The sequence below is a fragment of the Chryseobacterium amylolyticum genome (assembly GCF_051011775.1).
Lineage (GTDB): Bacteria > Bacteroidota > Bacteroidia > Flavobacteriales > Weeksellaceae > Chryseobacterium.
Window position 1 is genome coordinate 1 of sequence record NZ_JBPCHX010000005.1, and the last position, 57,671, is coordinate 57,671.

A 57,671-nucleotide genomic window follows, 5' to 3' on the forward strand; every position below is an offset into this window, starting at 1 on the left:
CCCGGAACCCGTATCCCGAGTCTTGTAACATCATTCATCATTGATCTCTTATCAGTAATGATGTACTGCTGTCACTATTACCGTTTATCATTCCCTCCACGTTGTCACTCCGCAGGAGTCTAAACAATGCATTTACATTTGAAATTATAGTTCATTATAAATCTTAAGCATTCAGAGCCTTTGACCACTCAACTCTGGGACCCTGAAGCTCTGATAGCTAAGTCTGGATTCCTGCGGAATGACACAACTGGAACAAGATTAAGACCATTGAGACAGAGGGTATTTATAACTCACAGTGCATAACTCTTTATTAGTTCCATCCCAAACCCCAGAAATCCATACCACGGAACCCGTATCCCGAGTCTTGTAACATCATTCATCATTGATCTCTTATCAGTAAATGATGTACTGCTGTCACTATTACCGTTTATCATTCCCTCCTTTCGTCACTCCGCAGGAGTCTAAACAAGCCATTTTACATTTGAAATTATAGTTCATTATAAATCTTAAGCATTCAGAGCCTTTGACCACTCAACTCTGGGACCCTGAAGCTCTGATAACTAAGCCTGGATTCCTGCGGAATGACATTATTGGAACAGGATTAAGACCATTGAGACAGAAGCATTATAACCCACGGTTTACAACTTTATAATTTATGGTATGGCTTAAATCCCAGAAGCACGTACATACCACAGAACCCGTATCCCGAACCTTGTAACATCATTCATCATTGATCTCTTATCAGTAAATGATGTACTGCTGTCACTATTACCGTTTATCATTCCCTCCACGTTGTCACTCCGCAGGAGTCTAAACAATGCATTTTACATTTGAAATTATAGTTCATTATAAATCTTAACCATCCAAAGCCTTTATAACCACTCAACTCTGGGACCCTGAAGCTCTGATAACTAAGTCTGGATTCCTGCGGAATGACATTATTGGAACAGGATTAAGACCATTGAAACAGAAGCATTATAACCCACGGTTTACAACTTTACAATTTATGGTATGGCTTAAATCTCAGAAGCACATACCCCGGAACCCGTATCCCGAACCCCGGTTCCGATCATTAATAACTTATCATTCATCATCCATTCATCATCATAGCCCCGATAGCAATGGTTACCCCGCAGCAAGCGCTCAGACCCTTCGGCTTCGCTCAGGGTGGCAGCGCAGGCGCGAGGAGTAGGAATGGATAGCGGGAAAAAGCTCCTAGGAATAAAACTGGTTTTAAGTATAAAAAAATACGGCTATCTCAAACTGAGATAGCCGTATTTTTATTTTGTTATTGTTTTATCAGACCTGAATTACTCCCAGATTGAATTTTTCTGTAATAGGAGAATGGTTTGCTGCTTCAATTCCCATAGAAATCCATTTTCTTGTATCCGCCGGATTGATAATAGCATCTGTCCATAATCTTGCCGCTGCATAGGTAGCCTCGGTTTGTTTCTGATATTTCTTTGAGATAGTATCCAGAATTTCGTTGTGCTCTTCTTCTGAAATTTCTTTTCCTTGTTTCTTTAACGTTGATTCCTGAATCTGGGCTAACACCTTTGCGGCTTGCGCTCCACCCATTACTGCGAGATCAGCCCAAGGCCATGCCACAATTAATCTCGGGTCATAAGCTTTTCCGCACATTGCGTAATTACCTGCTCCATAAGAATTCCCGGTAATAATGGTAAACTTAGGAACTACGGAATTGGAAACTGCATTTACCATTTTAGCACCGTCTTTGATGATTCCACCATGTTCTGACTTGGAACCTACCATAAATCCGGTAACATCCTGTAAGAAGATTAAAGGGATCTTCCTTTGGTTACAGTTGGCAATAAATCTTGTAGCTTTATCGGCAGAATCAGAATAGATTACTCCCCCGAACTGCATTTCACCCTTACCGCTTTTTACCAGTTTTCTCTGATTGGCTACAATTCCTACAGACCAGCCGTCAACTCTTGCTGTTGCACAGATAATGCTTTTGCCATAATCAGGCTTGTATTCCTCATATTCAGAGTTATCCACAATGCATTTGATAATTTCGTAGGTGTCATATTGTTCAGCTCTGGATACCGGCATGATCCCAAAGATGTTTTCAGGATTTTCTTTTGGCGGAAAGCTTTCTATTCTGTCGAAACCGGCTTTCTCAGTTGTTCCGATAGATTTCATGATATTTTTGATTCTGTTCAAAGCATCTTTGTCGTCTTTCGCTTTATAATCGGTAACGCCTGAAATAGAGCAGTGAGTGGTAGCACCACCCAATGTTTCGTTATCTATACTTTCCCCGATAGCAGCCTTTACAAGATAACTTCCGGCAAGGAAAATAGAACCCGTTTTATCTACAATCATAGCCTCGTCGCTCATAATGGGAAGGTAAGCACCTCCAGCCACACAACTTCCCATAACGGCAGAGATCTGGATGATTCCCATGGAACTCATTTTAGCATTATTTCTGAAGATTCTTCCGAAATGTTCTTTATCCGGGAAAATTTCATCCTGCATAGGAAGATAAACCCCTGCAGAGTCTACCAGGTAAATAATGGGAAGCCTGTTTTCCATGGCAATTTCCTGGGCTCTCAGGTTTTTCTTTCCGGTGATAGGAAACCATGCGCCAGCCTTCACAGAAGCATCATTAGCAACAATAATACATTGTCTTCCGGAAACGTAGCCGATAACTACTACAACTCCTCCGCTAGGGCATCCCCCGTGCTCCTTATACATGTCATATCCCGCAAATGCTCCTACTTCTATGGAATCAGAATCTTTATCGAGAAGATAATCTATTCTTTCTCTTGCTGTCATTTTTCCTTCATCACGAAGCTTTTGAAGCCTCTTCTCACCACCTCCTTTTTTGATCTCAGTAAGTAAGCGATTTATTTCAGATAATTTTAGTCTGTTCTGATCTTCACGTTTATTGAATTCAATGTCCATATACTTATTTAGATTTATTTTTTTAATACTTTTCTGACTGCTTTACTGTTGTCTTCTAACAGTATTTCAACAATATAATAGCCTTTCGCTAAATTACTCATATTAATTTTAGTATGACTCGTATTTATGTTTTTGAAGAATGTTTTATTTCCTTCCATTGAATAGACGGATACTTCAAGTATTTTTTTATTAAAACTTAAATGTAAATCATCTGCAACAGGATTAGGATATATTCGTGCCTCAGTATGGTTTGATTCTGAGATGCCAAGTGTATTGTCTGCAAGTTTGGTAAGAAAGGCATCAAAACTTCCTCCTCCATACGTGTTGGAAAATCCATTAAATGCAATACCACTGGTAGAACTTGTATAACCTGCAAAATAGATATTCTTCTGGGCATCTACAGAAATAGAATAGGGTTGGTCATTACTGGTCCCTCCGAAATAAGTTGCCCATTCTCTGTTGTTTCCATTGAATTTTGCTACAAAAGCATCAGCATAGCCACCATTAAATGTGTTATCATACCCCTGATAAGCAATTCCTGTAGTAGAGCTTGTCTGACCCAAAAGATAAATCTCCCCGTTGCTTCCGAAAGTAAGATCGTTGCCGACATCTGCTTGTTCACCACCATAATAAGTACTCATTATGCGAGCTCCGTCTGAACTGAATTTGACCAGCATAGCATCAATATTTCCACCATATGTACTTTGAAAGCCGTTGTAGGAAATATTATTGTTTGAATAAGTGGCACCTACAGCGTAAATTTCATTATTGCGGATTTTAATATTGTTAAAATATTCCATAGAATCTCCCCCGAAATAGGTACCCCATAGTCTTACTCCATTGGAATTGAATTTCACCAGCATAGCATCCTGAGTATCCGAAAAAACAGGTTTATGGGTTCCTGAAGTAGCGATATTGGTTGTGGAGCGGGTAACACCAGCTATATAAACATTATCGTTCTCATCTACTGCGCAGGCCTCAGCTTCATCAGATTCATTACCTCCATAATAGGTTCCCCATTGTCTTATCCCATTGCTGTTGAATTTAACAAGGAAACCGTCACTGCTTCCTCCCAATGTGTTCTGATGGCCGGCATTCGCAATATTGGTTGTAGAAAATGTATATCCGGATAAATAAATATTGTTATTGGAATCCACTGCACAATGCCATCCATAATCCATATTTGTACCCCCATAATAAGAACTCCAGATCCTGTTTCCATCCGGATCAAATTTAGCAATAAGAGCATCAACAGCTCCACCTCCAAAAAAACTTTGATGCCCCTGATAGGCTATATTGGATGAAGAAGAGGTCCAGCCTGAAGCGATCAGGTTATTATTACTGTCAATAGCTGCTCCTATAAAATTTTCGTTACCGCTTCCCCCGAAATAAGTAGACCATAATCTTTGTCCAGCGGGATTGAATTTAACGATTAGTCCATCAGTCTGCCCTCCTAAAGTATTCTGAAAGCCCCCTGAGGCCATTCCTGTAGAGGAACTCTTACCAAGAGCATATAAGTTCCCTTGCTGATCAAGGAGGGTTTTATAAAAAATATCATCGGAACTGCCCCCGTAATAAGTACTCCAGGCAACACTTGGATCTATGACAAGGCCTTTACTTTTATCATATTCATCCACTGAAAAACTAACAATATTTCTATTGAGCTTAAAGCTTGTACTGATTTCTTTTGACTGTTGAAAACTAACCGGTTTTTTTTCTGTAATCTTTCCAAGCTTGGTATTTAAAGAAAGACTCCCATCCTTTGAAAGGGAAATTTTTTTTGCGTTATCTACTTCCAGCTGAATCTCTGAAGGGTTACCGCCAGGCTTTACAACAAAATCATACTTGATATGATTTTCATTGATGTAGACGATCCAGTCTATATTTTTATAAACTTCTTTAAATATTATTTTTTTATATCCAAAAGTTTCAAGTTTCTCATGATCACTGTAAAAGAAAAACGGACTTTCGTTTTTTTCTTCAGTACTTACTGAGGATAATTTATTTGAATTTTTTAGCTGAATATCTATTCGATGACTTTTAAACTTACCATCAGTAAGCTGGTAAGTGATTTTATTATTCATTAAATAAATATTGATAGACTTATTTTTGTAATAATATTTTATTTTATCGGCTCCTGTTCCGGTAAGTTGCCCTTTATTTTCTATAAAAAGATGGTAGTCGGCTGCGGGTAAGGTATTGCTTTTAAAATAAGAAAAAAAGATGAAAAATAATGGTAAAATAGTTTTTTTTAAGATGGTCATAATTGCTTGTCTATTAGTGTTTTAAATTATGAAATATTTAACAGAAAAATACTTTTTTTTATGCTATGTTTTTTCTAACTTTACGTCAGAGTAATGAGGGATAATGTCCCTGTAATACTCTAAGTTCCTAGTTTATTTTTTTAATAGTTTATTATTTGAAGGCCCTGAAAGTTCAACAAATTTTCAGGGTTTTTTGTTTTTGGCTATGAAAATACAATATGCTGAAAACAGTCTGCAAAATAATATAATATGCATATATGCTCCAATTTAAATTACATAAAATGACCTCAATTACAAAATTGATAACAGCTTATAGAATGAAGTGAAATTTTTATAAGATTTGTGAAAGCCTATTTGTAAATTTGCATCTTAAAAATAAAAGAAGATAGGGTATGCATAAATTGGCACTTTTCAGGCTGCATTTAATAGTTTTTTTATGGGGGTTCACTGCAATTTTAGGAAAATTGATTCATGCCAATGCTCAGATCCTTGTATTTTACAGAATGCTTTTTGCCTCTGTTTTTCTTTTTGTATTCATCCGTGTTTTTAAGAAGGAAAGTATAAAGGTTTCAAAAAAAATATTTTTTCAGCTGGCTGCCATAGGTTTTGCGATGGCGCTGCACTGGTATTGTTTCTTTTATTCTATTAAAGTTTCCAATGTCTCTATTGCACTGAGCTGCCTTTCTTTATCTACACTCTTTGCCTCGGTTCTGGAGCCCATTATTTTCAAAAGGAAAATTGATATCTCTGAGGTGGTGATGGGAGCAGTTATCGTGGCTTGTATTTTACTCATCTTCAAAACGGAATTTCATTTTAAAGAAGGGATTATTTACGGAATTCTCTGTGCAGTATTCGGGACCATTTTTTCTGTTTTTAACGGAAAAATGTTTGGAAAAACAAGCTCAGGAAACATTATTTTTTATGAAATTTTCTGTGGTTGGTTTATTTTGATGCTATTTTATTTGCTTTCGGGGCAAATTTTTCAGATAAATGAAATAAATTACAGGGATTTGGCGTTAATATGCTTGTTAGCCAGTGTTTTTACTGCTTTTCCAATGCTTGAGTCAGTAAAATTAATGAAGTATATATCACCTTTTACTTTAATTTTAACAGTTAATTTGGAACCTGTCTACGGAATTATACTAGCTTTTTTTATCTTTGGGGAATCAGAACATATGAGCCCCATATTTTATATAGCTTCAGGTGTTATGATACTGGCAATCATTGCAAATGGATTAATTAAAGCCAGAAAAACTAAAAACTTAAACTAAGCATCAAATTTATATGATGAAAAAATATTTTTTATTTGCATTTTCACTGCTGTTTGGGCTCTCTCAATCTCAGATTATCAGAAAATATTCCAATGAATTTTTAAATATCGGAGCCGGAGCAAGAGGACTTGCAATGGGAGGAGCCGTCATTTCCAATCAGGATGATGTGTACGCTCCCATGTGGAACCCGGCAGGTTTGATGTCTGTGGAAAGAGACTGGCAGGGTGCTGCAATGCACGCGGAATACTTTGAATCCATTGCAAAATATGATTATCTGGCTTATGCAAAGGTGCTGGAAGAAGGTGTTTTTGGGGTTTCGGTTGTAAGACTTGGGGTAGATAATATTTTGAATACAACCCAGATGATTGATTCTGAAGGGAATATTGATTATGATAAAATTACAAAATTCTCCCAATCCGATTATGCAGCTATTCTTTCCTATGCTTTCAGACCGGGCGGAAATCCAAAATTAGATGTTGGGGTAAACGCAAAAATTGTTTATAGAAATGTAGGGAAATTTGCCAATGGTTATGGTTTTGGTTTCGATGTGGGAGCAATTTACAAGGCAGATAACGGATGGAAATTCGGGGGAATGGTGAGAGATATCACTACAACTGTAAACTTCTGGAGTGTGAATCAAAAAGAACTTTCAACGGTTGTCAATGGAGAAGAATTCAACCCGGCGCCAAAAGATAAAATGGAACTTACCATGCCTAAGTTGAATGTGGGTGCCAGTAAATTATTTGAAATCAACAGCAGTGTATATGTACTTCCGGAAGCCGGACTGAATGTAGACTTTGCCAAAACGGCTTCATTGATTTCAACAGATTTTGCAAGTATCAGCCCTTATGCAGGAGCTGAATTAGGATATCAGAAAATGATTTTTGTGAGATTGGGGATCAACAGATTCCAATCCATTACAGATATAGAAGATCTTAAAAGAAAGGTTTCTTTCCAGCCAAGTGCAGGCCTTGGAATCAGGTACAGAGGGCTTACACTGGATTATGCGATTACGAATTCTGGCATAGGCGGATCTAACTTCTATTCCAATTTCTTCTCATTAAAGCTGGATATGGGAGCATTCAGAAATGATTAAAATAATTAAAATGAAAAAGTTATCAATGGTAGTGTTAGCCGTATGTTCTACAATGGCTTTTGCACAAAAGGTTTCAGATTATAAATATGTAGCTATTCCCGAAAAATTTGAAACATTTAAGGAGGATTATGGGTTGAAAAACTTTTTCACCAAGGCTTTGACCGGGAAAAAGTATATAATTCTGCCTGTCATTAAAGATAGATGGCCTGCAGAAGCTAAAAGTAATTTCTGTAATGTGGTCACTGCTGATATCATTAATGATAAAAATCTGTTTAAAAATAAATTGATAGTACAGTTTAAAGATTGTAATAATAATATGATTTTAGAGTCTAAGGGCGGCTCAAAAATCAAAGAGTTTGAAGAAGGCCTGCAGGATGCATTAAGAGAAGCCATGATTAAAATCCCGGTTTCTAATCCTGCTGCATTATTACCGGCATCTGATAATAATGCTCAGCGTACATCTTCTGAAATTGTTTCAGCTGTATCTGCTTCAAATTCAGAAGCCAGCAATTACTCGAATGGCAAGCTGGAATTGCAGAAAATACAGCTTGATCCAAATCAGTTTATTCTGGCAAAGTCTGGTAGTTCAGTGCCGTTTGCTGTTTTCAAGGCAACTTCCAAGGATTCTGTTTTCATTGTAAAGTTATCTGACGGAACTACAACCATAGGCTACTTTGAAAACGGAAATATCGTGATTGATATTCCTCAGGCTGATGGTAAATATGCTAAAGAAGTGTATGCAGCAAAATAATAAAAGTACTCTAAACAATAAGTATAAAGGCTCTTGAAAAAGAGCCTTTAATAATATATATGCTGATGTGTTTTTCAATTTTGATAGGGGAAACCTTACTTCCTGAATATAGAAGTTAGTGTCATCCACAATAGTAACAAAAATTTAACAGATTTATAAAAACAGAAGAATCTTCATAGTATTACTGTTATTAGTTGATAATACTAATTTATGAAAAAAATACATATAATACTGTTTTTAAGTAAAATATTTATTAATTGATGTTTTTTGTTGTTATATTTTCTTTGTATTTAAAGAAGTATAGGTTTTTTGTCTCATATTGATGAAATAGGGAATCAATATAAGATCACATAAAAATAGATACGTTATTTGTGGAAAAATTAACTAAAAACATTGTGCTGTTCATTAATTTGCATTAAAAAACTCCCAGATTACTTTAGCTTTACTTTTCCCCAGAATTTCTTCAAGGGTTTCCAGATTGGCTTCTTTGATGCGTTTTACAGACTTCAGTTTAGACAGAAGCAGTTCAATGGTTTTTTCTCCCACACCAGGAATTTCTTCCAGTTCAGATTTTATGGTAGAGTTTTTCCTTCTCGTTCTGTGATGTTTTACCCCGAACCGGTGAGCTTCATCACGTACACGCTGAAGGATTTTCAATGTTTCAGATTTTTTATCCAGGTACAACGGGATAGGATCTTCCGGGAAGAAAATCTCTTCCAGTCTTTTGGCGATACCTACAATGGTGATTTTTCCGTAAAGCCCCAGTAATCTCAGGCTTTTTACTGCAGAAGACAGCTGTCCTTTTCCACCGTCTATCAGAATCAGCTGCGGAAGGTTTTCACCTTCATCAAGCATTCTTTTATAACGGCGATAGATAACCTCTTCCATTGTTGCAAAGTCATTAGGTCCTTCCACTGTTTTCGGATGGAAAATCCGGTAATCTGCTTTACTTGGTCTTCCGTCTTTGAAAACAACACATGCTGATACAGGATTAGTTCCCTGAATATTGGAGTTATCAAAACCTTCAATATGCCTTGGCTCTACCGGCATTCTCAGAAGCTTCTGCATTTCGGCCATGATTCTGTTGGTATGTCTTTCCGGGTCTACAATCTGAACCTGTTTCAGCTTTTCAAGACGGTATTCTTTAGCATTCTTTTCTGAAAGCTCTACAATTCTTTTCTTATCTCCTACTTTAGGAACAATCAGTTTTACATTGGGAATTTCCACAGATAAATGGAAAGGTAAAAGAACTTCTTTAGAATCGGAAGAAAACTTCTGACGGATTTCTATCAATGCTTCTTCCATAATATCCTCATCGGTTTCTTCAAGGATTTTTTTTATTTCTGTAGTGAAACTCTGAATGATATTTCCGTTTCGGATTTTAAAGAAATTAACATAGGCCGCTGTTTCATCACTGGTCATTCCAAATACATCCACATCATCAATATTCGGGTTTACGACAGTGTTTTTAGCCTGATAATCCTCAAGAATATCCAGCCTTTCCTTAATGATCTGGGCTTCTTCAAATTTAAGATTGGAAGCCAGCTTCATCATCTGATTCACCAGATACTCTTTGGCTTTCCGGAAATCTCCTTTAATAATTCCGCGGATGGCATCTATCTTTTCATCATAATCTTCTTTGCTTTCAAGATCTTCGCATGGGCCTTCACAGTTTTTGATATGATATTCCAGACACACTTTATATTTTCCTTCTGCGATCTTGGCCGGAGAAAGATTCAGGTTACAGGTTCTGAGTTTGTAAATATGCTTAATGGTATCCAGTAAAATCTTTGCAGGACGTACCTTTGCATACGGACCGTAATATTCGGATCCGTCTTTAATTACATTTCTGGTCAGGAAAATTCTTGGAAAATCTTCATTTTTAATACAGATCCATGGATAGGTCTTGTCATCTTTCAGCATGACATTATAAAACGGCTGGTGCTCCTTGATCAGATTATTTTCCAGTAAAAGGGCATCATATTCACTGTTTACAATGGTTGTTTCCAGACGCTGGATTTTGCTGACCATTATTTTGATCCTGTATCCGGAAAGGTTTTTGTTGAAATAAGAGAGAACCCTCTTTTTCAGATTTTTAGCTTTCCCCACATACAATAGCTGTTCATTTTTATCATAATAACGATAAACGCCGGGTTCGGATGGTAAGGTTTTGAGCTGTAGTTCTAAAGAAGGATTCATACAACAAAATTAAGGAAACTTTCCCTATTTAAAAAAGAAAAACCTGCAGATGACTCTACAGGTTTTATTTTATGGTTCAAAGTATTTTATCCGTTTGCCATTGCAGTATATTCACTTACAAGAAAGCTAAAGTAATCCCATTCCACAGAATTTTTAGGATACTTTTTCATAAATTCGGCATTGTCTCCAAAAAGAAAATCATAATTGTCTTCAAAATCATCTTTATGCAGCCACATCACTTTGTTGCCCTTTTTTACATAATAGGACTTGATCACTCCGCCTCCAAGCTGTGGAGAACCCATTACAGAAAACCCTGTAGTTTCTTTAGCCCTGGGATCGTGGTATACTGAAATAATGTCATCAAAACCTGGATTGATAACCTGCATCAGGAATTCCTTATCATCTTTTTTGTTCTTTAGAGAAACAGTCTGGTTGACAAAATAAATTCTGTCATTATTGGTGTTTTTCGTCAATTTCTTAGTTCCGAAATTTCTGATATTCCCCATGTATTTTGCCACTTTTGCAATCTTCTCCGCATTGCTTGGATATACATACATCTCATTGATCTGTTCCGCATTGAAAGTAGCATTCTTTTTGGTAACACTGTCTTTAATAGCGACTTCGTAGATCTGTCCTTTTTTGGTTTCAATCTTGTTACAGAAACCTTTGTAGGTAGTTCCGTCTTTTAGGATGATGGTAGATGTTTTCTTAGGAGATGGAGTATTAAAACCTTCATTAAAAAGGTAAGTTTCCATTTTTTTGATATCCTCTTTAGAATATTTTACTTTCTGCGCGAAAGCAGTTGTGCTTGCTACACATACAGCAAGAAGTAGAGTTTTCAGTCTCATGTATTATTGTTTTTAATTTTCGGGGCTAAAAATAGTAAATTAATTCGCTTGTTTTATAAAAATATAGAAGATTGAAATTTAGCTTTTCCAATTATTGTTAAATGTGTAATTTTAAGGAAATTTTTTAGAAATGATATACGGGGTAGATGTTTTTACATTCCATGATGTTCTGGAAATATGTAAAAAGCCTAATAAAGCAAAGCTGAACAAGGCTGCAAAAGAACAAATTTTAAAATCTCAGAAAAACGTACAGAAAATAGTAGAGTCAGACAGATGCGTATATGGAATCAATACAGGTTTCGGGCCATTGTGTGATACTAAAATTTCGGCTGACGAGACCGCTCAGTTACAATATAACCTGATCATTTCTCATGCGGTGGGCGTTGGGAAGCCTATTGATAAAGAACTTTCCAAAATTATGATGATTGCCAAGGTTCATGCCCTTTCAAAAGGATTTTCAGGAGTCTCCCTGGAAGTTATTGAAAGGATGATCCTGATGCTGGAAAAAGATATCATTCCGGTCGTTCCTGAGCAGGGATCTGTAGGAGCTTCGGGAGATCTTGCTCCGCTGGCTCATCTGGTATTGCCTTTACTTGGTTTAGGACAGGTTTGGGAAGGAGAACAGGTGTCCGATACTATGGAGGTTCTGAAGAAACATGACCTTGAACCATTGGCTTTAGGACCTAAAGAAGGATTGGGATTGATCAACGGAACTCAGTTTATCCTTGCTCATGCGATCAAAGGACTTGAAAAATTTGAATACTTATTAGATCTTGCAGATATGACTGCAGCCATGAGTATTGAAGCGTACAGGGGTTCTGCAAGCCCTTTCAAAAAAGAGCTTCACGAGATCAGGCCTTTTGAAGGCAGTAAAAAAGTAGCCGCAAGAATGCTTAAATTCTTAAAAGGGTCAGAAAACCTGAAAGCTCACGAAGATTGTGAGAGAGTTCAGGATCCTTATTCTATGAGATGTGTACCACAGGTTCATGGTGCAAGCAGAAATGCTTTTGAACACCTCAGAAGTATGGCGGAAACAGAACTGAACTCCGTAACAGATAACCCGATTGTTCTAAGTGCTGAAGAATCTATTTCAGGAGGAAACTTCCACGGACAGCTGATGGCGCTGCCTTTAGATTATGCTACATTGGCCGCGGCAGAATTAGGGAATATTTCAGACAGAAGAAGTTATTTACTATTGGAAGGAAAATATGGACTTCCAAGATTATTAACGGAAAGCTCAGGATTAAATTCCGGATTCATGATCCCTCAGTATACTTCTGCAGCGTTGGTTACAGAAAATAAAACATTGTGTTTCCCGGCATCAGCAGACTCTATTCCAACAAGTTTAGGTCAGGAAGACCATGTTTCTATGGGAAGTATTTCGGGAAGAAAATTCAATCAGGTACTTGGAAATCTGGTCAACATTCTGTCTGTGGAGCTGATGTTTGCAGCGCAGGGGCTTGAGTTCAGAAGACCATCCAAATGCTCTAAAATAATTGAAGAAAACTTCGCGATTCTTCGTTCTAAAGTTGCTAAGCTTGAAGATGACAGATTAATCGGAAAAGATATGCTCGCAATTGCTGAGTTAATTAACGAAAGAAAATTTATTGTCAACTAATATAAATAAAACAAAGGCTTCCGAAAGGGAGCTTTTTTGTTTTCTAATAAATGCCTGGTTTTAAACCTTATAGGTTTCAAAACCTTAAGTTTTGATTCTATTCACATTAATCTTTAAACCCAACAAAATGTATATACTCAGAACAGATTCTGCCAACACAGATTTTCAAACTCTTGTAAAATCCCTTGATGCTGCTTTATCCGAACATAATGGTGAAAATGATGAGTTCTTTGCTCAATTCAATACAATTGATACCATCAAAAACTGTATCGTAGCCTATATTGATAATATTCCGGCAGCCTGCGGTGCATTCAAACCGCTTTCAGAAGATACCGTAGAAATTAAAAGAATGTTTACCCATCCGGAATTCAGAAAAAAAGGACTGGGCTCTGCTGTTGTAAAAGAGCTTGAAAACTGGGCTGCAGAACTGAATTTTAAAAAAGCAGTCCTGGAAACTTCCAGGGATCTTAAAAATGCAATCTCAGTATACGAAAAAAGCGGGTTTAGCAGAATACCCAATTATGGGCAATACATTGGCGTTGAGCAGAGTGTCTGCTACGAAAAAGTACTGTAATTAATATTCCTGTAATGCTAAATTCATTTTTTTTAAGTCTTTAATTCCTGTTAAAGTGTTATATTGTGGCTCCAACCAAAATTATAACATATGAAAAAAACTGTATTCCTACTGGCTATATTTTTTGCCTTAAACTCGTGTTCCAGAGAAGAACTTCAGAATGAAAATGTAAAAACAGAAATGGCTAAGAAAGATCCTTTGACTGCAAAACAGATCAATGAAAGGATCAATCAGGCTATAAAAACAGATGGTACTTTCAACTGGAAGAATGAATCTGACCATTTGATATGGAGTGCTGTTTTCCGCGGAAACAAAATGGTATCAATCGGTTTTGGAGCTTCAAAGGACGACTTTGACAGAAGTAAATCTCCAAACAGCAGCGATATGGAGAAAGAAGTCCTTTCTGTGATCAGAAAATATGAAGGAAAAGACGAAAGAAATTTTCTTCTCCTTTCAGATCAATATCTGAATCAGATGGATGTTGTCATTGAAAACGAGGAAACCATCACTGCTCTCCGGCAAATGAAAACGATCCGATATGTAGAGCCGGCAGACTATCATTATTTTGAATTTGAAGCTCAATATAATACTGCCGCAAAGTCTTCCGGAAGTGGTTCCTCAGGATGTGGCTTTTCTTCCGCAACATTAAATACAGCAGATTATACCTCTACAACGCCTAGTGCAAAAATTCCATGGGCTTTTACTAAACACAATATTCCTGAAGCCTGGAGCTACAGTACTGGAGCTGGAGTAACCATCGGGCTTATTGATACAGGAGTTTCGCCGGAACAGACTTTACTGGGCAGCAGCTTTAACAACGGAGCTTCTTCAGGCAGAACGATCAGTAAATATGGAGTATATAATTCTGACGGATCAGGAGATCAGTGCGGACACGGAACGAAAATGGCTTCCGTAATGGCGGCTCCGAGAAATAATGCAGGATTACCGGTAGGGGTCGCTTACAATGCCAATCTGATTGCTTACAGAGCAGCAGAAAATGTTGTCCTGGAAACTTCCAGTGAACAGACTGCTGTAAAAACGGCTTTCACAGAACTGGGTAATAATACCAATGTGAAGATCATTTCTATGTCGATGGGACATATTTTCTCTGTTGGAAAAATTGAAGATGGAGTTAAATATGCCTACTCAAAAGGAAAACTGATTTTCTGTGCGGGAGGAACTTCTACCAGTTTCACTAGTTTTGTCGGAGTAATTTTTCCTGCATCCATGCCGGAAACACAGGCGATCACAGGAGTAAAGGAAAATACGTCCAATCAGAAGTGTAATGTCTGCCACTCAGGAAGTCAGATCGATTTTACCTTCCAGATGGAGAGACCTTCAGGAAACACCGTTCCCGTTCTGAGCTATTACAACGGACAAGCAGATTATGTGGGTGGTTCTTCCGTAGCTACAGCAGCTACAGCAGGAATTGCAGCATTGGTTTGGGCTAAAAATCCGTCATGGACAAGAGAGCAGGTACTTACTAAAATGAGACAGGCTTCCACCTATTATTCCAATGTAAATTCAAGCTACGGCTACGGAAATATCAATGCTTTAAAAGCTGTACAATAAAAAATAGTCTTATAAAAAAAGAAATACCCCGGCTGGGGTATTTTTTTATTTAATGTTCATATTATCCAATCCTTACACTTGTCATACTCAGTGAGCCTCCGATAAGCTCATCATTGAATAAAGTAAGATCTTCAGACTGATCTTTTAATCCTAAAGTATAAAGCAACGGAAGGTAATGATCAGGAGTAGGAACGGCATATTGCAGGAAAGTACCCTGTTTATGATAATCGATGATATTTTGAAAATTGCCGTCAAGAAGCCAGTTGTTGGTTTTCTCCCGTGCCTCCACTGCCCAATCCCAGCCGGCACCTACTGTATTAATGTTTTTCCAGTCGATAAGACGGAGATTATGAACGATATTTCCGCTTCCGATGATCAGAATGCCTTTTTCACGAAGTTTATTAAGCTTTTTAGCAAGGTCATAATGATACTGCGGAGGTTTTGTATAATCGATGCTCAGCTGGATCACAGGAATATCAGCATCAGGATACATATGCTTGATTACAGACCATGCGCCATGATCCAGCCCCCAGCTGTGGTCTTCCTCTACATCAGCAGGAAGAAGAAGTTCTGCTGTTTCCTTGGCCAGCTCAGGACTTCCCGGAGCAGGATACTGTACATCAAAAAGTGCTTTTGGAAAACCATAAAAATCGTGGATGGTTTTCGGCATATCCATAGCCGTTACAAAAGTTCCGTCTGTATACCAATGGGCAGAAATACAAAGGATTGCATTCGGTTTGGGAATTTCTGAAGCCGCTTTCCGGAATCCCTGTACAAATTGGTTTTCTTCAATGGCATTCATAGGCGAACCGTGTCCAAGAAATAAAACAGGCATTCTCTGAGTGTTTTTAAAACCGCCGCTTATGTTTTGAAGATCATTGAGGTTCATAATATTGGAGATATAAAAATAATAAAGGTTCAAGGCTTTTAGACAAATCCCTGAACCTTTTATATTATATGTTGTTAATTATGCTTGTTTTACAAACTGTAATTCACCAGCTACTTTTACATCATCACTTACCATTACACCTCCTGCTTCAAGAGCTGCATTCCAGTTTAACCCGAAGTCTTTTCTGCTGATTTTTCCTTCAAAAGAGAAACCTGCTTTTGTATTTCCCCATGGGTCTACATTAATTCCTCCGAAATCTACGTCAAGCGTTACAGGTTTTGTAATTCCGTTGATGGTAAGATTACCTACAACAGTATTGTTTAATGCCTGAGATTCAAAAGTGATTGTAGGATGTACCTCAGCGTTGAAAAACTCAGCTGACTTTAAGTGGTTGTCTCTGTCCGTATTGTTTGTAAATACAGAATCCGTCTGAATAGTAGCTGTAGTTTTTGCATTTGCAAAGAATTCGTCTTCAGAATCAATTTCAGCGGTGAAAGTTCTGAAACTTCCTTTTACGTTAGAGATCATCATGTGTTTTACTTTGAAAGTAATTTCACTATGCGTAGGGTCTAAAATCCATTTTGTTGCCATTGTATTTTATATTTTTTGTTTGTTATTAATGATGCAAATTTAGGATAGCGTACCTATACAAGTCATTGATATAGGATAAGAAATGAACTTTTTTTGTCAATCGTCAATTTCGCTTTACAAGTGAATGGTGAATACTATCTTTCCAATAATTTAAAATTGACAAGCGCAGCGGATTGACTATTCACAATTGCTTATTTAATCCCTTTTAAAAAAATCTACTATTAAGTTAAGAAATAATTTCTTTCGATGCATGAATTCCATTTTATGAATGTTTTAATTTAACGTTTCTTAACGAATGGTTTTTATTTCTTATTTTTGGAGGATTCAATTTTATACAATGAAATTACATAAATTTTCTTTATTGATGCTGGTTTTAGGCAGTTCAGCATTTGCCCAGACCCAGAAGTTTACCATGGCGGAGGCTGTAAACGGGATGAGAACCAATCTTGCGGTAAAAAATATCTCCCAGTTTTCATGGGCTGCAGACGGAAAGTCTTACATACAGGCTGTGAAAGGCGGTTATCTGATTACAAATCTGAAAACCAATAAACAGGATACCCTTATGTCGTTGAGCCAGCTTAACAAAAATCTTTCTAATGATAAGCTTAAAGCTGTTCCTCCTATCAAATTTACAGGGAATTCCAATGGTTATTTTACTGTCGGTGGTAAAATGTCATGGATCGAAAAATCCGGAAATGACTGGAAAGTAAAGAGTACAGCTGTCATTGATCAGGATGCAGCCAACGTAAAAATGTTTGGTGATAACCAGACCTTTGCTTTCACTGTAAAGAATAATTTATTTATAAACAAGAATGGAAAAACGATTGCTGTAACTAATGAAACCAACGAAAATATCATCAGCGGCCAGGCAGTTCACAGAAATGAATTCGGAATTGATACAGGAATTTTCCCTGCGCCCAATTCTGAGAGTGTAGCATTCTATAAGATGGATCAGAGCATGGTAGCAGATTACCCGATCATCGATTGGTCTGTAACTCCTGCTGTTAATCACAACATCAAATATCCGATGGCTGGGCAGACTTCTCATCAGGTAACATTAGGTGTTTTCAATATTAAAACACAATCTACTACTTTTTTAAAAATTGAAGGGGAAAAAGATCAGTACCTGACAGCCGTTACCTGGAGTCCGGATTCAAAATACATTTTTGTAGGAGTTCTGAACAGAGGTCAGAACCATATGAAAATGAACCAGTATGACGCTGTTACGGGAGAATTGGTAAAAACGCTGTTTGAAGAAACAGACAGCAAATATGTAGAACCACAGCATCCGCTTACTTTCTTCCCGAACTCCAACACAGATTTTATCTGGCAGAGCCAGAGAACAGGATATAATCATCTGTTCCACTACAGTCTTGAAAAAGGATTGGTAGCACAAATTACAAAAGGAGACTGGCTGGTAACAGATATTTTAGGGTTCAATGAAAAGAAAAAGGAAATTTATTTTACCTCTACAAAAGAGACTCCTTTGGAAAGACATTTATACAGAATCAACTGGACAAATTTTAAGATGCAGAGACTGGACAGTGCAGAAGGGATGCATACCGGAACTCTGAGCAGTGACGGGAACTACCTGTATGATGCTTACAGCAATGCCAATTCACCCAGAGTTGCCAATATTATCAATACATCCAATTTAAAGACTACCAACATCCTTACTTCTGAAAATCCATTAAAGAATTATCAGAGACCGGAAATCAAAAATGTAGAATTAAAGGCAGACGACGGGACTCTTTTGTATGGAAAAATCATTCTTCCGACAAACTTTGACCCCAATAAAAAATATCCGGCTATTGTTTATCTGTACAACGGACCACATTTACAGCTGATCACAAACAGCTTCCCGGCTTCAGGAAACCTTTGGTATGAATATATGGCTCAGAACGGATACATTATCTTTACAATGGACGGAAGAGGTTCTTCCAACCGTGGAATGAAGTTTGAGCAGGCTGTATTCAGAAACCTGGGAACTACAGAAATGAATGACCAGATGAAAGGAGTAGAGTACTTAAAATCCCTTCCTTATGTAGATGGAGACAGAATGGGAATCCATGGGTGGAGCTTCGGAGGATTTATGACGACAAGTTTCATGCTTCGCAAGCCGGATGTATTTAAAGTAGGAGTAGCAGGAGGACCGGTAATCGACTGGAGCATGTACGAGATCATGTATGGGGAAAGATATATGGATACCCCGCAGGAAAATCCTCAGGGATATGCTGCAGCAAATCTTCTGGATAAAGTTCAGAACCTGAAAGGAAAATTACTGATGATCCATGGAGCGCAGGATGATGTGGTAGTATGGCAGCATTCTATCAAATTCATCAAGTCTGCTGTTGATAACGGAGTTCAGCTGGATTATTTTACCTATCCGGGGCATCCGCATAATGTAATCGGGAAAGACAGGGTTCACCTGATGCAGAAAATCACAGATTATTTTGATTTATATCTGAAAAAATAATAAAAAAGTCCAGCCGGAACGGCTGGACTTTTTTGATTTTCCCTTAATATTATTGTATAGACTGATTGAGATTGCTTCGCTTTGCTCGCAATGACACTCTCGTGTTATTAGTGATACATTAGTGCAATTAGTGTTTAAAGAAATCAGCTTCCGATCTTAACAAACATCAATGTTTTTGGTTTTCCATAGTGGTAACTTTGTATCACTAAAATCAACAATATGGAATTAGGAATAGGAATGTTCGGTGATCTGGCTTTTGATCAGTCAACCGGAAAATATAGAGATGCAGGAACTAAGATCCGTGAAATACTGGATCAGGTAAAATTAATGGATGAGATGGGAATTGATGTTTTCGCAATGGGAGAGCATCACCGTCCGGATTATGCTGTTTCCTCACCGGAAATAGTGTTGGCAGCAGCAGCAAGTATTACCAAAAATATAAAACTGGCCAGCGGGGTTACTGTTTTAAGTTCTTCGGAGCCGGTAAAAGTATATGAAGATTTTTCAACACTGGATCTTATTTCAGATGGAAGAGCTGAGATATTCGTGGGACGTGGAAGTTTCATTGAATCATTTCCGCTATATGGTTATTCATTGAATGACTATGAACAGTTATTTGATGAAAAACTGGAATTGTTACTGAAAATCAATTCCGAAGAAAACGTAAGCTGGTCCGGAAAACTTCGTGCCCCGATGCAGAATCAAACGGTATATCCAAGAGCAAAAAATGACGGAAAACTTTCCATCTGGAGAGCCGTTGGAGGAACTCCGCAGTCTGTTTTGAGTGCTGCACAGTTGGGAATGCCGTTAGTGGTAGCCATTATTGGAGGAATGCCTGTCCAATTCAGGAATCTGATCGAGTTTTATAAGCAGGAATATCAAAAAGCGGGACATGATGTTTCGAAAATGCAGATCGCCATTCACTCCCATACCTTTGTGAGTGATGATCAGAAAGTAGTGGATGGATATTTCCATAATTATAAATCCCAGATGGATAGAATAGGTGCTTCCAGAGGATGGGCTCCTTACACAAAAGCACAGTATGAAAGCGGAAGAAGTAAAGACGGTGCATTATTTATCGGAAGTCCGGCTGAGGTAGCAGATAAAATTGCTTATATGAAAGAAATTTTCGGAATTACAAGATTTATCGGGCATATGGATGTGGGAGATCCTGCCCATGATGTGATGATGAAGTCTATAGAATTGTTTGGAAATGAAGTGAAGCCTGTTATAAAAGGACTGTAACAGGGAAGTTTGTGAGGTGTGAAAGCCACAAAAGATTTGTTTCTTTTGTGGCTTTTTGTTATTGACAATATTTTGAACTAAATAATTTCAATAATACTTCCTCTTTCCTCATCCTTGATAATATTGAGAGCTGTTGGAATCTTTTCTTTCAGTTCTTCAACGTGCGAAATAATACCTACAATCCTGTTTTCTTTCATCAGATTGGTAAGCGTTTCAAATACGATATTCACAGATTCCGTATCCTGGGTTCCAAAACCTTCATCAATAAAAAAGAAGTTTTTATCTGCCTGCGCGTTGGCCTGAACACTTTCTGCCAGTGCCAGTGCCAGGCTTAAGGAAACCTGAAAAGCTTGTCCTCCGGAAAGTGTTTTTACACTTCTGCTTTTTCCTTCATTGAGGTAATCAATAATCTCGAAATCATTATTTTCATTAAGCTGCAGGCTCAGCTGATTTCTTGTCATCCTATGGAAACGTACATTGGCGTGGTCACAAAGCTGCCTCAGGTAAATGGATGAGACATATTGTACAAAACCTGCACCTTTAAACAGGTTCATCATAACCTTTAAATTTTCAGAACGTTTCTGAAGCTTTATAAGTGCCTTCAGCAGTTCTTCTTTTTTTACGAATTCTTTTTCCAGACGCTCTATTTCAGCCGTTTTTGTTACCACAGCATCACTGATCTGTTTTTGCTCGTCCTGTGCCTGGGTAAGCTGCTGTTCGACCAGGGAAAAACGGTTGTTATCAAATGAAAGTCCTTTCAGTTTCACTTCCAGTTCTCCGATGAACTTTTTTAAAGCTTCAAATTCAATTCTGAAATTCTGAACTTTAGTTCTCACAACCTGAATATCAATTTCCTGATGAAGAATAGTTTCAACCTCTTTAAAATCGGTGAAATTTTGATCTGTTAAGGCTTTGGCTATAACCGATTCATTTGCGGAAATCTCTTTCTCAAGTTCTGCGATCTGTTTTTCAGATTGGCTGACAATGGTTTTTTGTTCTGCCAGCTTTGGAGAAATAATCTTTTCCTGCTCTAATGCTTTGTTATAATTTTCTTCGGTTTCTTTGTTGGACAGAACCAGCTTTTGATAAGCATCTTCTATTTCTGTGATTGTTTTTTGAGCATACAGATTCCAGTCCAGGATTTTAAGTCCGGAACGGCTGATATTGATCTGTTCCTGTTTTGAAACTTCTTCCAGCCTGAAGGCCTCCAATGCACTCTTATATTTCTCCAGAGTTTTGTTTTCTTTTTCCAGCGTTTCTCTTTCCAGTGCTATATTTCGCTCAGCTTCTTCAATCTTTTTTTCTAAAGTGAATGAGTCTGAACGTTTTTTCTCAAAATCCTCTTCCTGATCATGAGAAAATGGCTTCCATGTAAAACTCAGGATATGATTCTCTATATCTTTCTGAATCCGGAGCACCGTTTTTTGCTCAGAAATAAGCTGTTCTTCAAAGATTTTTTTGCGGTCCAGAATTTTATCAATTTCAGATTCCTGCTTCTGAACGGCAGTCACTTCCTGCTCAACAGATGTAATTTTCTCCTGGATCTCCTGTAATTCAGTATTTACATCATGAAATTCCACAATGTGCGGGTGCTCTTTGGAGCCACAGAGAGGGCAGTTTTCGCCGTCGTGAAGTTCATTGGCAAAACGGGAAAGCTCTTTTTGTATTTTGAGATGATCCAGCTTTTTAGAAAGCTCTCTTCTTTTTATTTCTAGAGTTTCTTTCCTGATTCTGAAATCGTCTTTGTAATTCTCATGATATCCAAAAGGTTTTAGTTCTTCTGCAATTTCTGCAATCTGTTTTTGCTGCTGTTCAATTTTTTCGGTCTGTTCCTGCTGTATTTTTTTAAAATTCTTTTGTTGGATAAACCAGTTGCCTACTTCAGAAAGCAAGGCGGAATCAAGTTTTTGTTCTTTTAAAGTTTTAATCTGTGCAGAAAGTTCATCAATGGTCTTTTGAATTTTCTCCTTATTAAGATCTACTTCTTTTACCTTTTCAGAGCCTTTCCGGGTTCTTTCATTTAAAACCTTGATTTCTTCAGAAAATTTCAGGATCTGAACGATGAGGTTCATATCATTTTCCTGAATTTTTGATTGCTCCAATGCCTTAAACTGTGGTTCCAGAGCAGCGAGCTGTTTCTTTATAATAGTAAAAGCCTTTTCAGTTTCCTGCCAGGTTTTGATCTGCTGTTCTTTCTCGTTCCTCTTATCTGCAATTTCTTTGGAAAGCTTATTTTTCTCAATAATCAGCGGATTGAAGAGTCTGAAAATATGGTCATATAACTCTGCCTGAGCTTCCAGAGCATCTATTTGAGGCTTTGCTTCAGAGAGTTTACTGAATTTTTCCTTATTCAGCTGCAAACTTTCAAAATCACTTTTCAGGTTTTTCAGCTGTTGATAGATCTGGGAGATCTTTTCCAGTTTCTTATTGGCTTCCGAAAGTTTTTTCTGTTCCTCTGCAAGCTCCTCTTTCTGAATTTTGATTTTCTCTTCATTGATATCTTCAAAGCCTTTTAATTGCCCTTCAAGGTGATCCAGTTCAGATCTGTTTTTTACATTAAGGAGAGAAACATTGTTCTGAAGATCAAATTTCTGAAGGTTAAAAATTTCCTTCATCATATTCGTTCTTTCTGCAGCACCCAGCTCAAGGAATTCTTTGAACTGTCCCTGCGGAATAATAATGGTTCTTTTAAAGTTGGAATAGCTTAACCCAATAATAGATTCTGCATTTGAGTGCTCCAGAGGAATCCATTTACCATTGATGTTTTCATAAAAAGTGACAGTATTAGGTTTTACCTCTTCGAATTTTTTGGAATTTCTCTTAAAATCACGGGTTGCACGGAAGAGTTTATTCTCATAATTCACAAAATCAAATTCTATGTAAGAACTGTTTGATTTCAGATTCATCATGTTATAAGCCCTTTTATCACGCATATTCAGACGCTCTGTTTCGCCGTACAAAGCAAACGAAACCGCTTCAAGAACCGAAGATTTTCCGGAACCCACCGCGCCGAAAATCCCAAACAATCCTGCTTCAGTAAGATTTCTGAAATCAATAGTCTGGCGTTCCCGGTAAGAATAAAGTCCTTCGATAGTTAATTGAACAGGAATCATGGCTTATGCATTTAAAATTTCGTTAAACAAATTCATCAGTTCTTCATTGGCTTCCTGGCCGCCGTTTTTTGATTTAAAATAATCTTTGAACAGCAGCTCAATATTTTGATTTAAATTGATTTCATGAGCTTGTTCTTCAGTAAATTCTTTATTTTTTACTTTTGGAATAAGGTGAACAATTCCGTTATGAGACTGATAAATCAATCTTCTTTCATCAGCCGTTAAAAAAGTCTCACTTTCCAGTGTAAGTTCTATAAATGTATTGGGATTTTCACCCAGCCACTGAACCGTATCTTCTACAGACGTGAAAGTTTTTCTGACAAGGACCCTTCCGTTTTTTAAAGTCTTTTTTTCATAGGTAACCGATTTTCCCGGTTCCGCATCAATGATAGAGACATATTTTGTATGCCCGGCTTCACTGAAACTGTAGCATAGAGGAGAAGACGAATAGATAGCAGGCTTTTCCTTCGTACCGATATTCTGAAAACCATGCAGGTGGCCCAATGCCGTATATTGAATCTGCTCAGGAATGCAGTCAGAGAAAATGAGATCTGCATTACCGATCTTAATTGGTTTTTCTCCTTCCGGTTCTTCTAAAACTTCCGCACCCCGTTTATTCATATACAAATGAGCGGTCAGAAGATTAACCCCGGAATCATCACAAAGCTGATCTGCAAGATCTTTCCATTTTTGAGAAAGCACTTTGTTGATCTCCTCTTCTTTATTTTCACCAAAATATTCTTTTAAACGGATTTCATTGGCAAAAGGAGTATGAAGGATTCTTACAGGGAAATCTATTCCGTGAATTTTCAGTTCTATAAAACCTTCTTTTGAGTTGGTTATGTTGAAATATTCTGTTCCGAAAGGAATAATTTCTGTCTTGGGATGGCCAATTAAAATAATTCCGCATTCCCGCGCCAGAGGATCAGGAGCATTGATTAAACTTGGAGAATCATGATTGCCGGAAATCGCAATCACCGGACGTTTCCCATTCAGAGATAAACGCTTCAGTGTTTTATAAAAAAGTTCAACTGCCTCTACACCTGGATTAAAATTATCAAAAAGATCACCGGCAATTAAAACTAAATCAACGTTTTGCTCATCAGCAATCTGAACAATTTCATTCATGACCAGAACCTGTTCTTCCAGTCTTGAAAAACGGTCGAGGCGTTTACCCAAATGCCAGTCGGCAGTGTGGAGAATTTTCATAATTTAAATTTGAGCATTAAAAAAGAATATATGCTGCATAATTTTCAACCTGCTTCGTAAAGAATTATTTTGCAGCTACTACCATGTAAAGATAGAGAATACTTAATTTTAAAAGTAAGGTTTCCCTTAATTCGGATTAAAACAATTTTATGGCTTATTATCAGCTTCTCTTGCTTTGAAATCTTCCCGGATCTGTTTTAACCTTGCCTTTCTTTCTGCTTCTGCATTTTGTATTTTGCGTTTCTTCTGATCAATTTTCTTTTTATTTTTTTTCCTGTTTGCTTCGTTGTTTTTGCTCATGTTTGGTAACAGATAATTTTACTGGTGAGAAATAGCTTCTTCAAAAATAAGAAACAAAAAGGGAAGAAGTATTGTGGATTTCCATATAAACATATAATAAATTAATTTTGTAGAAAAAAGATGGAACAACAGTCCAAAGACCCTTTACACGGAAAAAGGCTGGATGCTATCCTTGAGGAACTGGTAGAATATTATGAAGGTTTCGAAAGGCTTGGCGAACAGATCAATATAAAATGTTTTACAGATAATCCAAGTATCAGCTCTTCTCTGAAGTTTTTACGGAAAACCCCCTGGGCAAGAACAAAGGTGGAAAGCTTATATCTTTTTATGCTGAGACAGAAAAAAAGAGAGGAAAATAGAAAAAAATAAAGCCGAGGAGTGCTGAATTTATTATGGAACTAATATAAAGTAAAAAGAATCATGTATTTTTTCTTTATGCCTTTCATAGCTTCCTTCTTCGATCCCCTATCTTCCATATTCATTGAATCATTTCAAAAACAGTATATTTGTATCATTAATCGTGAGACAAAATCACGAAAAAAAGAAAAATATGACAATTGAAAACAATCACGTTGTAGCTGTAAAGTATATACTTCACACTATCGAACCAGATGGAAGTAAGATTCTTGTAGAAGAGACAACAACAGAAAATCCGCTTACATTTTTGTATGGTGTGGGAATGATGATTCCAAAATTTGAACAAAATATCTTAGGTTTAAAAGCTGGCGACAAAGCTGCTTTTGTGATTCAGCCTGAAGAAGCTTACGGTGAAAGACAGCCAGATGCTATTGCACAATTACCAGTGGAGATGTTTAAAGAATCAGGACTTCCGCCAGTAGGAGCTATTTTGCCTTTATCTGATAACCAGGGAAACAACTTCCAGGCATTTGTAGTAGAAATTACTCCAGAAGTTGTGGTAGCAGATCTTAACCACCCAATGGCAGGTAAAGTTTTAGACTTCCAGGTAGAAGTTTTAAATACCCGTCCGGCAACAGAAGAAGAGTTGACACACGGTCACGCTCACGGAATTGACGGAACTGATGCTCACTAAAAAATAAAAATGTCCGATTTTGTCGGACATTTTTATTTACAGAGTACATATTGATTATCATACATCCGGTTCTTTTGAATGGATGGTGCATCTGTGCTTTAACGGCTGGATTCTATATTATTCCCGGAAATCACTACTCTGCATTATATTCCGTCACATCAATAAACGTCAGAAACCACTTTGCTCCAATTTTAGTCATAATAAACCGGAAGCCATTTATGGGAGCTTTTTCTTTACTATTCTCGGCTAGTGTTACAAAAACTACATTTTTAGCATCCGAATTGATCCTGAAAATATCCTGATCTTTTACGGAAGACGGCTCCTGAAAATGATCTGCATAATCATTCACTACATTGGAATTAAACTGAACAGCTAATCCCTCTTTTTTCCATTTTTTATTTTGAGTATCATATTCTAAAGATGCATCAAACTGTATAGGAAATTGGTTTCTGATATTCCATGCCTTTTGAAGATAACCTAGCGGCATACTGAAATCAACATCTTCGTTTAAAACAAATCCCAGCTCATCATTACTTTTAAAAAGGATTCCCACACCATAAGTTTTGTCTGTATATTTGTTGATAAGTTCTCCGTTTTTAGTCTGAAACCCTTTTAAAATATCAGTAACAGCAGCAGTTATCTGGCTTCTGTCATCAGCAGTCTGGGCATTAAAAAAGCTGAAGCTGCAAAACAGAAGCAGCAACGTGTACATAAAACTCTTCTTCATATATTAATCTAAAAATTCTCCTGAAACATAATACCAGCGCTCATGCATTTTCTGAAAGACGGAAAACTCGTGATGAATCTGCGGATGGCCTCCTGATCTGTATAATAAGCTTTAAATTCCACATGGTTAAGAGCAGGAGTTCTTATGATCTCCAGTTTTGTCCATTGGTTAATTTCTCCCCATTCCTGAAGATCTTTCTTATTGTGATACTTTCTTTTTCCCGGAAGGGTAGTCTCCAACAGATATTCACCATTCGGAATGGCAAAAGCGGAGAATCTTGAACGCATCAGAGCTTCAGCCGTAGGAGCATGTTTTTCCCCGGTATGATAAGGTTTGCAGCATTCTTCGTAGGATTTTCCTGAACAGCACGGACAGTCCATTATATTGTATTTAAAATTGAAATGCAAAAATAATGAATCCTGACCGTTTAATACAGCTCATATTTTGATTAACGTTTAAAATATGATATACTTCCGGATTTTAAGATGACGCATTTTGAATTCAATAGGAACGGGCTTTAGCCCGTTAAAAAATAGAAAACAAAATTCTTCATCGCTTTAGCCGAAACATAAAAAAAGAAGCACTCTAATGAAAGAATGCTTCGCTTGATTTATTTAATAAACCCTCTGTTTCTCAATAAAGGTTTGATATCCGGATCGTGCCCTGTAAAGTCCCTGAATGCCTGATTCAGATCCACAGAATTTCCTACCGAAAGAATATATTTTCTGAAACGGTCGCCGTTTTCTCTGGTTAATCCGCCATTTTTGCTGATCCATTCCCATGCATCATTATCCAGTGTTTCAGACCATAAGTAAGCATAATATCCCGCTGAATATCCACCTCCCCAGATGTGGGCGAAATAAGGTGTGTGGTATCTTGGAGGTACAGTTGCTAAATTGAATCCATGATTGGCTAAAGATTGCTTTTCAAAATCAAGAACAGGAATAAACTGGCTTTCATTGCTTACTGTATGCCAATCCATATCAAGTTCAGCAGCAGAAACCAGTTCAGTAGTCATATATCCCTGATTGAATGTAGCTGCCTTTTTGATTTTTTCTACCAAAGCCTGTGGAATAGGCTGTTTTGTTTCATAATGAACGGCATAGTTTTTCAGAACAACAGGATCTAACGCCCAGTGCTCATTGATCTGGGACGGGAATTCCACGAAATCCCTTGGTACATTCGTTCCTGAAAGGGAAGGATATTTCTGGCTGGCAAACATTCCGTGAATAGAATGCCCAAATTCATGGAAGATGGTTGAAACATCATCATAGCTGATTAATGAAGGTTTCCCCGGAGCCGGCTTCTGATAATTGTAACAGTTAACAATTACAGGTTTTGTTCCCAGTAAATAAGACTGTTCAACAAAATTGCTCATCCATGCACCTCCGTTCTTAGAATCTCTGGTATAGAAATCCAGGTAGTAGATTGCGATAGATTTTCCATCATGATCGAAAACCTCATACGTTACTACATCCGGATGGTAAACCGGAAGATCAGTTCTCTTTTTGAAAGTCAGTCCGTAGAATTTTTCGGCGGCGAAGAAAACTCCTTTTTCAAGAACGGTTGTGATCTCAAAATAAGGTTTTATTTCACTTTCGTCAAGATCAAACTTTGCTTTTCTTACCTGTTCAGCATAAAAATTCCAGTCCCATGGCTCTACTTTGAAGCCGCCTTTTTGCTGGTCGATAAGATCCTGAATATCTTTTGCTTCACGTCTGGCTGTTTCCACGGCCGGGGTAGCAATCTGGTTCATCAGCTTAGTTGCTGCTTCAGGAGTTTTTGCCATCTGGTCCTGAAGTTTCCACTCTGCAAAATTTTTCTTTCCGAGAATCTGAGCTTTTTTCAGTCTCAGTTTAGCGAGTTGTTCAATAGTTGCTCTTGTATCATTAGCATCTCCTTTTTCAGCTCTTGTCCATGAAGCTTTGAACAGTTTTTCTCTGGTAGCCCTGTTTTTTAAGTTTTGTAAAAGAGGTTGCTGTGTTGTATTTTGTAAAGCCAGAAGATATTTTCCCGGCTGTCCTGCCGTTTTGGCATCAGCTGCTGCAGCTGCAATTTCATCAGCCGAAAGTCCGTCAAGTTCTTTTGCATCTGAGAAGAATACCCCTCCCTGTTTTCTTGCTTCCAGTAATTTGTTGGCATATTGGGTAGAAAGAGAAGCCAGTTCCTGATTAATTTGCTTTAATTTTTCTTTATCAGCCGCAGAAAGATTGGCACCTGCAATTTCAAAGTTTTGCTTATAAAACTGTACCAGTCTCTTACTTTCAGCATCAAGGCCGTCTTCTTTAATGGATTGTATTCTTTTGTAAAGATTTTCATTCAGGTACATTTTATCAGAATGTGCTGCAAAGATAGGAGCATATTCTTCATCCAAAGCCTGCAAAGTAGGGTTCGTATTGGCACTGGTAAGATTAGAGAAAACAATTTGTGCTCTTCTCAATATTTCACCGCTTTTTTCCAATGCTACGATAGTATTTTCAAAAGTAGGAGCCGCCGGATTGTTGGCAATTTTGATGATTTCAGCTTCATGTTGCTTTAAACCAAAGTCAAAAGCAGGTTTGAAGTGTTCATTTTTGATTTTGTCAAACTCCGGGGCTTCATACTGAAGCTTGCTTTTCTTCATAAAAGGATTCGAAGATAAAGAGGGATCAGGGGCAGGAAGCTCCTGTTGAATATCGGTCTGTTTCATTGTAGTACAAGATTGATTGAACGCCAAGGCAGAAATTAATAATACCGATGAAATATTCTTCATAAATATAATTGTTATTAAACCATAAAGATATTAAAAACTTTATATATTGGAGATGTATTTATTGAAGCTGGTTTAGAATGTTTTTTATACTGCATAATTCAGGAAATGTGCAAAAAAATTCTTTTAAAAGGGAATTGATAAACCATTGCAGTATTTTTAATGGTAATGTAATATTTTTTATAAATTAGTTGTTATTTAAGTATAAAGAAATTAAACAAATAATTGACAAAAGAAATAAGCATGAAAACAGGGACTTTATTTATTTTTTCAGCCTTAGTGGCATTGACTTCATGTAATGATAAACATGAGAACAGAAACAGAGACAGGGAAGGTGACAGGGGTAATTGGGTAGAAAAAGTGGTAAGCAAAGAAACCGGCCCGATCCGGCATAAAGAAGTTACAGGAGAGTTTGATGAAATTCAGGTTTCACAGGCAATTGAAGCTGAGGTTATAAAATCTGAAACAGAAAAAGTAGAAATTTCGGCACCTCAAAGTATCATTGATGAAATTCTTATAGATAATGATGGCGGAAAACTGCACATCCATTATAAACCTGGGATCAGAGTGATGAACATCAGCAAAGTGACCGCAAAAATTTATGCTAAGGATTTTAAAAAGCTTTTGGCAGATTCAGCCGCGAGAATTATTGTAAAAAATAAATTTACCCAGGAAAAAACTGATATCGAAGCTTCAAGTGCAGGAAGTATTTCCGGTGATCTGGAGGCTAACGATATGGACATCAATGTAAGCAGCAGCAGCAGCTTCGATGGTAAAATATGGGCCGTGAACCTTGATGTTGAATCTTCCTCAGGATCTACTCTTGATCTTTCAGGAAAAGCAAAAAAAGCAGATATCAGCGCCTCTTCAGGCAGCAGTGTTTCAGCCAAAGGAGTGATTGCTGATGATGTAGAAGCAGATGCATCCAGTGGAGCGAGTGTTCACATCAGTGCTGTTTCCAGTGTGAAAGCAGGTGCTTCATCGGGCGGTAGTGTGGATATCTCGAAAAAAGGAGAGCTTAAGAGTGTGAGCAAGGAGGAAAGCAGCGGGGGAAGCGTAAACATCCAATAAATTAATCCTGGGATTCTTCCTCATCTTCTTCATCAGCGGATGAGGATCCCTCCCAGTTTTTATTATCAAAGTTAAGATTATCGTAAGCTAACAATTCCTCCTCACGCTGGAGGATTTCTTTTGTGGTAAAGAGGGTAATATCGTCATCGTTTTCCTTCATTTTGGCCAGTTTCCGGATTGAGGCTTTATCAATAGCCATAAACCTTTGCCCCAGACGTCTTGCAGCATATTTTCTCATCCCTGTTTCATGAAGAACATCCACAGCCATATCAACTGCTGTTCCTAAGGTTTCACGGTATATATGATTGACCCCGTTATTAAGATAGTCATAAGCATCAATTCTGTTTTTAGCCCTTACAAAAATTTTCACATCAGGATAATGTTCACGCACAAGTTCTGCAATAAACTTATTATCATCCGGATCATCCAGGCATAAGACAAGAATCTCAGCATCTTCAATTCCTGCTGCCCTTAAAATAGGAATTCTGGTAGCATCACCATAGTAGACCTTAAAGCCGTAGCTTCTGAGCAGTTTTACACGATCAGAATCCCGGTCCAGAACTGTTGCCGGTATTTTATTGGCTTTTAAAAGGCGTCCTACGGTACTTCCGAAATGACCAAAACCTACAATAATAATTTTCTTTTGGGTAACTTCACTTCCAAGGATATTAAAATCATGCTCTTCTTCCGGAATTTCTTTAATGAATTTCGGAGTAATAAATTTATCATTGATAATAAGCAGGATAGGGGTGATACACATGGTAATTGCTGTAACAGCCATCATTTGTGCATTCATCTCGGGACCCAGCAGATAAAGATCCGATGCATAATTGAGCAGTACAAAAGCAAATTCTCCAACCTGGGAAAGCGCAAATGCATAAAAAAGACTCTGAGGAGTATCTATCCTGAAAAATTTTCCGATGGTGTATAAAACGATAAATTTTACAACCAGTACAGCAAAAACAGTACTGAATATAAACAGCGGATCTTTCTGAATAATGTTAAAATTAATGGTAGATCCTACACTGACAAAAAATACAGCCAGTAAAAGCCCTTTGAACGGATCAATCTGTGCTTCCAGCTCATGACGGAATTCACTGTTGGCAAGCATCACCCCGGCAAGGAAAGCCCCCAGAGCAGGTGAAAGGCCGATAACAACCATCAGCTCTGAAACCCCGATAACGAGGAATAGAGAAGAAGCGGTCAGCAGCTCTGTCATACCCGATTTTGAAACATAACGAAGGAAGGGAACAAAAACATATCTTCCTAATAAAATAAGCAAGGCAACACCAAAAATTACCGTTCCTGCCTGAAGCCATTCCGGCAGTTTCTGTATCAGAATCTGGATTTCATTATCATGATGCTTGGCCTTGTAATTGGCTATAATAGGAAGTATTGCCAGGATAGGAATCACCGAAATGTCCTGAAAAAGGAGCGTAGAGAATGAGGCTTCTCCGGCTGTGGTCTTGAGGTTGTTTTTTTCCTGTAAGGTCTGCAGAACAATTGCCGTGGAAGATAGAGCAAAACACATAGCGATGGCAACCGCTTTGTCTATTCTCCATCCTGCAATGATGAATACAAGAAATAGTAGTGCAATCGTAAGTGCCATCTGGGAAAGTCCCAGCCCCATTATTTTCTTCCTCATTTCCCAGAATTTCCGGGGTTCCAGCTCTAACCCTACAAGAAACAGCAGCATGATGACACCAAATTCACTGGCATGCATGATATCATCTACATTTTTCCCTGTAAGCCTGAGTACATACGGTCCAATGATAATTCCTCCAAGGATATAACCAATCACAGAACTCAGCCCTAATTTCCTGGCCAATGGAACCATGATAATGGCTACACCCAGAAAAATTAATGTATTCATCGCTAAGCTGGATTCCATATGTTATTGATTAAGGAGTTCTGTAAATTCTTTTTTATGTAAAATAATTTCTTTTTTGGATAATTTATTGGCCTCGTAAACGATTTTAATATGTTTAATATCTGCTTTGAAAACTTTTAAAGAAACAATCAGCCCGCTGATCAGTTCATCTATGGTATATTGGTATGTGCCGGTTTTACTGAAAGATCTCTCTTTGCCTCCGGTAGTGACCAGAATATAAACTTCTTTTCCTTCCAGTGGATTGTATTCGCCCTCTTTAAGCCAGTCTCTGTCGAACACTTCATCAATCCATAATCTGAGGAGAGGCGGCATTCCGAACCATATCAGTGGGAACTGGAAAATAAACCTATCGTAATTTTTGAGACGTTTTCTTTCTCTGAAAGCTGCTATATGAAAGTCAGGATATTCTTCATAAAGATCTCTTAAGGTATAATGCTGGTGGCGAACGTAGAAATTGATGAGCTCTACATTCGAATTGGAGTGCTCCAGATAAGGGTGTGCAAATACTACCAGCGTCTTCTTCATAATCCTGTTTTCAGTAAATATAGTGAAAAAATATTGAATTAAAGATGGTTTTTATGTGATTTTATTAATTTTTTAATATCGAAAAGCTGATTTAATATTAAGAAAAGTTAAAGAATCAATGTTATTTTAGTGTTTTAAATAAAAAAATCAGATCAATGACGATCTGATTTATATAAGTTTTAAAAAAATATTTATTTGTTTACCAGCCTCCGGATGCCCCTCCGCCGCCAAAGCTTCCACCACCGCCGAAGCCTCCGAATCCGCCGCCTCCGCCGGAACTTCCGCCTCCAAAGCCACCTCCTCCGAAGCTGCCAGGGAATGGGAAGAAGCCGCCAGGATAATTTCTGCGTCCTCTTCTGGTGATGATTACATCATCATCGTCATCATTATTTCCACCGCGTCCGCCGCCTCTGTTTCCAAAAAGAATGGCAATAATGATGAAAATAACAAAAGCAATGATCAGAACTTTAAAGGCACTCCCGTTACCGGAAGGAGCCGTTGTCGGCACAGGTTTGAATTTTCCCTGAACGGCTTCCATAATGGCTGAGGTTCCTCCATTGATGCCCTCATACCAAAGTCCTTTCTTAAAATTTGGGGTAACGATGTAATCCAGGATCTGCCCAGCTACTGAAGCGGTAAGATATTGCTCTACAGCACGCCCTTGCTGGATAGACATTGTTCTGTCTTCTGTTGCAATCAGGAAAACCACTCCGTTATCCACATCTTTCTTCCCGATTTTCCATTTCTCACCAAACATGGTTGCCAGAAAGTTGACATCTTCACCTTTGGTAGAGCGGATGATCACTACTTCAATTTCGGTTGAGGTAGAATCTGCAAACCTGATCAGTTTATTATTGAGCGCGTCCTTTTCCTGCTGTGAAAGGAGTCCGGCTTCATCAAAAACAGGATACAGCACTGCAGGTTTTTCGGGAATAGTGTATTGTGCTGATACAAAAGTGTAAAAGCAGAGCAGTAAAAATGAAAATACTATTTTAAGAGAATGTAATTTCATTTGGAAGTTGGTTTGGATTTTCTCCTTCTACAGGAAAATGTTTTTTGAGTTCAAGTCCTGTTTCCAGAATTGCACTTTTCAGTGCCTGATAATAATTTCCTTTGGCAAATTCAGCAGTAATGTAATCGTGAAGATGGTCCCAGTAGCTCTGTTTTACCTTTTCATGAATTCCGGTATCTCCAATGATGGTAAGATATTTCTGTTCAAAATTGACATGGAAAAGAACAGCATTTCTGTCAGCGGTTTTGTCCATACCCAGTTTTTTGAAAACCTCAAAAGCTGTTTTGGCATCACGGTTTTCCGTATTGGAATCAATATGCACCCTGATCTCTCCCGTAGAATGATCTTCCGCAGACTGAATCGCTTCCACAAGGGAAGCGATCTGTTGATTTGTTAGGAAATTACCCATTATTATTTGAATACTTCAGGGGCTTTCTGAGCTCCTGCATCAGCTTTGAAATAAGGTTTTTCTTTAAAGTTGGTGAAATTCGCCAGAATATTATTCGGGAAAGTCTTGATAGACGTGTTGTAATCCTGTGCAGCATCGTTGTAATAAACAGTTTCAGTTCTGATGCTGTTTTCGATAGCAGTGTACTCTCTTTGGAAATTGATATACTGCTGGTCTGCTTTTAAGTTAGGATAAGACTCTACCACAGCCATCAATCTGCTTAATGCTCCGGACAATTCTCCCTGTGCAGCCTGGAATTTTGCCAGATCAGCTTCAGTCATATTCGTAGGGTCAATATTGATAGAAGTAGCTTTGGAACGTGCTTCCACAACCTGTGTTAAAGTTTCCTGCTCAAATTTTGAATACGATTTTACGGTTCTTTCCAGGTTAGGGATAAGGTTGGCTCTCTTCTGATATACCGTTTCTACATTAGACCATTTTGCGTTCACAGTCTGTTCTTTGTTGACAAAGTTGTTATAGCCGCTTTTTCCCCAGAAGAATAGAACAGCAACAATAATAAGGAGGGCGATACCAATGGTTCCTGCACCCAGACATCCTTTATTTTTCATAGTTTATTTTTTTAAATTTTTTGTGCTAACCAAATATACAAATTATGTGCTAATTTTGTAAAAAATTATTTGAATGACAACAATAGTGGTGGCGATGGGAGAGAAAAATGAAATTGGTTTTGAAAACCAGTTGCTTTGGCATCTTCCCAAAGATTTGAAACATTTTAAAGAAATTACTTCAGGGCATCCGGTTATTATGGGAAGAAAAACATACGAAAGTATCGGAAAAGCCCTACCAAACCGTACCAACATTGTTGTGTCAAGAAAGAAAGACTGGTTTGAAGAAGGAATTCTTATTGTAGGAAGCATCAAGGAAGCATTGAAATTTGCAAAGAAGATTGATGAAGAAGTTTTCGTGATCGGAGGTGGAAATATCTATGAGCAGACTATGGATGTGGTAGACAGACTTGAAGTTACCTTAGTGAAAGCAGATCTTGAAGCGGATACATTTTTCCCGGAAATAGATCCGAAAATCTGGAAAAAAACCAATGAAACCTGCCACGAAAAAGACGAAAAGAATGGCTATGATTTCTGTTTCCAGACGTTTGAAAGAATTAAGAGCGAATAGTTATAGGAATTCTAACCTCTAACTTCTAGCTTCTAATCTCTAATTTATTTATCTTTGCACTTCTAAAATTTAATAATGAATAAATACATAAAAATTGCAGTAGCAGCAGTCCTTATTTTGCTGGGACTTTATATGATGTTCTTCACGAGAAATCTTGGGTGGGGGATTGTTGTGTTTCTTTTAGCTGCATTTCCGATCCTGCTATTCTTTAAAAATGAGTATATCCTTTTGGCATTCTGGCAATTAAGAAAACAGAATATGGAGAAAGCCGGAGAATGGTTATCAAAAATTACAGATTATAAAACACAGCTTCATAAGACCCAATACGGATATTTCCACTATTTATCAGGATTGACCCAGGCACAGGATCACCCTGCGAAAGTAGAACCTTTCATGAAAAAAGCATTGGAGTACGGTTTAAACATGAAGCATGACAGAGCAATGGCTACTTTAAATCTTGCTGCAGCCGCTATTTCCAAAGGAAGAAAACAGGAAGGGCAGAAGCTGTTGGAAGAAGCAAAGAGATTAGACAGCGCAGGAATGATGACGGATCAGATCAAAATGATGAAAGAGCAGTTGAAAATGCCGACGATGCAGAAACATATGCATAATCCTCATATGAGAAACAGAGGAAAGTTCTTCTAGTCACTTAAAAATATAAAAGCACCCTGAGAGGTGCTTTTTTTATATCTGTGAAAATTGGATTCTACATTTCCGAACTGTGATCATGACCGTAGAACTTAGGGATCTGCCAATGGTATTTTACAGCAAATGTTCGTATGGCAACAATCAGTAAAATAGTAAAGATCTGTACAAAAGTATAGGAAAACGGCGCATACCTGGTCATCATAAGAAATGCTGCTCCTCCTACAATACATGCCGTAGCGTAAATTTCCTTTCTGAAAATCAATGGAATTCTGTTAAGCAGTATATCCCGGATTATCCCTCCGAAACAGCCGGTTATGGTTCCCAATGCAATACAGATCATGGGATGAATACCTGCATTTAAACCTTTCTGAACTCCGATAATAGTAAATAAGCCAAGACCAAAACTGTCGAAAATAAACAAGGTTACCTTGAAGTTTTTTTCAAGAGATTTGAAAACCATTGAAAAAATACTGGTCACCAGGATCAGGGCACATGTCAGAAGATCATGCATCCAGAATACAGGAATATCAAGAAGCAGGTCTCTTACAGTTCCTCCTCCCACAGAGGTTACAAATGCGATAATAAGTACCCCGAACGGATCCAGCCGTTTCTGCATCGCTGCAAAACTTCCAGACATGGAAAAGGCAATGGTCCCCAGGACTTCTATTGCAAAATTGAACTGTTCGTGCATATATAATTATAAATGATTGTTGATAAATGATAATTGATGAATGATTTCTGCTTAAGCAAATTCTTGGCCATTATATCAATTATCATTTATCGCTCATCAATTATATTTTTTTATCGCTCCACTCTCACGGATTCAGGAACCAGCAGTTCGTATTCTCCTCCATGATTAATAATCTCTCTTACAATACTGCTGCTGATGAAAGATTTTCCTGAAGAAGTCAGTAAGAATACCGTTTCCAGTTTTTTATGGGCCAAAGTCCTGTTGGTATGGGCAATTGCCTTTTCAAACTCGAAATCGGCCGGATTCCTTAGTCCTCTGATGATGTATTGTGCATTTTTTTCAAAGCAGTAATCCACGGTAAGTCCTTCAAAATAATCTACCTCCACATTGGGAAATTCAGCGACTGAATTCTGGATAAATTCCATTCTTTTTTCAAGAGGGAACATATATTTTTTCTGAGAGTTCTGTCCGATAGCGATGATTAATTTATCAAATAGCGGAGCTGCTCTTTCTATAATATCGTAATGTCCTAGTGTAATCGGGTCAAAAGACCCCGGGAAAACAGCAATTTTCATGTTGTACGAGTTATGATTTTGAGTAGTGAATTATTTGTTAAAAGTGTATCAATCTCTAACTTCTAACCTCTAATCTCTAACTTTTTATTGTTTATTAAGTGCTTTTTCAACTTCATTTCCACAAAGATCCATAATGGAAATCCCATAATGTTTGGCCTGCTGAGGGAGAATACTTGCAGGAGAGAACCCAGGGTTGGTGTTCATTTCCAGCATGTAAGGAATACCGTCCATCAGAATATATTCGCTTCTTGAAAAGCCACTCATTCCTAATGAATTGTAAGCTCTTTTTGCAATTTCCTCCACTCTTTTTGTGGTTTCTTCGTCAATTCTTGCCGGTGTAATTTCTTCAGAAGCTCCTTCGTATTTTGCCTCATAATCGAAGAACTCATTGGTGGGAACAATTTCTGTGATTCCTAAAACAATGGTTTCTCCTTTAAAATCAATAACTCCTACAGATACTTCCATTCCGTTTAGGAAACTTTCGATCAGAATTTCATCATCTTCTTTGAAGGCAATTTCAGTAGCAGCAATCAGCTCAGATTTTTCTTTCACTTTTGAAATCCCCAGAGAAGATCCGGATTGGTTAGGTTTTACAAATAAAGGAAGCTTCAGTTCTGATACGATCTCGTCTACATTGATGTCTTCACCTTTTCTTAAATAAATGCTTTTCGCGGAAGGAATCCCATATTTTGAAAGTACAGCCAGTGTATCTTTTTTATTGAATGTAAGAGCGCTCTGGTAAAAGCCGCAGCCAGTATATTTTTGTCCTATTGCATCCCAGTATGCCTGAAGAATTCCGTTTTCTCCCGGTGTTCCGTGGATGATATTGAAGCAGACATCAAATTGTAAGGTCTCTCCATTATCCAAAGTCACAGAAAAGTCACCTCTGTTGATGGCATATTTTTTATCATTTTCTCCTAAAAAATACCATTCATCTTTAAGAACTACTACTTTATATACGTCATAGAGATTTCTGTCCAGAGAATCATAAATCAATTGTCCGCTTTTTAAAGAAACGACATATTCATCAGAATAGCCTCCCATTACTACGGCAACACTTTTTTTATTCATAACCATATAGTATCAATTAAGGCAAATTTAATCATTTTATATAATGCAATACGGGAAATCGGCAAATTTTAAAATCAAAAATGAATTGTGTTAAATAAAAAGTCCATTCTAAAATTATTAGCTATATTTGCGGTTATAATTAAAGTATTTTTAAGTATGCTTAAATCACTTTTCAATTGGAAAGTTTTACTGAATTTAGTAGTAGCCATCGGTGTTTTCGTTGGGTTGGTATGGCTCACATTTCGCTGGTTGGAGTACCATACTAATCATGGTCAGGAAATTCCTGTTCCCAATGTTGTAAACAAATCGGTACATGATGCCGTTAAAATATTAGATGATACAGGATTGGAATATGAAGTAGACAGTGCCAATTATGACCCTAAATACAGACCATTCCAGGTTTTGCAGGTTTATCCTGCTCCGGGTTCCCGTGTAAAAGACGGAAGAACTGTAACGCTTAAAGTAAATCCCAGAACTTGGGCTCCTATTGCTGTTCCGAATGTTATCAATAAATATTCCGGGCTGGCTTTCCAGAGATTGGATCAGGTAGGTCTTAAAATCGGTGATACGATCTATGAGCCTAGTATTCAGAAGGACGCTCTTTTAAGAATATTATATAAAGGAAATGCTGTCAATCCGGGTACCCGTTTACCAAGATTCTCAACGATTGATGTAGTTGTTGGTTCCGGACCAATGAGAAACATTTCTATTCCTAATGTGGTAGGACTTACGGTAAAAGAAGCAAGAGCTGTCATTACCAAGAGTATGTTTGAAGTAGGATTGGTAGAACATGAAGATGGCAGTAATGATGAATCTGATATTATTTATTATCAGGATCCTGCAGCTGGAGATGTTCGTGACCAGGGAATGCAGATTGACCTTTGGGCAAGTAAGAAAACTCCTGCTGAATTAAGGGCTAAAGTGGAACAGCTGAATTCTATCTACCGTATGAAAGTAGATACTTCACTTCCTCCGGTACGATATGAAGAAGTGCACAGTGAGCCAAGCTATGAAGCTCCCGCAGTACCTGCTCCAAGAAGAGAAACTCCAAAGCCTGAAGTACCGAAAACAGAGGCTCCTAAAACTCAGACTACAGCTGTTAAACCAGCTGCTTCCACAACAGAAAAGCCTAAAACTTCTGCAGCGAACGGTACTCATGCTGCGCCGACAAATAATACAGCCAAGCCGGCTGCATCCACAACAACACAACAGCCTGCGCAAAAGCCGAAAGCCAAGAAGGTTGTCGTAGAATAAGATCAGATTAATATCAAAAATACAGGCTTCAACTGCAAATGTTGAGGCCTTTTGTGTAAAAAAATATAAAACAATGTCAGAAGATAACGACGATTTTTTAGATGAAGAATTATTAGATTCCAACAGTATTGAAAATATCGATATTGATGAGGAAAATAAAGGATTGTATGAACATCTTAATATCACTGTTGACAGTAAACAGGAACCGTTAAGAATTGATAAGTTCCTTTTAATATACAGACAGAATTCTTCAAGAAATAAAATTTCACAAACCTGCAGAGCCGGAAACGTGATCGTGAACGGAGTTCCGGTAAAGCAGAATTACCGTGTGAAGCCGGGAGATCAGATCTCTGTACTGCTTGCCCATCCTCCGAGAGAGAATGTCATTATCCCGCAGGATATTCCTGTGAATATCATTTATGAAGACGATGACCTTGTTGTCGTGGATAAGGAAGCAGGAATGGTGGTGCACCCGGGATTCGGAAACTGGGACGGAACATTGGTGAATGCGCTGGCGTATCATTTTGAAAAGAATGGTGAAAAATCCGATCTTGACAGGGTAGGACTTGTCCACAGGATTGATAAAGATACATCAGGGCTGCTGGTAATTGCCAAGAATGAATATGCACTGAGCTTCCTGGCAAAACAATTCTTTAACCGAACTACGAAGAGGCTATACTGGGCTTTTGTATGGGGAAATCTTCAGGAAGATGAAGGAACCATAAGAGGCCATATCGGAAGACATCCTAAAAACAGAATGCAAATGTCTGTTTATGAAGATGGCAGCCAGGGAAAACATGCAGTAACCCATTACAAGGTTCTGGAAAGATTCAAATACATGACCTGGGTAGAGTGTAAGCTGGAGACAGGAAGAACACACCAGATCAGAGCGCACTTCAGACATATAGGGCATACTTTGTTTAATGATGAAAGATATGAAGGACATACTCCTTTAAGAGGGGTAAATCTTCCAAAATACAAGCATTTTATTAAAAATGTTTTTGAAATTTTGCCAAGACATGCCCTTCATGCACATACCCTTGGATTTATACACCCAACAACAAAGAAGGAATTATATTTTGAGAGCCCAATGCCCAAAGATATGGCGGATGCTGTAAAAAAATGGAGAAATTATTTGGAAAACTAAAAATATATTGAGAATTTTTTTATATTTGTTGAATTGAAATCAAGATTTGTTATGAGAAAACTATATGCTATCGTATGTTTAGCTCTTTTGTCAAATGCATACAAAGCACAAGAATCACTACCATACTATCAGCAATATCTTTTGGATGGTGAGTTCCTGTTCAACCCAGCTCAATACGGAAAAACAGATTACGTACAGCTCAACGCCAATTATCAACAACAATTTTCAAAATTCAGTAATTCTCCGAATGTACAGTCAATCGGGATCAATGCGAATATCTTTGATAGAGTAGGTGCTGGTATTTCCGTGTTCAGAGACAGTAACGGACCGATCTCTGCGGGTGGTATCACGGCTGGTGCTTCATATTTTATTCCGCTAAGTAGTGAAGGAGACAGAAAAGACCAGTTCTCTTTCGGTACAAGTGTTAACTTCTATAACATGAATTTTGACTATTCAAAAATCAATACTGAAGAAGGAGGTGACCCGTTATTAAGAGGGGAGGAAAGTAATATCTTCATGGTGTATGCGAACTTCGGTTTGGCTGCTACCTACAGAGGTTTATTCGGGGGTGTTTCCGTAAATGATATCGCATTAAGTAATGATGCTTCAATCGTAAACAACAACGAACCTTCTCCAATTAAATTCTTCTTGAACTTAGGATATAACTGGAATATTGCTGATAATATTACAATTGCACCTTCAGCATTGATCAACCTTAATACAAATTCAACAAGAATGATCGACTGGAACCTGATGGCGACATTCTCAAACGATATCAACGCATTCTCTTTCGGGGTAAGCTACAGAACGGTTCAGAACAGATTTGACAATCAGAACCTGAGTATCTCTCCAATTGTAAAAGTAAGATTCAACAAGTTCATGATCGGAGCTACCTATAACCTTGGATTGTCTGATATCCAGAACTATGGCGGAAACAGCTTCATGATTGGTCTGGGATATAACTTCGACAACTTTATTAATGTGAGAGGATTTAGATACTAATCAATTTAATTTAAATAAATTTGAGCTCTGAAAAATTTCAGAGCTTTTTTTATGATATACATTCACATTCCGTTCTGTAAGCAGAAATGCAGTTACTGTAACTTTCATTTTTCAACATCCCTGAATTTTAAGGATGAAATGCTCCGTGCCATGAAAACTGAAATATTACTGAGGAAAGACGAATTGCAGAACAAAAATCTGAAATCGCTGTATTTTGGAGGTGGAACCCCTTCTATTCTTTCTGTGGATGAAATCCGTTCTTTAATAGATGAAACATTACGTTATTTCAGCTTTGAAAAAGAGATAGAAATTACACTGGAAGCCAATCCTGATGATCTGGATAAAAACTTTTTAAAACAGCTTGCAGGAACACCCGTGAACAGGCTTTCCATCGGTACACAAAGTTTTTTTGAGGAGGATTTGAAATTAATGAACAGAGCTCATAATGCTTCAGAGGCAGAAAGCTCTATCAAGCGTGCCCAGGATTTCGGCTTTGAAAATCTGAGTATTGATCTGATCTATGGTTCACCCGCCTCCAATCTCGAAATCTGGAAAGAAAACCTGAATAGAACCATCGCTTTAGAAATTCCTCATATTTCATCGTATGCCTTGACCGTAGAACCTAAAACTGCTTTGGAAAACTGGATTGCAAAAGGAAAGGTAAAAAGTCCTAAAGAAGAAGAACAAAATAAAGAATTCTATTATTTATCAGACTTTTTAAAAGATCATGGCTTTGAACATTATGAAGTTTCCAATTTTGCAAAACCCGGTTTCTATTCGCGGCACAATTCCTCATACTGGAAATACCAGGAGTATTTGGGAATAGGCCCTTCGGCTCATTCTTACAACGGATTTGATGCCCGAAGCTGGAATGTTGCCAATAATCAGCAGTATATTAAGAAGCTTAATGATAAACTATTGGCTAAGGAAGAGGAAATTCTTTCTCAGGAAGATCAGTTTAATGAAATGATAATGATAGGCTTGCGTACCATTTGGGGAGTAGATATTGAAAGTCTGAAATCCAAATTTCCGGATAGCGTGCTGGAGCATTTTCAGGCAGAAATCAAACCGAAAATAGAAGAAGGTATTTTAATCATTGAAAATGGCCATTTAAAAATTCCTGAAAAACATTGGTTTATGGCAGACGGAATTGCTTCGGATTTGTTTATCGTATAATCCCCGGATGTATACAGATATGCGATAAAATTCATTATTTTTGTATAAAATTTCAGTTCATTTGAAAACTAAAAAACAAGATTATTCACATCTTTCACCAAGCCAGCCTATCGGAATTTTCGACAGCGGGGTAGGAGGTCTTACCGTTGCCAAAGAAATCAAAAGACTTCTTCCTAGTGAAGATCTGATTTACTTTGGAGATACCAAACACCTTCCGTACGGAGAAAAATCCCGGGAAGCTATTATTGAATATTCTACAAAGATTACCAATTTTCTGCTGGAACAGAACTGTAAAGCGATTGTGATTGCCTGTAATACGGCAACGGCTAATGCTTTGAATGAAGTAATGCAGTCTGTTGCAGGAAGAGTCCCTGTGATAGACGTTATCAATCCTGTTGCTGAAAAAGTATCTTACGAAATCCACAATAATGTTGGAGTTATTGCAACTAAAGCTACTGTGAATTCCGGATTGTATAAAAAGAGTATCCGCAAACATAATAAATGGATCAAGGTAGATGAACTGGCAACACCATTGCTGGTACCAGCCATTGAAGAAGGGTTTAAAAACCATCCGATTACCCATGCTATTATTTACAATTATTTAAGCAACAGTAAACTTAAAAATATTGAAACTTTGATTCTGGGCTGTACCCATTATCCTCTTTTAATAGATGAAATCAAGCAGTATTACGGAAACAGGGTCCGTGTAATAGACTCCCCGAATATTGTTGCCAATCATCTGAAGATTATCCTGGATAAATACAATCTTTTAAACGAGAACAATCCTAAACCGAATTATCATTTCTATCTTTCAGATCTTACCAAGAATTTTGAAAAGATCTCTAAGAAGTTCTTCGGGAAAACAATTGATTTAGAATTGAAAGTATTATAAATAAAGAGTCTGCCTCACATTGAAGCAGACTTTTTTATTTATTAAATTTTGTCATTACGAAATCAAGTTTAAGGCACAAGATTTATTTCCGATCAAATTTTATGCTTTATTTAGTTCCCACGGATTTCACAAATTCCACAGATGAGAGCGCTTTACAATAAAAAAATAATTAAAAATCTGTGTCTTCTTTGAAATCTGTGGGGAAATAATATTCAATTTCAATGAGGTTTTTTGTAAAGAGAGAGATTGTGAATTTGTGTTTAAAATTACGCTTCCAAAATTACTTTCTCAGCATTCAGTCTCTTCTTTGGATTGAATTTGGGCTGGTTGGCATCTGTTTCATCCCTTTCTCCGATAGCCACTGCGAATAGGGTTTCATATTTTTCATTCTTCAGAACAGCATCATATCCATCAGGTTCAATGCCTTCCATTGGAGTGGAGTCTATTCCCATGGCAGCACAGGCAGATAAAAGTACTCCCAATGACAAATACACCTGATGACGCAGCCAGGATTTTACAGCTTCCTCACCTTTGGGTTTTACCATTGTCCGGTAATAATTAACAGCACCTTCCGGAAGATTTTCTTCTATTTGTTTTTCAAAGTTTTCTACATCTTTGATCACCTGGAAAACAATGACATAGCTGCTTTCCAATACTTTTTCCTTATTAAAATAAGACTTGTCCCCTAATTGCTGCTTCAGCTGCGGATCGTTCACAAAGACGAAATTCCATGGCTGGCTGTTGATAGAAGACGGACTGAGATTTAAAATTTGTTTAAGCTCTGCAACTTGCTGTTCCGTAATTTTTCCCTGTGGGTTATACTTTTTTACAGTATACCTGTTTTTCATTTGGTCTAAAAAGTTCATAATTTTATACTATCATTTTTATAGTTACAAAATTAATTTAAGTTTCCTAACTTTGCAATAACGGTAAAAAATGATAGTATAAAAATGTATACCATAGATAATAAATCCTACCCCTGCTGTACGAGTGTTACCATGAAATTTATAGGAGGGAAATGGAAAGCAGTAATTTTACACCACCTGATTGATGGTGCCAAGCGATATAATGAATTAAGAAAGTCAATTCCTACGATTACGGAAAGAACACTCAGCTTACAGCTAAAGCAACTGGAAGAAGATGGAATTGTTGACCGAAAAGTCTTTACAGAAAAACCTCCTTTAGTGGTTGAATATGAATTAACAGACTTTGGAAGAACTTTATTGCCTGTTCTGGAAGCTATTACAAAATGGGGTGAAGAAGCTCCGGTTATCTCAAAAAAAATAATCAGGAATTAAAGTTCCCGATTATCTTCTTTATTCGGTTCAAAAAAACTGAAACTTACATTTCCGTATTTTCGGGTGTCTATTAAATTAGGATGATCGAATTTCATTCGGCTTTGGTGCTCCACGATAAGAACACCGTTTTCTTTCAGGTATTTATTGTTTAAAACCAGAGAGATAAGCTCGTGATATTTTTTCTCTTCCATTTCAAAAGGGGCATCGGAGAAAACAATCTCAAATGATTTTTTATTTCTGAATTTTTTAAGCCAGTCAAAAACATCTCCTCTCTGTACATTGATCTGAAGTGCCATATCAAGTTCGGAAGCAGTAGCGTTGATGAATGCCGTGTGTTTTGGATTCATTTCCACAGAGATTATATTCTGACATCCTCTGGAAGCAAGCTCCAAGGTAATAGAACCTATTCCGGCGAAAAGATCAAGCACGGAGATGGACTGCATATCGTATTTGTTTTCCAGAATACTGAATAAAGCCTCTTTCGCAAAATCGGTTGTAGGTCTTACTTCAAAATTCTTGGGAGCGGCAATTTTTTTGGCTTTCCATTTACCTGATATTATTCTGAACATATTGTTGTTAGGGGTTAGGTGGTAGATTATAGGTGGCAGATGAATGTGTTTTAATTTCTATTACCTGCTGCCTGCAACCTAATTAAGTATAAAATTTTTGTTGGGAATGTTGTCAAAAACAATTTTCAGGTTTTTAACGAACTTCTGAAGTTCAGAAATAAATGTTTCATTTTCCGTAGTTTCTCCATAAGCATAAAAGCTGGTTTCATTGATTCCGAAACCGATTTTGCTTAATGTAAACATAATGAAGTAAAGAAAATCTACTTCTGAATTGACATCCAGGTTATTATAAAGAATAATTTTCTTATTATCAATCGCAAAAAATTCACACTGATTATGATACAGGTTGATGTGAATTTCTTTACTGGTTTTATTATTGATTGAGCTTAAAAACTTTTCACCCGAGAAATTAAAATGAGCAGGTACAGCAAGTTCCTTTATTTTTTTATAATAGCTTTTCGGAAAAGTATAATAAAACTGAATATTGAATTTTTTGTTGATGGAGAGCATCAGTTCTTCCTTCTCTCTGTCAGCCGGAGCATTGAAGGCAATCAGATCAAATCCTGCATCGTGCTCGGAAAAGCCTTCCGGCATCAGGGTAAAGTGATTAAATGCTGAAATCACATGGATTTCTTCATAGCGCTGCCTGATAAGAACTTCGTCCAGCTTCTGTTCAATAAGATTGGCTGGTGTCTCTTCAGTAACGAAATAAGACTTTTCCTCCAGGATGCTTTTGTTTTTAACAATCTGGCAGATTAATCCGTCTTTGGTAAAAAGTAAATTAAGTACGTTCATATTTCAATTCCTGCAAATTTAGTGAAATTCTACCATTACCGCACCTGATTGATGGTGAAGTATTTCCTTATTATAAAAATCAATATTGACCTGGCTTTCCAGTACATCCCGAACCATCCGCTGTAAGGTACCGTCACCAATACCATGAACAATTTCCAGCCTCTTCAGGTTATTTTTTCTGCAAAACTCCAGCACTTCAATCAGTTTTTCCTTTTGAATGAACAGCCTTTCAAAACTGTCATAGTCATTGGGATTTTTTACCAAATTATGAAAATGCAGGTCCAGAACCAAATGATTTTTCTGATGTTTCTTGGAAATAACTTTTTGGGGCTCTGCCTTCTTTACGATCCTGATATTTTCATACAGATCAGCATCTTTCGGAACCAGCTTTTCCTTGGGATACTGATGGGTAAAGCCATACTCATCTTTAAAAACGACAATATTTCCCTTTACGGAAGTTACCATTCCGCTTAAATCTTCATCTACTACCGAAACCTTATCGCCGATTTTCATATTTTCAAGTCTCCTCTGAGTCAATTATTGGTACAAAGGTAGAAAGTAAAATGGATGAACACAAACTCCTTTACCCTCAAACGCTCAATCCTCCCACTCATCACACCCTCGGCCCCAGTTCAATAACTTCCAGATCCTTGATTTCTTCACCATCTACTACAAAGCGCATCATTGTTCTTACTGTATGCCAGCCCTGTTTTCCACAGGCGCCGGGATTCAGGTGAAGGAGCTTGTTTTTCTCATCGTACATTGCTTTCAGAATATGAGAATGCCCTGAAATAAATAGCTTTGGGGGCCGTTCTGCAATTTCTTTCTTCGCAAGAGGCGAATATTTCCCGGGATATCCTCCGATATGAATCATCAGAACTTCCAGTTTTTCACACAAAAAACGGTTTACCTCCGGAAACTCCGTCTGAATTTTGGAATGGTCAATATTTCCGTAAACTCTCTTCAGAGGTTTTATTTTTTCAAGCTGTTCAATTACATCCAGACTTCCGAAATCTCCGCAATGCCAGATTTCATCAGCCTGAAAAGCATATTCCAGGATCCTGTCATCAATATAGGAATGAGAGTCGGAAAGGAGAAGGATTTTGGTCATTATCTAAGGGTTCTTTCAGTAATATTTTCGTGGTATTTATCTTTGAATACGGCTACACGCTCAGGATTAAGTTCCCCGTCATGATTGATCACTCTTTCTTTCAGCAACCATTTTACCAGTTTTTCCATTCCTTTTTTCGAATTCATAAAATTGGATATTTTCGTCATATCAGTCGATTCTACTTTTGTTTTTTCAGCCAGGAAATTCAGGATAAAATAATCATCATTTACATATCTTGGCGTTTCATTATCCATATACCGGTAAAGAAGCACCTCCTCATCATCTTTCATAGAGAAAAAGGAATACTGGGCTGCATTGATCTTTTCTGCTTTCAGAATCTGTTTCCCATCCAGTAAAACTTTATCATCTTTAATGGTGACTTCCTGGGAAAAATATAAATTACAGCTTACCATCAGTAAGAAGAAAGCCAATAATCTGTTTAGTGTCATTTTACTATTTTTAAGATTGCAAATATAAAGAAGCTTCATCAACTGAGCCGGGATCTTAATCCGTAATATTTTTTGTTTTTCGGATAGAATCCAGTTTCTTTTCAATATCCGCACTGAAAACCTTTTTTAGTTTCAGCTGATTCTCCGTAAGTTTGGTAATAACAAAAGTGCCTGTCATATTGGTATTGGAAGGAAATACTATGGTCACTGTAGAATCTGAAGCTTTTTTCCAGCTCCCGATGTAACGGTCTGCCTTTTCGTTTTTAGTCACAGGTTCTTCAAGAGCATCATATTTTAAGGTAGATCTGATCAGATTTCCTGTGATCTTTCCGTTTTTCTGAAATCTGATTCCTTCTCTTCTGGCTTCGAAACCATCCTGTTTTTCATAAGTATAAATATAGGTGTCCATTTTATTCAAATTCCAGGTTTGTAACAGCAGTGGATTGGCAGTTCTGTCCTGGGCTTTGACAACATTGATCGCGAAAAGAAAGAAAATACAGATACAAATAGGCTTTTTCATGAATACAACTGATTTATTGTAAAGTTTTAACACGGCTAAAATTAGCATCGCTTAATATTTAGTAAATTTGGGAAAATTAAAATAAACAATGAAACAGAAACTTTCTTTTTTCATTTTTCTTTTAACTGTAAGTTTGGTCAATGCGCAGGTAGAAGAAAAAAAGCTGGACGAACTGATCCAGAATACCCTGAAAACTTTTGATGTACCGGGAATGTCGGTGGGAATCGTAAAAGACGGTAAAGTAATCTATTCCAAAGGATTTGGAGTGCGTTCTCTTACCAGCAAGCAGCCAATGGATGATAATACGTTGGTGGGAATTGCTTCCAACTCAAAAGGTTTTACGTGTACTGCATTAGCAATTCTTGCAGATGAAGGAAAGTTGAACTGGGACGATAAAGTTTCAAAATATATTCCTGAATTTCAAATGTATGATCCTTATGTATCCCAGAATGTTACTATCAAAGATCTGATTACCCATAGAGCAGGGTTAGGACTGGGGCAGGGTGATCTTATGTTTTTTCCGGAAGGAGGAAGCTTAACGGTTAATGATATTGTTCATAATGTAAGATATCTTAAACCCGAAAATCCTTTCAGAACAAAACTGGATTATAACAACATCATGTTTATAGTTGCCGGAGAAGTAATTCACCGGGTTTCAGGATTAAGCTGGGCAGAATTTATTGAGCAGAGAATCATGAAACCTGTAGGGATGACTTCAAGTTTTGGCAGCTACAACAGGGCAAAATCTGTAGCGAATAAAATTGATGCACATGCACCTGTAGACGGTAAAGCAATAGCTGTTCCCCATGACTGGAACGAAACTGCCAATGCTGCAGGCGGAATTATGAGTAATATTAAAGACATGACCACGTGGGCGGAATGCCTCCTAAATAATTTCACCACTAAAGATGGAAAAAAATTAGTTTCCGATAAGAATGCCCAACAGCTGTGGAGCTTACAGATTCCGGACAGAGTGGCGGCAAAGAATCCTTATGATACAGGCTTTTACGGATATGGCTTAGGGTGGTTCTTAAGTGATGTTAAAGGGCATAAACAGGTACAGCATACCGGAGGATTGATCGGTACGGTTACACAGTTTACTTTAATTCCGGATATGAAACTGGGAATTGTAGTATTAACGAACCAGCAGTCCGGAGCAGCTTTCAATACTATTACAAATACAGTAAAAGATTCTTATCTTGGGGTAGCAGACAGAAACTGGCTGAAAACATATGGGGAAAGAATGTCTAAAATGGAGGCTGAATTCAATAAACAAAAGAAAGATGCTTTTGCAAAATCTGAAGCATTTAAAAAAGAAAAAGCGCTGCAGCCAAAAGCAGAACAGTTTACAGGAACATACAATGATGTCTGGTTTGGTGATGTAGAAATTGGTCAGCAGGGAAATACATACAGAATTTCGTGCAAAAACTCTCCAAGGTTAAAAGGAGAACTGCTTCCGTACTCCAATAATTCTTTCATTATTAAGTGGGACGACAGAAGTTATGATGCTGATGCTTATATTATTTTCAGTTATGATGAAAACGGAAAGGCAGAGTCTGCAAAGTTGAAGGCAATTTCTGATGTGACAGATTTTAGTTTTGATTTTGATGATCTGGATTTGAAGAGAAAATAAAGAGGCGAGAATACTAAAAGGTAAAAAGGCGTAATCGCGAAAGATATTTTATGGAGAACGGACTTGGGTTCGTTCTTTTTTTTGTTAACCACCCCGTCAAAAAAATATTTTTTTTGCCACCCCTCCGGAGGAGGGGAATGTGTAGTTGGTAAAAAGAAATATTGTTTATTGTAGAAGGCTTAGGTCTTGTTCTGCTAAAGAAAATTCTGTATTGAGATACTGTTTCTCAAAGAAATTTTTTAATTCAAGAAGTCTTTTCTTATTGTTATAATGTATCATGGAGTTCAGTTTTCTCTGACATAACGAACATGCCCTGGCAAGATGATAGTCGGTTTCAGTTAATGAATTGGTTCCATTCATCACACAATTGGCATTAAGACAATGGCTGATCCCAAACATATGTCCAATCTCGTGTGAGCTGATTTTTATTAATCTTAAAAAACTTTTATCAAAATTAGAATCTGTTAATTGGCCGCCGGCAAATCTGTACATCGAGGTTACCCCTACACCGTTATCATAAGAGGCGAGTCCAAAGACATAGTTCCATTCCGGTATTGGAAAAAGATCTTTCTCCGTAATACCCATTAATACTACAGCATCTTTAGGCTTTCTTTTGATCAGAATACTGTCCAGCACATAACTTGCCAGAATTTGTTCCTGCCCTTCTTTTGAAATTCTTTTAACCTTTTCAGGGAAAATAGTGTTGGGTAAAACAGGAAGTACCTTTGTTTCCAGCTGGAAATATATTTTTAAATACTCTTTTGTAAGTGCTATTTCTTTTTTCTGCAGTTCATCAAATGTTCCGATGGGTTGAAGGTAAATCGTATTTTTTCCAGGTGTGGGCTTTATTTTTTTTAATTTCTTAAAATCTTCAAATGTCTGAAAATGTTCATTATGATTATACCGCCAGCTTCCGGGTTTTGGGGACGCAGAAAGGTTTATATCGTTCAGTGCAATAGATTCAAAGTAAGTTTTCCTCTGTTTCTGGCAGGAGAAAAGAAGAGCGGATAGGACAGCATAAAAAAACAGAAAAGTAAAGTTAAATTTTCCCGGGTTCATAAAAGAACAGAAGTTTCTTTTTGGCTCCGTCAAATTCTGACCACGACTGGCAGTCTACTTCAAAACCGGCAACTCCGCAGGTGGGAAAATGGAAAATATCCTCAGAAATGGAATTGGCAAAATTGGAAATTCCGTTATTGTGAGAGAAGAGCGCAACGGAATTCAGATTGTCATCCAAATCATAAATTACAGATTCAAAGCTTCTTTCCGAAGGGTTATATAGTTTTTCATCAGTAGAACAGTTCAGCTGATAGGTCTGATTAAAAATCTTACAGGTATTCAGTGCTCGTACCGCAGGGCTGGACACAAAATAGTCAATGGAAATATTATTGCTTTTCAGAAATCTGGACATGTGCATAGCATCCTCCAGACCCTTGTCTGCCAAAGGTCTGTCAAAGTCCTCCGTTTCCTCCGGCCAGTCGCTTTTCGCATGTCTTACGAGGATGAGTTTCTTCATATAATTGTTTTTTGGAAGATTAAAATTATAAAAAAAATAATGGAATAAAACATGATTTACATAAAAAAACTGCGTTATGAATAAAATCAGTAAATTTTACTAAATTTGCAGACTTATGGGACAAATCCTTGCAATAGACTACGGAAAGGCTCGTTGTGGCATCGCTGCAACAGATGATATGCAGATTATAGCCAGCGGACTGGAGACTGTAGAGAACCGTTCTTTGATGGAGTTTTTGAAAAAATATTTCAGTGAGAACAAGGTGGATGAGGTAGTCATTGGGCTTCCCATAGATTTGAAAGGGAATATTTCAGAAGTGGAAACCGATATTTTAAAGTTTATTGAAGCATTTAAGAAAGAATTTTCGGATATTGCAGTTCACCGTTTTGATGAAAGATTTACCTCAAAAATGGCTTCATTTTTTATTTCCCAAAGCGGGAAGAATAAGAAGAAGAGGCAGGAAAAAGGATTAATAGATAAAGTAAGCGCAACTATCATATTGCAGAATTTTTTAGAACAAAGATTAAGATGATTTTACCGATAAGAGCTTTTGGGGATCCTGTTTTGAGAAAAGTAGGAAAAGATATAGACAAAGATTATCCCGGATTACAGGAACTGATAGATAATATGTTCGAAACCATGTACAGTGCAAATGGCATAGGTCTTGCTGCGCCACAGATTGGTTTGGATATCCGTCTGTTTGTAATAGATGTGACGCCTCTTGCAGAAGATGAGGATTATGAAGACATTAAGGATGAGCTGGCAGAGTTTAAAAAAGTTTTCATCAATGCTCAGATTCTTGAAGAATCAGGTGAAGAATGGAAGTTCAATGAAGGCTGTCTTTCTATTCCGGATGTAAGAGAAGATGTGAAAAGAAAAGGCACAATCGTTATTGAATATTATGACGAAAATTTTGTGAAACATACAGAAACTTTTTCCGATATTAGAGCCCGCGTAATTCAGCATGAATATGACCACATTGAAGGGATTCTGTTTACTGACCACCTGAGTACTCTGAAGAAGAAACTGGTGAAAGGTAAACTGACAAAAATCTCTCAGGGTGACGTAAACATCGGTTACAAAATGAGATTTCCAAAATAATTTAAACAAAGATTAAAAAGAATAATAAAAAGCAAAAAGCTAGTGCTGATTGCAGAATTTACAAAAAATAAAATTATGCTGTTAGAAAAAATAATTTCAATTTCCGGAAAACCAGGACTTTTCAAATTAGTTTCTCAATTAAGAAACGGATTCATCATTGAAGATGTTACCTCAAAGAAAAAAGTAAGCATTGGAAACTCAAGCCAGGTAAGTTTACTGGACAATATTGCTATGTTTACATTCGAGAAAGAAGTTCCTTTGTTTGAAGTATTTGAAAATATTGCTAAGAACAACGATTATAAGGAAACCATTTCTCACAAATCTTCTGAGGCAGAGCTGAAAGATTTTATGCTGGCATCTCTTCCAAACTATGACACAGAAAGAGTATATTCTTCTGACATCAAGAAATTGGCTCAGTGGTACAACATCCTTCAAAAAGCAGGATATATTACTCCTGAAAGCTTTGTGAAAGCAGAACCTGAAACTTTAGAAGGTGAGCCTGCAACAGAAGAAGTAAGCATTGAAAAAGAAGCTAAGAAAGCAGCTCCAAAAACTGAAAAGCCGGCTGCTCCGAAAGTAAAAGCAACTTCAGCGGCAAAATCAGCTCCGAAGAGTACACACAGAAAACAAGGATAATTCATCTGAATTAAAAATATAAAACCTTGTCCGGAAATTCCGGACAAGGTTTTTTCGTTTTCAGGCAGGTAACAGCGAGTTCATATCCCAAAACCTAACAGGTTTCGAAAACCTGTCAGGTTTACCACCTAACCTATCCGGAATTCTGCACTCTGCAACTTTTATTTCCAACGTTTGTAATGATGCCTGAATAACCCTTACATTTGTATAAGATTGAATTTCCCATTACTTATGAATACGAAACAGGAGAAACTAGAAGCATTTGGAAGATTACTGGATATTATGGATGATTTGCGTGAAAAATGTCCGTGGGATCAGAAGCAGACATTAGAGTCCCTTCGTCATCTTACCCTTGAAGAGACCTATGAGCTTTCAGATGCTATTTTGCAGAATGATTTACAGGAAATAAAGAAAGAACTGGGCGATGTCTTGCTTCACCTTGTTTTTTATGCTAAAATCGGTTCTGAAAAAGGAAGTTTTGATATCGCAGATGTTATCAATTCCCTGAATGAGAAGCTGATTTTCCGTCATCCTCATATCTACGGGGATATCCAGGTGAAAGATGAAGAGGAAGTGAAGCAGAACTGGGAAAAATTAAAACTGAAAGAAGGAAATAAATCTATTTTAGGAGGCGTTCCTAAAAGTCTGCCAAGTCTGGTAAAAGCCTACAGAATTCAGGATAAGGTGAAAGGAATAGGCTTTGAGTTTCATGATGCAGAAGATGCCTGGAAAAAAGTAGATGAAGAGATTCAGGAATTCCATGCTGAAACAGATCTGGACAAAAAAGAACAGGAGTTAGGTGATGTTTTTTTCTCTCTGATTAACTATGCCAGAATTTCAGGAATCAATCCGGATTCTGCTTTGGAAAGAACCAATCTTAAGTTTATTTCCAGGTTTCAGAAAATGGAAGGACTTGCAGAGGAACAGGATCTGAAACTGGCAGATATGTCTCTGGAAGAAATGGATGTTCTATGGGAAAAGGCGAAAAAGCTTTCATAGTTTCTGATTGGAACAATTAATGCTTCTTATATTCAATTAAAAAATAAAAAAATAAATATGTTACGTTTTCTTATGTTACCTGCCTTGCTTTTATTGAGCTGTAATCCAAAAGCTCAGAATTCCCCTGCCAAAGAAGATGAACTGAAAATACAGTTCTCCTTACCCAAAAAGTTGAAGGAGGTTTCCGGAATTACTTTATCAAAAGATAAGAAAACGATCTGGGTGATAGAAGACAGGGGAAATAAAAATGCAATATACGGCTTGAGTAATCAAGGAGATATGCAGGCAAAAATTCCGGTAGAAAATGCAGAAAATACGGACTGGGAAGACATTATTTCCGATCCTGAAGGAAATATTTATATTGGCGACTTTGGAAATAATGATAATAACAGACAGGATCTGGCGATTTTAAAAACCGATTTAAAAGACAGCAGACAAACTGTGACCAAAGTTGTTCAGACCACAAAATTCCATTATCAGGGACAGACGGAATTTCCTCCGAAAAAATCATATCTGCTCTATGACTGTGAAGCTTTTGTTGAGATGAATGGAAATTTCTACCTGTTTACTAAAAACAGAAGCAAAGGTTTCGACGGAACTTTCCTTGTATTCCAGGTGCCTAATAAAGAGGGCGATTTTGAAGCAAAGTTGGTAGGAAAATTAAAACTTCAGGGCGGTTATAATGATGCCGCGATTACATCAGCAACTATTAACAGTACGAAAGATAAAATTGTATTGCTGACCCATAAAAATGTTCATGTTCTTACAGGATTTACTGCTGATGATTTTAATTCAGCCAAGATTCAGAAAATCCCGTTGAATCATAATTCCCAGAAAGAAGCTGTTGTTTTCCTTGATGATAAAACATTAATGATCGCAGATGAGAAAGGGAAGGATGAAGGGGGAAATGTATATACTTTTCCTTTATAAAAATAAATAAAACCCCACAGAGAAAATCTGTGGAGCTTTTCAATATATGAATGTATTAAAGTGATTGGCGTTTTATAGACTAGGGAGTAAGGTAAGATATATGAATATTCCCACTTGATAACCGGAAATCCTGAGTATACCTGCAGCGTATTCTGAAGGTCTCTCCCGCATTAAAAAAGTTAATGGATGAAAGATTATGATTCAGTCCTGTCGTACGTTCACCATGGCCGGTAGATATCCCTGCAAGTGTTGTGAGTACCGGAGAAACCTTTTGTATATAAGAATTGGCAGTACCTGCAGTCTGTCCGGATGGATTTAAATTAAGATCATAGGTTGCATAAGGCACAATATTATAGAACCCTGGCTTTACTACTGTAAAAAGTCCGGTGGTTGAATTATATGTTAAATAAGCTGTATCAATTTTATTACTTACATTGAAAACATAGGTCTGTGAATAACTTTCGTGGGTACTGACAGGAGTAGAATGTGTTCCGGTATAGCTGCCCGTTGCCGGGCTGAGATCAGTCTTGTTCCCAACAAATACTACCTTCAGGAAGTTTTCAGATTCAATGGTCTTCCAAACCGGTGCATTGCCTGCTCCGTTTGACATTAAAACTTCACCTTTGTTTCCGGAATTTCCTTTTGTTCTGTCATCTCCTCCTACATTAAGATCTTTAACAACCTGAAGGGAACCATTGACATGAAGTGTATTTTGAGGCGTTGATGTTTTAATCCCTATCTGTGCATTTAAGTTTACGGATATGATAAATAATACCATATACAATAGCTTCTTTTTCATCATTTGCTGATTTTTTGGTGCAGCAAATATAAAATGTTTTTAAAATGTCAATTTTTTAAAGAATTGATAATCATATTGAACTATGTGTATTTTTGACTTATATAGCTGAAAATATGGCTTTTATTTAAAAGCCATATTTATTTTATCATTAAAAAATGTGAGTTGAAAATTTGAAATATTAAATTTTATTTAAATTGGATTTTTTAAATATTTAATATAAGGTATGCTTTAAAGGATTATTAAACAGTGCTTTATGAATTCAATCCAAAAGGTAAGGTTAGAATAATCTCTTTACAGACGGATGCGTTTAAAATTTCATTCCTATCCCTGCAGACAGCCTTCCGCCATCTGAACCGTAGAAATAATTCAACCTTGCAGACATCATTTCTACAATACTCAACCATAGACCGGCACCGGCAGACTGATGCCATTTTCTTGAATTTTCATTATCATTCCATACACGTCCGATATCATATCCAATGAGAATCCCCATGTTTGCCGGAGCAATATTATTTCTTACTCTTCCAAAATCCCATCGGATCTCTGAATTATTGGTAAAATAGGACCTTCCTGAGAATCTTTCATTTCTGAAAGCCCTCATTCCGTTGTTGCCTCCGATAGCTGCAGCCTGATAGAATTCAAAGTTGTTGTTATTGATCCACATAACATTGCTGGAGTTGGCAAATACAAATTTTCCTTTTTTATCAATTCTGTGGTCAACGGCAAGCTTTCCTTTTAAGGTCACAAAGTTTTTATTAAAATCAGAAAGGGTTGCTTTCCAGTCTGCATTAAGCATGAATTCCAGTCCAAGAGTAGGGAAAGCTGCATTATCAGCGTTTTTATAGCCCAATGTATAATTGGCTCCCACAAACTGCTGGCTGTCAAAAACACCGGGTCTTACATCCGGAGACTGATTGATGAAACGGCCAGCCTTTCTCTGTACTTTATTATCTTCAAAAGTCAATTGAAACTGATGGCTGAGATTCATCCAGCTTTTCTGTGAGATGGAAGGAGAAAAGTTGAATTTGGAAATTCTGGCCCTGTTGTATTCTCTTTCGGTATTTTCTTTATCATAATCACTTTCGTTGGAAAGTCCAAAGAAGTTCTGAGAAAATCTTGGAGTCGTATAAAATGCATCAAGGTTAATATCCCAACCTGAAATTGCTTTTTTAAATACGCCTTTATACGTAAGACTGAATCCTGCTGTAGCGGTATAAAAATTAGCCTTTAAGCTATGTCTTTGAGTAAAAGGATCACGGATAAAATTGTTTACCGTATAATTGGCCAGAACACCTACAATAACA

56 protein-coding genes and 1 pseudogene (1 of these 57 running past the window's edge) are annotated in these 57,671 nt (G+C 37.4%); 25 read left to right on the top strand and 32 right to left on the bottom strand.

Features of this window, described 5'->3' with window-relative positions:
- Positions 1-1,299 precede the first annotated feature (1,299 nt).
- On the bottom strand, positions 1,300-2,928 hold the full coding sequence (locus tag ACR1PO_RS14195; protein WP_142724286.1) for an acyl-CoA carboxylase subunit beta: 1,629 nt from the start codon (positions 2,926-2,928) through the stop codon (positions 1,300-1,302).
- A 14-nt stretch (positions 2,929-2,942) separates the two neighbouring features.
- Positions 2,943-5,192, bottom strand: coding sequence for a DUF7948 domain-containing protein (locus ACR1PO_RS14200; RefSeq protein WP_433987178.1), 2,250 nt, complete (start codon positions 5,190-5,192; stop codon positions 2,943-2,945).
- Between the two features lie 392 nt (positions 5,193-5,584).
- Here ACR1PO_RS14200 and ACR1PO_RS14205 point away from each other — a divergent pair, with 392 nt between their 5' ends.
- From ACR1PO_RS14205 to ACR1PO_RS14215, 3 genes are read left to right on the top strand one after another with little or no spacing between them, the layout of a single operon-like run.
- Positions 5,585-6,463 carry a DMT family transporter gene (locus ACR1PO_RS14205; protein ID WP_433987179.1) on the top strand — a complete coding sequence of 293 codons (879 nt, stop codon included), beginning with the start codon at positions 5,585-5,587 and terminating at the stop codon, positions 6,461-6,463.
- A gap of 13 nt (positions 6,464-6,476) precedes the next feature.
- A complete protein-coding gene (locus ACR1PO_RS14210; protein ID WP_002983666.1) occupies positions 6,477-7,559 on the top strand; it encodes a putative type IX sorting system protein PorV2 in 1,083 nt (360 codons plus the stop codon).
- Positions 7,560-7,569: 10 nt separating this feature from the next.
- The gene (locus tag ACR1PO_RS14215; protein WP_332388101.1) at positions 7,570-8,310 is read left to right on the top strand and encodes a hypothetical protein; all 741 of its coding nucleotides are present in this window, start codon (positions 7,570-7,572) and stop codon (positions 8,308-8,310) included.
- 405 nt (positions 8,311-8,715) lie between these two features.
- Here the strand turns inward: ACR1PO_RS14215 and uvrC are convergent, their stop codons facing one another.
- Together uvrC and ACR1PO_RS14225 are read right to left on the bottom strand one after the other, a co-directional pair.
- Positions 8,716-10,509, bottom strand: coding sequence for an excinuclease ABC subunit UvrC (uvrC, locus tag ACR1PO_RS14220; RefSeq protein ID WP_131437717.1), 1,794 nt, complete (start codon positions 10,507-10,509; stop codon positions 8,716-8,718).
- Positions 10,510-10,595: 86 nt separating this feature from the next.
- On the bottom strand, positions 10,596-11,357 hold the full coding sequence (locus ACR1PO_RS14225) for a hypothetical protein (RefSeq protein ID WP_332388100.1): 762 nt from the start codon (positions 11,355-11,357) through the stop codon (positions 10,596-10,598).
- Positions 11,358-11,487: 130 nt separating this feature from the next.
- On the opposite strand from ACR1PO_RS14225, the gene hutH reads away from it, so the two are divergent.
- The 3 genes from hutH to ACR1PO_RS14240 all read left to right on the top strand — a co-directional run bounded on the left by hutH (position 11,488) and on the right by ACR1PO_RS14240 (position 15,121).
- Positions 11,488-12,975 (top strand): histidine ammonia-lyase, encoded by a 1,488-nt coding sequence (gene hutH, locus ACR1PO_RS14230; protein WP_433987180.1) that lies wholly within the window; start codon positions 11,488-11,490, stop codon positions 12,973-12,975.
- A 127-nt stretch (positions 12,976-13,102) separates the two neighbouring features.
- On the top strand, positions 13,103-13,549 hold the full coding sequence (locus ACR1PO_RS14235) for a GNAT family N-acetyltransferase (RefSeq protein ID WP_433987181.1): 447 nt from the start codon (positions 13,103-13,105) through the stop codon (positions 13,547-13,549).
- A gap of 90 nt (positions 13,550-13,639) precedes the next feature.
- Positions 13,640-15,121 carry a S8 family peptidase gene (locus ACR1PO_RS14240; protein WP_332388098.1) on the top strand — a complete coding sequence of 494 codons (1,482 nt, stop codon included), beginning with the start codon at positions 13,640-13,642 and terminating at the stop codon, positions 15,119-15,121.
- Positions 15,122-15,182: 61 nt separating this feature from the next.
- Here the strand turns inward: ACR1PO_RS14240 and ygiD are convergent, their stop codons facing one another.
- Both ygiD and ACR1PO_RS14250 read right to left on the bottom strand, forming a co-directional pair.
- Positions 15,183-16,010, bottom strand: a complete 828-nt coding sequence (ygiD, locus tag ACR1PO_RS14245) for a 4,5-DOPA-extradiol-dioxygenase (protein ID WP_433987182.1) — start codon at positions 16,008-16,010, stop codon at positions 15,183-15,185.
- 78 nt (positions 16,011-16,088) lie between these two features.
- A complete protein-coding gene (locus ACR1PO_RS14250) occupies positions 16,089-16,601 on the bottom strand; it encodes a YceI family protein (protein WP_002983653.1) in 513 nt (170 codons plus the stop codon).
- 337 nt (positions 16,602-16,938) lie between these two features.
- On the opposite strand from ACR1PO_RS14250, the gene ACR1PO_RS14255 reads away from it, so the two are divergent.
- Complete coding sequence (locus ACR1PO_RS14255) at positions 16,939-19,077, top strand: S9 family peptidase (protein WP_433987183.1); 2,139 nt, start codon at positions 16,939-16,941, stop codon at positions 19,075-19,077.
- Between the two features lie 219 nt (positions 19,078-19,296).
- Entirely contained in the window at positions 19,297-20,322 is a 1,026-nt protein-coding gene (locus tag ACR1PO_RS14260; protein WP_433987184.1) for an LLM class flavin-dependent oxidoreductase, read from the top strand.
- 77 nt (positions 20,323-20,399) lie between these two features.
- On the opposite strand, the gene ACR1PO_RS14265 is transcribed toward ACR1PO_RS14260, so the two are convergent.
- The 3 genes from ACR1PO_RS14265 to ACR1PO_RS14275 all read right to left on the bottom strand — a co-directional run bounded on the left by ACR1PO_RS14265 (position 20,400) and on the right by ACR1PO_RS14275 (position 24,944).
- Positions 20,400-23,435, bottom strand: coding sequence for an AAA family ATPase (locus ACR1PO_RS14265; RefSeq protein WP_433987185.1), 3,036 nt, complete (start codon positions 23,433-23,435; stop codon positions 20,400-20,402).
- Positions 23,436-23,438: 3 nt separating this feature from the next.
- On the bottom strand, positions 23,439-24,644 hold the full coding sequence (locus ACR1PO_RS14270) for a metallophosphoesterase family protein (protein ID WP_433987186.1): 1,206 nt from the start codon (positions 24,642-24,644) through the stop codon (positions 23,439-23,441).
- A gap of 147 nt (positions 24,645-24,791) precedes the next feature.
- Positions 24,792-24,944, bottom strand: a complete 153-nt coding sequence (locus tag ACR1PO_RS14275; RefSeq protein ID WP_002983641.1) for a hypothetical protein — start codon at positions 24,942-24,944, stop codon at positions 24,792-24,794.
- 120 nt (positions 24,945-25,064) lie between these two features.
- Between ACR1PO_RS14275 and ACR1PO_RS14280 the strand changes: the two genes are divergently transcribed.
- Both ACR1PO_RS14280 and ACR1PO_RS14285 read left to right on the top strand, forming a co-directional pair.
- Positions 25,065-25,313, top strand: a complete 249-nt coding sequence (locus ACR1PO_RS14280) for a VF530 family protein (protein ID WP_433987187.1) — start codon at positions 25,065-25,067, stop codon at positions 25,311-25,313.
- Between the two features lie 181 nt (positions 25,314-25,494).
- The gene (locus tag ACR1PO_RS14285) at positions 25,495-25,995 is read left to right on the top strand and encodes an FKBP-type peptidyl-prolyl cis-trans isomerase (RefSeq protein WP_433987188.1); all 501 of its coding nucleotides are present in this window, start codon (positions 25,495-25,497) and stop codon (positions 25,993-25,995) included.
- A gap of 133 nt (positions 25,996-26,128) precedes the next feature.
- Here ACR1PO_RS14285 and ACR1PO_RS14290 read toward each other — a convergent pair whose 3' ends face one another.
- From ACR1PO_RS14290 to ACR1PO_RS14305, 4 genes and pseudogenes are all read right to left on the bottom strand, one after another.
- On the bottom strand, positions 26,129-26,722 hold the full coding sequence (locus ACR1PO_RS14290) for a hypothetical protein (RefSeq protein WP_433987189.1): 594 nt from the start codon (positions 26,720-26,722) through the stop codon (positions 26,129-26,131).
- A 3-nt stretch (positions 26,723-26,725) separates the two neighbouring features.
- The gene (locus ACR1PO_RS14295) at positions 26,726-26,800 is read right to left on the bottom strand and encodes a hypothetical protein (protein WP_433987477.1); all 75 of its coding nucleotides are present in this window, start codon (positions 26,798-26,800) and stop codon (positions 26,726-26,728) included.
- 65 nt (positions 26,801-26,865) lie between these two features.
- Positions 26,866-27,102 (bottom strand): annotated as a pseudogene (locus ACR1PO_RS14300) (YchJ family protein); the annotation flags it as partial.
- A gap of 230 nt (positions 27,103-27,332) precedes the next feature.
- On the bottom strand, positions 27,333-29,474 hold the full coding sequence (locus ACR1PO_RS14305) for a M3 family metallopeptidase (protein WP_433987190.1): 2,142 nt from the start codon (positions 29,472-29,474) through the stop codon (positions 27,333-27,335).
- Positions 29,475-29,714: 240 nt separating this feature from the next.
- On the opposite strand from ACR1PO_RS14305, the gene ACR1PO_RS14310 reads away from it, so the two are divergent.
- A complete protein-coding gene (locus ACR1PO_RS14310) occupies positions 29,715-30,542 on the top strand; it encodes a GIN domain-containing protein (RefSeq protein ID WP_433987191.1) in 828 nt (275 codons plus the stop codon).
- Position 30,543: 1 nt separating this feature from the next.
- Here ACR1PO_RS14310 and ACR1PO_RS14315 read toward each other — a convergent pair whose 3' ends face one another.
- The 5 genes from ACR1PO_RS14315 to ACR1PO_RS14335 all read right to left on the bottom strand — a co-directional run bounded on the left by ACR1PO_RS14315 (position 30,544) and on the right by ACR1PO_RS14335 (position 34,987).
- Entirely contained in the window at positions 30,544-32,433 is a 1,890-nt protein-coding gene (locus tag ACR1PO_RS14315; protein ID WP_332388086.1) for a monovalent cation:proton antiporter-2 (CPA2) family protein, read from the bottom strand.
- 3 nt (positions 32,434-32,436) lie between these two features.
- Positions 32,437-32,958, bottom strand: a complete 522-nt coding sequence (locus ACR1PO_RS14320; RefSeq protein WP_002983625.1) for an NAD(P)H-dependent oxidoreductase — start codon at positions 32,956-32,958, stop codon at positions 32,437-32,439.
- A 199-nt stretch (positions 32,959-33,157) separates the two neighbouring features.
- Complete coding sequence (locus ACR1PO_RS14325) at positions 33,158-33,970, bottom strand: TPM domain-containing protein (protein WP_332388084.1); 813 nt, start codon at positions 33,968-33,970, stop codon at positions 33,158-33,160.
- A complete protein-coding gene (locus tag ACR1PO_RS14330; protein ID WP_433987192.1) occupies positions 33,951-34,379 on the bottom strand; it encodes a TPM domain-containing protein in 429 nt (142 codons plus the stop codon). Before ACR1PO_RS14330 ends, ACR1PO_RS14325 begins: the two co-directional genes overlap by 20 nt.
- A gap of 2 nt (positions 34,380-34,381) precedes the next feature.
- Entirely contained in the window at positions 34,382-34,987 is a 606-nt protein-coding gene (locus ACR1PO_RS14335) for a LemA family protein (protein WP_002983620.1), read from the bottom strand.
- A 73-nt stretch (positions 34,988-35,060) separates the two neighbouring features.
- Between ACR1PO_RS14335 and ACR1PO_RS14340 the strand changes: the two genes are divergently transcribed.
- On the top strand, positions 35,061-35,555 hold the full coding sequence (locus tag ACR1PO_RS14340; RefSeq protein ID WP_332388082.1) for a dihydrofolate reductase: 495 nt from the start codon (positions 35,061-35,063) through the stop codon (positions 35,553-35,555).
- 75 nt (positions 35,556-35,630) lie between these two features.
- Entirely contained in the window at positions 35,631-36,200 is a 570-nt protein-coding gene (locus ACR1PO_RS14345; protein WP_002983617.1) for a hypothetical protein, read from the top strand.
- Between the two features lie 61 nt (positions 36,201-36,261).
- Here the strand turns inward: ACR1PO_RS14345 and ACR1PO_RS14350 are convergent, their stop codons facing one another.
- The 3 genes from ACR1PO_RS14350 to ACR1PO_RS14360 form a co-directional block, all read right to left on the bottom strand.
- Positions 36,262-36,894, bottom strand: coding sequence for a trimeric intracellular cation channel family protein (locus ACR1PO_RS14350; protein WP_433987193.1), 633 nt, complete (start codon positions 36,892-36,894; stop codon positions 36,262-36,264).
- 110 nt (positions 36,895-37,004) lie between these two features.
- Positions 37,005-37,469: a pantetheine-phosphate adenylyltransferase gene (gene coaD / locus ACR1PO_RS14355; RefSeq protein ID WP_002983612.1), complete on the bottom strand. Its 465-nt coding sequence runs from the start codon at positions 37,467-37,469 to the stop codon at positions 37,005-37,007.
- 84 nt (positions 37,470-37,553) lie between these two features.
- Complete coding sequence (locus ACR1PO_RS14360) at positions 37,554-38,540, bottom strand: D-alanine--D-alanine ligase (RefSeq protein ID WP_433987194.1); 987 nt, start codon at positions 38,538-38,540, stop codon at positions 37,554-37,556.
- Positions 38,541-38,696: 156 nt separating this feature from the next.
- Here ACR1PO_RS14360 and ACR1PO_RS14365 point away from each other — a divergent pair, with 156 nt between their 5' ends.
- The 5 genes from ACR1PO_RS14365 to murI all read left to right on the top strand — a co-directional run bounded on the left by ACR1PO_RS14365 (position 38,697) and on the right by murI (position 44,011).
- On the top strand, positions 38,697-39,794 hold the full coding sequence (locus tag ACR1PO_RS14365; RefSeq protein WP_332388079.1) for a PASTA domain-containing protein: 1,098 nt from the start codon (positions 38,697-38,699) through the stop codon (positions 39,792-39,794).
- 73 nt (positions 39,795-39,867) lie between these two features.
- Positions 39,868-40,941, top strand: coding sequence for an RluA family pseudouridine synthase (locus tag ACR1PO_RS14370; RefSeq protein WP_433987195.1), 1,074 nt, complete (start codon positions 39,868-39,870; stop codon positions 40,939-40,941).
- 51 nt (positions 40,942-40,992) lie between these two features.
- Complete coding sequence (locus ACR1PO_RS14375; protein WP_332388077.1) at positions 40,993-41,943, top strand: PorP/SprF family type IX secretion system membrane protein; 951 nt, start codon at positions 40,993-40,995, stop codon at positions 41,941-41,943.
- Positions 41,944-41,994: 51 nt separating this feature from the next.
- Positions 41,995-43,119: a radical SAM family heme chaperone HemW gene (gene hemW, locus ACR1PO_RS14380; protein WP_433987196.1), complete on the top strand. Its 1,125-nt coding sequence runs from the start codon at positions 41,995-41,997 to the stop codon at positions 43,117-43,119.
- Positions 43,120-43,180: 61 nt separating this feature from the next.
- Entirely contained in the window at positions 43,181-44,011 is an 831-nt protein-coding gene (gene murI, locus ACR1PO_RS14385) for a glutamate racemase (RefSeq protein ID WP_332388076.1), read from the top strand.
- Between the two features lie 266 nt (positions 44,012-44,277).
- Here murI and ACR1PO_RS14390 read toward each other — a convergent pair whose 3' ends face one another.
- Entirely contained in the window at positions 44,278-44,877 is a 600-nt protein-coding gene (locus ACR1PO_RS14390; protein WP_332388075.1) for a nitroreductase family protein, read from the bottom strand.
- A gap of 84 nt (positions 44,878-44,961) precedes the next feature.
- Here ACR1PO_RS14390 and ACR1PO_RS14395 point away from each other — a divergent pair, with 84 nt between their 5' ends.
- Entirely contained in the window at positions 44,962-45,309 is a 348-nt protein-coding gene (locus ACR1PO_RS14395) for a winged helix-turn-helix transcriptional regulator (protein ID WP_041462075.1), read from the top strand.
- On the opposite strand, the gene ACR1PO_RS14400 is transcribed toward ACR1PO_RS14395, so the two are convergent.
- The 6 genes from ACR1PO_RS14400 to ACR1PO_RS14425 form a co-directional block, all read right to left on the bottom strand.
- A complete protein-coding gene (locus ACR1PO_RS14400; protein WP_433987197.1) occupies positions 45,306-45,878 on the bottom strand; it encodes an RsmD family RNA methyltransferase in 573 nt (190 codons plus the stop codon). The two genes, ACR1PO_RS14395 and ACR1PO_RS14400, sit on opposite strands and share 4 nt — an antisense overlap.
- 78 nt (positions 45,879-45,956) lie before the next feature.
- Positions 45,957-46,673: a DUF3822 family protein gene (locus tag ACR1PO_RS14405; RefSeq protein ID WP_332388074.1), complete on the bottom strand. Its 717-nt coding sequence runs from the start codon at positions 46,671-46,673 to the stop codon at positions 45,957-45,959.
- Between the two features lie 18 nt (positions 46,674-46,691).
- A complete protein-coding gene (locus tag ACR1PO_RS14410) occupies positions 46,692-47,186 on the bottom strand; it encodes a DUF8465 domain-containing protein (protein ID WP_433987198.1) in 495 nt (164 codons plus the stop codon).
- Between the two features lie 100 nt (positions 47,187-47,286).
- Complete coding sequence (locus tag ACR1PO_RS14415; RefSeq protein WP_433987199.1) at positions 47,287-47,784, bottom strand: metallophosphoesterase family protein; 498 nt, start codon at positions 47,782-47,784, stop codon at positions 47,287-47,289.
- Positions 47,784-48,233 (bottom strand): hypothetical protein, encoded by a 450-nt coding sequence (locus ACR1PO_RS14420; protein ID WP_433987200.1) that lies wholly within the window; start codon positions 48,231-48,233, stop codon positions 47,784-47,786. The genes ACR1PO_RS14415 and ACR1PO_RS14420 overlap by 1 nt, the downstream gene beginning before the upstream one ends.
- A gap of 55 nt (positions 48,234-48,288) precedes the next feature.
- Positions 48,289-48,753 carry a hypothetical protein gene (locus tag ACR1PO_RS14425; RefSeq protein ID WP_433987201.1) on the bottom strand — a complete coding sequence of 155 codons (465 nt, stop codon included), beginning with the start codon at positions 48,751-48,753 and terminating at the stop codon, positions 48,289-48,291.
- 88 nt (positions 48,754-48,841) lie between these two features.
- Here ACR1PO_RS14425 and ACR1PO_RS14430 point away from each other — a divergent pair, with 88 nt between their 5' ends.
- Positions 48,842-50,386: a serine hydrolase gene (locus tag ACR1PO_RS14430; protein WP_433987202.1), complete on the top strand. Its 1,545-nt coding sequence runs from the start codon at positions 48,842-48,844 to the stop codon at positions 50,384-50,386.
- Positions 50,387-50,551: 165 nt separating this feature from the next.
- Here the strand turns inward: ACR1PO_RS14430 and ACR1PO_RS14435 are convergent, their stop codons facing one another.
- Together ACR1PO_RS14435 and ACR1PO_RS14440 are read right to left on the bottom strand one after the other, a co-directional pair.
- Complete coding sequence (locus ACR1PO_RS14435) at positions 50,552-51,445, bottom strand: Zn-dependent protease (protein WP_433987203.1); 894 nt, start codon at positions 51,443-51,445, stop codon at positions 50,552-50,554.
- Entirely contained in the window at positions 51,426-51,902 is a 477-nt protein-coding gene (locus ACR1PO_RS14440; protein ID WP_374465246.1) for a SixA phosphatase family protein, read from the bottom strand. Before ACR1PO_RS14440 ends, ACR1PO_RS14435 begins: the two co-directional genes overlap by 20 nt.
- A 115-nt stretch (positions 51,903-52,017) precedes the next feature.
- Here ACR1PO_RS14440 and ruvX point away from each other — a divergent pair, with 115 nt between their 5' ends.
- The 5 genes from ruvX to ACR1PO_RS14465 all read left to right on the top strand — a co-directional run bounded on the left by ruvX (position 52,018) and on the right by ACR1PO_RS14465 (position 55,568).
- Positions 52,018-52,434 carry a Holliday junction resolvase RuvX gene (gene ruvX, locus ACR1PO_RS14445; RefSeq protein ID WP_374465245.1) on the top strand — a complete coding sequence of 139 codons (417 nt, stop codon included), beginning with the start codon at positions 52,018-52,020 and terminating at the stop codon, positions 52,432-52,434.
- Positions 52,431-53,003, top strand: coding sequence for a peptide deformylase (gene def / locus ACR1PO_RS14450; RefSeq protein WP_433987204.1), 573 nt, complete (start codon positions 52,431-52,433; stop codon positions 53,001-53,003). The genes ruvX and def overlap by 4 nt, the downstream gene beginning before the upstream one ends.
- A gap of 75 nt (positions 53,004-53,078) precedes the next feature.
- Complete coding sequence (locus ACR1PO_RS14455; RefSeq protein WP_041462097.1) at positions 53,079-53,639, top strand: DUF5606 family protein; 561 nt, start codon at positions 53,079-53,081, stop codon at positions 53,637-53,639.
- A gap of 231 nt (positions 53,640-53,870) precedes the next feature.
- Positions 53,871-54,638 carry a nucleoside triphosphate pyrophosphohydrolase gene (mazG, locus tag ACR1PO_RS14460; RefSeq protein WP_433987205.1) on the top strand — a complete coding sequence of 256 codons (768 nt, stop codon included), beginning with the start codon at positions 53,871-53,873 and terminating at the stop codon, positions 54,636-54,638.
- 57 nt (positions 54,639-54,695) lie between these two features.
- Positions 54,696-55,568, top strand: coding sequence for a hypothetical protein (locus ACR1PO_RS14465; RefSeq protein ID WP_433987206.1), 873 nt, complete (start codon positions 54,696-54,698; stop codon positions 55,566-55,568).
- Positions 55,569-55,647: 79 nt separating this feature from the next.
- Here ACR1PO_RS14465 and ACR1PO_RS14470 read toward each other — a convergent pair whose 3' ends face one another.
- Both ACR1PO_RS14470 and ACR1PO_RS14475 read right to left on the bottom strand, forming a co-directional pair.
- A complete protein-coding gene (locus ACR1PO_RS14470) occupies positions 55,648-56,370 on the bottom strand; it encodes a hypothetical protein (RefSeq protein ID WP_433987207.1) in 723 nt (240 codons plus the stop codon).
- A gap of 304 nt (positions 56,371-56,674) precedes the next feature.
- A protein-coding gene (locus ACR1PO_RS14475; protein ID WP_433987208.1) for a metallophosphoesterase crosses the window boundary here: on the bottom strand, positions 56,675-57,671 show its 3' end. Its footprint extends 2,720 nt past the window's final position; 997 of the gene's 3,717 nt are visible here — the last part of the coding sequence; its start codon lies off the right edge, out of view; its stop codon occupies positions 56,675-56,677.

Coding starts and splice junctions, on each gene's coding strand:
- ACR1PO_RS14260 (WP_433987184.1), top strand. CDS start 19,297: ATGGAATTAGGAATAGGAATGTTCGGTGATCTGGCTTTTGATCAGTCA.
- ACR1PO_RS14360 (WP_433987194.1), bottom strand. CDS start 38,540: ATGAATAAAAAAAGTGTTGCCGTAGTAATGGGAGGCTATTCTGATGAA.
- ACR1PO_RS14320 (WP_002983625.1), bottom strand. CDS start 32,958: ATGAAGAAGACGCTGGTAGTATTTGCACACCCTTATCTGGAGCACTCC.
- ACR1PO_RS14315 (WP_332388086.1), bottom strand. CDS start 32,433: ATGGAATCCAGCTTAGCGATGAATACATTAATTTTTCTGGGTGTAGCC.
- hutH (WP_433987180.1), top strand. CDS start 11,488: ATGATATACGGGGTAGATGTTTTTACATTCCATGATGTTCTGGAAATA.
- def (WP_433987204.1), top strand. CDS start 52,431: ATGATTTTACCGATAAGAGCTTTTGGGGATCCTGTTTTGAGAAAAGTA.
- ACR1PO_RS14325 (WP_332388084.1), bottom strand. CDS start 33,970: ATGAAATTACATTCTCTTAAAATAGTATTTTCATTTTTACTGCTCTGC.
- ACR1PO_RS14250 (WP_002983653.1), bottom strand. CDS start 16,601: ATGGCAACAAAATGGATTTTAGACCCTACGCATAGTGAAATTACTTTC.
- ACR1PO_RS14395 (WP_041462075.1), top strand. CDS start 44,962: ATGTATACCATAGATAATAAATCCTACCCCTGCTGTACGAGTGTTACC.
- ACR1PO_RS14470 (WP_433987207.1), bottom strand. CDS start 56,370: ATGATGAAAAAGAAGCTATTGTATATGGTATTATTTATCATATCCGTA.
- ACR1PO_RS14465 (WP_433987206.1), top strand. CDS start 54,696: ATGTTACGTTTTCTTATGTTACCTGCCTTGCTTTTATTGAGCTGTAAT.
- hemW (WP_433987196.1), top strand. CDS start 41,995: ATGATATACATTCACATTCCGTTCTGTAAGCAGAAATGCAGTTACTGT.
- ACR1PO_RS14335 (WP_002983620.1), bottom strand. CDS start 34,987: ATGAAAAATAAAGGATGTCTGGGTGCAGGAACCATTGGTATCGCCCTC.
- ACR1PO_RS14200 (WP_433987178.1), bottom strand. CDS start 5,192: ATGACCATCTTAAAAAAAACTATTTTACCATTATTTTTCATCTTTTTT.
- ACR1PO_RS14440 (WP_374465246.1), bottom strand. CDS start 51,902: ATGAAGAAACTCATCCTCGTAAGACATGCGAAAAGCGACTGGCCGGAG.
- ACR1PO_RS14405 (WP_332388074.1), bottom strand. CDS start 46,673: ATGAACGTACTTAATTTACTTTTTACCAAAGACGGATTAATCTGCCAG.
- ACR1PO_RS14370 (WP_433987195.1), top strand. CDS start 39,868: ATGTCAGAAGATAACGACGATTTTTTAGATGAAGAATTATTAGATTCC.
- ACR1PO_RS14290 (WP_433987189.1), bottom strand. CDS start 26,722: ATGAAGAAGAGTTTTATGTACACGTTGCTGCTTCTGTTTTGCAGCTTC.
- ACR1PO_RS14455 (WP_041462097.1), top strand. CDS start 53,079: ATGCTGTTAGAAAAAATAATTTCAATTTCCGGAAAACCAGGACTTTTC.
- ACR1PO_RS14435 (WP_433987203.1), bottom strand. CDS start 51,445: ATGAACCCGGGAAAATTTAACTTTACTTTTCTGTTTTTTTATGCTGTC.
- coaD (WP_002983612.1), bottom strand. CDS start 37,469: ATGAAAATTGCTGTTTTCCCGGGGTCTTTTGACCCGATTACACTAGGA.
- ACR1PO_RS14430 (WP_433987202.1), top strand. CDS start 48,842: ATGAAACAGAAACTTTCTTTTTTCATTTTTCTTTTAACTGTAAGTTTG.
- ACR1PO_RS14210 (WP_002983666.1), top strand. CDS start 6,477: ATGATGAAAAAATATTTTTTATTTGCATTTTCACTGCTGTTTGGGCTC.
- ACR1PO_RS14425 (WP_433987201.1), bottom strand. CDS start 48,753: ATGAAAAAGCCTATTTGTATCTGTATTTTCTTTCTTTTCGCGATCAAT.
- ACR1PO_RS14345 (WP_002983617.1), top strand. CDS start 35,631: ATGAATAAATACATAAAAATTGCAGTAGCAGCAGTCCTTATTTTGCTG.
- ACR1PO_RS14340 (WP_332388082.1), top strand. CDS start 35,061: ATGACAACAATAGTGGTGGCGATGGGAGAGAAAAATGAAATTGGTTTT.
- ACR1PO_RS14420 (WP_433987200.1), bottom strand. CDS start 48,233: ATGACACTAAACAGATTATTGGCTTTCTTCTTACTGATGGTAAGCTGT.
- ACR1PO_RS14265 (WP_433987185.1), bottom strand. CDS start 23,435: ATGATTCCTGTTCAATTAACTATCGAAGGACTTTATTCTTACCGGGAA.
- ACR1PO_RS14375 (WP_332388077.1), top strand. CDS start 40,993: ATGAGAAAACTATATGCTATCGTATGTTTAGCTCTTTTGTCAAATGCA.
- ACR1PO_RS14410 (WP_433987198.1), bottom strand. CDS start 47,186: ATGAAAATCGGCGATAAGGTTTCGGTAGTAGATGAAGATTTAAGCGGA.
- ACR1PO_RS14365 (WP_332388079.1), top strand. CDS start 38,697: ATGCTTAAATCACTTTTCAATTGGAAAGTTTTACTGAATTTAGTAGTA.
- ACR1PO_RS14280 (WP_433987187.1), top strand. CDS start 25,065: ATGGAACAACAGTCCAAAGACCCTTTACACGGAAAAAGGCTGGATGCT.
- ACR1PO_RS14400 (WP_433987197.1), bottom strand. CDS start 45,878: ATGTTCAGAATAATATCAGGTAAATGGAAAGCCAAAAAAATTGCCGCT.
- ACR1PO_RS14195 (WP_142724286.1), bottom strand. CDS start 2,928: ATGGACATTGAATTCAATAAACGTGAAGATCAGAACAGACTAAAATTA.
- ACR1PO_RS14215 (WP_332388101.1), top strand. CDS start 7,570: ATGAAAAAGTTATCAATGGTAGTGTTAGCCGTATGTTCTACAATGGCT.
- ACR1PO_RS14305 (WP_433987190.1), bottom strand. CDS start 29,474: ATGAAGAATATTTCATCGGTATTATTAATTTCTGCCTTGGCGTTCAAT.
- mazG (WP_433987205.1), top strand. CDS start 53,871: ATGAATACGAAACAGGAGAAACTAGAAGCATTTGGAAGATTACTGGAT.
- uvrC (WP_131437717.1), bottom strand. CDS start 10,509: ATGAATCCTTCTTTAGAACTACAGCTCAAAACCTTACCATCCGAACCC.
- ruvX (WP_374465245.1), top strand. CDS start 52,018: ATGGGACAAATCCTTGCAATAGACTACGGAAAGGCTCGTTGTGGCATC.
- ygiD (WP_433987182.1), bottom strand. CDS start 16,010: ATGAACCTCAATGATCTTCAAAACATAAGCGGCGGTTTTAAAAACACT.
- ACR1PO_RS14390 (WP_332388075.1), bottom strand. CDS start 44,877: ATGAACTTTTTAGACCAAATGAAAAACAGGTATACTGTAAAAAAGTAT.
- ACR1PO_RS14255 (WP_433987183.1), top strand. CDS start 16,939: ATGAAATTACATAAATTTTCTTTATTGATGCTGGTTTTAGGCAGTTCA.
- ACR1PO_RS14330 (WP_433987192.1), bottom strand. CDS start 34,379: ATGGGTAATTTCCTAACAAATCAACAGATCGCTTCCCTTGTGGAAGCG.
- ACR1PO_RS14275 (WP_002983641.1), bottom strand. CDS start 24,944: ATGAGCAAAAACAACGAAGCAAACAGGAAAAAAAATAAAAAGAAAATT.
- ACR1PO_RS14225 (WP_332388100.1), bottom strand. CDS start 11,357: ATGAGACTGAAAACTCTACTTCTTGCTGTATGTGTAGCAAGCACAACT.
- ACR1PO_RS14285 (WP_433987188.1), top strand. CDS start 25,495: ATGACAATTGAAAACAATCACGTTGTAGCTGTAAAGTATATACTTCAC.
- ACR1PO_RS14350 (WP_433987193.1), bottom strand. CDS start 36,894: ATGCACGAACAGTTCAATTTTGCAATAGAAGTCCTGGGGACCATTGCC.
- ACR1PO_RS14205 (WP_433987179.1), top strand. CDS start 5,585: ATGCATAAATTGGCACTTTTCAGGCTGCATTTAATAGTTTTTTTATGG.
- ACR1PO_RS14270 (WP_433987186.1), bottom strand. CDS start 24,644: ATGAAAATTCTCCACACTGCCGACTGGCATTTGGGTAAACGCCTCGAC.
- ACR1PO_RS14240 (WP_332388098.1), top strand. CDS start 13,640: ATGAAAAAAACTGTATTCCTACTGGCTATATTTTTTGCCTTAAACTCG.
- ACR1PO_RS14235 (WP_433987181.1), top strand. CDS start 13,103: ATGTATATACTCAGAACAGATTCTGCCAACACAGATTTTCAAACTCTT.
- ACR1PO_RS14415 (WP_433987199.1), bottom strand. CDS start 47,784: ATGACCAAAATCCTTCTCCTTTCCGACTCTCATTCCTATATTGATGAC.
- ACR1PO_RS14310 (WP_433987191.1), top strand. CDS start 29,715: ATGAAAACAGGGACTTTATTTATTTTTTCAGCCTTAGTGGCATTGACT.